The organism is Budvicia diplopodorum, from assembly GCF_009800925.1.
GTDB classification, from domain to species: domain Bacteria; phylum Pseudomonadota; class Gammaproteobacteria; order Enterobacterales; family Enterobacteriaceae; genus Budvicia; species Budvicia diplopodorum.
On sequence record NZ_WOYF01000003.1, the window covers coordinates 173015 to 230685 of the forward strand.

The 57671-nt window shown below is 47.7% G+C and carries 49 protein-coding genes, 1 tRNA gene and 1 riboswitch (2 of these 51 running past the window's edge); of the genes, 33 read left to right on the top strand and 17 right to left on the bottom strand.

Features of this window, described 5'->3' with window-relative positions:
• The 9 genes from GVI43_RS04775 to GVI43_RS04815 all read left to right on the top strand — a co-directional run.
• Positions 1-482, top strand: partial view of an autotransporter outer membrane beta-barrel domain-containing protein gene (locus tag GVI43_RS04775; RefSeq protein WP_159565664.1) — the end only. It extends 2641 nt beyond the left edge of the window; only the last 482 of its 3123 coding nucleotides appear in the window; the start codon falls outside the window, past its left edge; it ends in the stop codon at positions 480-482.
• 423 nt (positions 483-905) lie between these two features.
• On the top strand, positions 906-3305 hold the full coding sequence (locus GVI43_RS04780) for a DMSO/selenate family reductase complex A subunit (protein WP_159565666.1): 2400 nt from the start codon (positions 906-908) through the stop codon (positions 3303-3305).
• On the top strand, positions 3302-3922 hold the full coding sequence (locus GVI43_RS04785; RefSeq protein ID WP_159565668.1) for a DMSO/selenate family reductase complex B subunit: 621 nt from the start codon (positions 3302-3304) through the stop codon (positions 3920-3922). Before GVI43_RS04780 ends, GVI43_RS04785 begins: the two co-directional genes overlap by 4 nt.
• 2 nt (positions 3923-3924) lie before the next feature.
• Positions 3925-4794, top strand: coding sequence for a dimethyl sulfoxide reductase anchor subunit family protein (locus tag GVI43_RS04790; RefSeq protein ID WP_159565670.1), 870 nt, complete (start codon positions 3925-3927; stop codon positions 4792-4794).
• 375 nt (positions 4795-5169) lie between these two features.
• Entirely contained in the window at positions 5170-7590 is a 2421-nt protein-coding gene (locus tag GVI43_RS04795; RefSeq protein WP_159565872.1) for a DMSO/selenate family reductase complex A subunit, read from the top strand.
• 10 nt (positions 7591-7600) lie between these two features.
• The gene (locus GVI43_RS04800) at positions 7601-8218 is read left to right on the top strand and encodes a DMSO/selenate family reductase complex B subunit (protein ID WP_159565672.1); all 618 of its coding nucleotides are present in this window, start codon (positions 7601-7603) and stop codon (positions 8216-8218) included.
• A gap of 1 nt (position 8219) precedes the next feature.
• Complete coding sequence (locus GVI43_RS04805; protein WP_159565674.1) at positions 8220-8987, top strand: dimethyl sulfoxide reductase anchor subunit family protein; 768 nt, start codon at positions 8220-8222, stop codon at positions 8985-8987.
• A 95-nt stretch (positions 8988-9082) separates the two neighbouring features.
• On the top strand, positions 9083-9682 hold the full coding sequence (locus GVI43_RS04810; RefSeq protein ID WP_246201516.1) for a molecular chaperone TorD family protein: 600 nt from the start codon (positions 9083-9085) through the stop codon (positions 9680-9682).
• On the top strand, positions 9682-10221 hold the full coding sequence (locus GVI43_RS04815; protein ID WP_159565676.1) for a 4Fe-4S binding protein: 540 nt from the start codon (positions 9682-9684) through the stop codon (positions 10219-10221). The genes GVI43_RS04810 and GVI43_RS04815 overlap by 1 nt, the downstream gene beginning before the upstream one ends.
• A 45-nt stretch (positions 10222-10266) precedes the next feature.
• Here the strand turns inward: GVI43_RS04815 and GVI43_RS04820 are convergent, their stop codons facing one another.
• The 6 genes from GVI43_RS04820 to GVI43_RS04845 all read right to left on the bottom strand — a co-directional run bounded on the left by GVI43_RS04820 (position 10267) and on the right by GVI43_RS04845 (position 17319).
• Complete coding sequence (locus GVI43_RS04820) at positions 10267-10809, bottom strand: hypothetical protein (RefSeq protein WP_159565678.1); 543 nt, start codon at positions 10807-10809, stop codon at positions 10267-10269.
• Between the two features lie 200 nt (positions 10810-11009).
• A tRNA-Ile gene (locus GVI43_RS04825) sits at positions 11010-11086 on the bottom strand.
• Between the two features lie 236 nt (positions 11087-11322).
• Positions 11323-13158, bottom strand: a complete 1836-nt coding sequence (gene rpoD / locus GVI43_RS04830) for an RNA polymerase sigma factor RpoD (RefSeq protein WP_159565680.1) — start codon at positions 13156-13158, stop codon at positions 11323-11325.
• A 269-nt stretch (positions 13159-13427) separates the two neighbouring features.
• Positions 13428-15179, bottom strand: a complete 1752-nt coding sequence (gene dnaG, locus GVI43_RS04835) for a DNA primase (protein WP_159565682.1) — start codon at positions 15177-15179, stop codon at positions 13428-13430.
• A gap of 150 nt (positions 15180-15329) precedes the next feature.
• Positions 15330-15545 carry a 30S ribosomal protein S21 gene (gene rpsU, locus GVI43_RS04840; RefSeq protein WP_027275017.1) on the bottom strand — a complete coding sequence of 72 codons (216 nt, stop codon included), beginning with the start codon at positions 15543-15545 and terminating at the stop codon, positions 15330-15332.
• A 232-nt stretch (positions 15546-15777) separates the two neighbouring features.
• Entirely contained in the window at positions 15778-17319 is a 1542-nt protein-coding gene (locus GVI43_RS04845) for a vWA domain-containing protein (protein ID WP_159565684.1), read from the bottom strand.
• Positions 17320-17619: 300 nt separating this feature from the next.
• On the opposite strand from GVI43_RS04845, the gene tsaD reads away from it, so the two are divergent.
• Positions 17620-18636 (top strand): tRNA (adenosine(37)-N6)-threonylcarbamoyltransferase complex transferase subunit TsaD, encoded by a 1017-nt coding sequence (gene tsaD, locus GVI43_RS04850; RefSeq protein ID WP_159565686.1) that lies wholly within the window; start codon positions 17620-17622, stop codon positions 18634-18636.
• On the opposite strand, the gene plsY is transcribed toward tsaD, so the two are convergent.
• Positions 18633-19292, bottom strand: a complete 660-nt coding sequence (plsY, locus tag GVI43_RS04855) for a glycerol-3-phosphate 1-O-acyltransferase PlsY (protein ID WP_159565688.1) — start codon at positions 19290-19292, stop codon at positions 18633-18635. The two genes, tsaD and plsY, sit on opposite strands and share 4 nt — an antisense overlap.
• A 107-nt stretch (positions 19293-19399) precedes the next feature.
• On the opposite strand from plsY, the gene folB reads away from it, so the two are divergent.
• On the top strand, positions 19400-19753 hold the full coding sequence (gene folB, locus GVI43_RS04860) for a bifunctional dihydroneopterin aldolase/7,8-dihydroneopterin epimerase (protein WP_159565874.1): 354 nt from the start codon (positions 19400-19402) through the stop codon (positions 19751-19753).
• A gap of 185 nt (positions 19754-19938) precedes the next feature.
• Entirely contained in the window at positions 19939-20760 is an 822-nt protein-coding gene (gene bacA / locus GVI43_RS04865) for an undecaprenyl-diphosphate phosphatase (RefSeq protein ID WP_159565690.1), read from the top strand.
• A 129-nt stretch (positions 20761-20889) separates the two neighbouring features.
• Here the strand turns inward: bacA and GVI43_RS04870 are convergent, their stop codons facing one another.
• Both GVI43_RS04870 and GVI43_RS04875 read right to left on the bottom strand, forming a co-directional pair.
• On the bottom strand, positions 20890-22125 hold the full coding sequence (locus GVI43_RS04870; RefSeq protein ID WP_159565692.1) for a multifunctional CCA addition/repair protein: 1236 nt from the start codon (positions 22123-22125) through the stop codon (positions 20890-20892).
• 139 nt (positions 22126-22264) lie between these two features.
• On the bottom strand, positions 22265-22882 hold the full coding sequence (locus GVI43_RS04875; RefSeq protein WP_159565694.1) for a TIGR04211 family SH3 domain-containing protein: 618 nt from the start codon (positions 22880-22882) through the stop codon (positions 22265-22267).
• Positions 22883-23089: 207 nt separating this feature from the next.
• On the opposite strand from GVI43_RS04875, the gene GVI43_RS04880 reads away from it, so the two are divergent.
• Together GVI43_RS04880 and glnE are read left to right on the top strand one after the other, a co-directional pair.
• The gene (locus GVI43_RS04880) at positions 23090-24382 is read left to right on the top strand and encodes a CYTH domain-containing protein (protein ID WP_159565696.1); all 1293 of its coding nucleotides are present in this window, start codon (positions 23090-23092) and stop codon (positions 24380-24382) included.
• Between the two features lie 39 nt (positions 24383-24421).
• On the top strand, positions 24422-27262 hold the full coding sequence (glnE, locus tag GVI43_RS04885; RefSeq protein ID WP_159565698.1) for a bifunctional [glutamate--ammonia ligase]-adenylyl-L-tyrosine phosphorylase/[glutamate--ammonia-ligase] adenylyltransferase: 2841 nt from the start codon (positions 24422-24424) through the stop codon (positions 27260-27262).
• Positions 27263-27343: 81 nt separating this feature from the next.
• On the opposite strand, the gene GVI43_RS04890 is transcribed toward glnE, so the two are convergent.
• Entirely contained in the window at positions 27344-28285 is a 942-nt protein-coding gene (locus GVI43_RS04890) for a sugar kinase (RefSeq protein WP_159565700.1), read from the bottom strand.
• A 9-nt stretch (positions 28286-28294) separates the two neighbouring features.
• Positions 28295-29128, bottom strand: coding sequence for a DeoR/GlpR family DNA-binding transcription regulator (locus GVI43_RS04895; RefSeq protein WP_159565702.1), 834 nt, complete (start codon positions 29126-29128; stop codon positions 28295-28297).
• 405 nt (positions 29129-29533) lie between these two features.
• Between GVI43_RS04895 and GVI43_RS04900 the strand changes: the two genes are divergently transcribed.
• The 6 genes from GVI43_RS04900 to gatZ all read left to right on the top strand — a co-directional run bounded on the left by GVI43_RS04900 (position 29534) and on the right by gatZ (position 36469).
• Positions 29534-30388: a tagatose bisphosphate family class II aldolase gene (locus GVI43_RS04900; protein ID WP_159565704.1), complete on the top strand. Its 855-nt coding sequence runs from the start codon at positions 29534-29536 to the stop codon at positions 30386-30388.
• Between the two features lie 153 nt (positions 30389-30541).
• Positions 30542-31435 carry a substrate-binding domain-containing protein gene (locus GVI43_RS04905; protein ID WP_159565706.1) on the top strand — a complete coding sequence of 298 codons (894 nt, stop codon included), beginning with the start codon at positions 30542-30544 and terminating at the stop codon, positions 31433-31435.
• 142 nt (positions 31436-31577) lie between these two features.
• The gene (locus tag GVI43_RS04910) at positions 31578-33077 is read left to right on the top strand and encodes a sugar ABC transporter ATP-binding protein (RefSeq protein WP_159565708.1); all 1500 of its coding nucleotides are present in this window, start codon (positions 31578-31580) and stop codon (positions 33075-33077) included.
• Positions 33078-34067 (top strand): ABC transporter permease, encoded by a 990-nt coding sequence (locus GVI43_RS04915; protein ID WP_159565710.1) that lies wholly within the window; start codon positions 33078-33080, stop codon positions 34065-34067. It begins immediately after the preceding gene.
• Positions 34068-34086: 19 nt separating this feature from the next.
• Entirely contained in the window at positions 34087-35049 is a 963-nt protein-coding gene (locus tag GVI43_RS04920) for a tagatose kinase (protein ID WP_159565712.1), read from the top strand.
• A gap of 148 nt (positions 35050-35197) precedes the next feature.
• Positions 35198-36469 carry a tagatose-bisphosphate aldolase subunit GatZ gene (gene gatZ, locus GVI43_RS04925; RefSeq protein WP_159565714.1) on the top strand — a complete coding sequence of 424 codons (1272 nt, stop codon included), beginning with the start codon at positions 35198-35200 and terminating at the stop codon, positions 36467-36469.
• A 59-nt stretch (positions 36470-36528) separates the two neighbouring features.
• Here the strand turns inward: gatZ and lpxL are convergent, their stop codons facing one another.
• Positions 36529-37461, bottom strand: coding sequence for an LpxL/LpxP family Kdo(2)-lipid IV(A) lauroyl/palmitoleoyl acyltransferase (gene lpxL, locus GVI43_RS04930; protein ID WP_159565716.1), 933 nt, complete (start codon positions 37459-37461; stop codon positions 36529-36531).
• Positions 37462-37584: 123 nt separating this feature from the next.
• On the opposite strand from lpxL, the gene hldE reads away from it, so the two are divergent.
• A complete protein-coding gene (hldE, locus tag GVI43_RS04935) occupies positions 37585-39012 on the top strand; it encodes a bifunctional D-glycero-beta-D-manno-heptose-7-phosphate kinase/D-glycero-beta-D-manno-heptose 1-phosphate adenylyltransferase HldE (protein WP_159565718.1) in 1428 nt (475 codons plus the stop codon).
• Positions 39013-39024: 12 nt separating this feature from the next.
• On the top strand, positions 39025-40281 hold the full coding sequence (yjeH, locus tag GVI43_RS04940; protein WP_159565720.1) for an L-methionine/branched-chain amino acid transporter: 1257 nt from the start codon (positions 39025-39027) through the stop codon (positions 40279-40281).
• A 94-nt stretch (positions 40282-40375) separates the two neighbouring features.
• Here yjeH and ubiK read toward each other — a convergent pair whose 3' ends face one another.
• A complete protein-coding gene (gene ubiK / locus GVI43_RS04945; protein WP_159565722.1) occupies positions 40376-40633 on the bottom strand; it encodes a ubiquinone biosynthesis accessory factor UbiK in 258 nt (85 codons plus the stop codon).
• A 159-nt stretch (positions 40634-40792) separates the two neighbouring features.
• A riboswitch (FMN riboswitch) is annotated at positions 40793-40959 on the top strand.
• A 105-nt stretch (positions 40960-41064) separates the two neighbouring features.
• Here ubiK and ribB point away from each other — a divergent pair.
• Complete coding sequence (gene ribB, locus GVI43_RS04950) at positions 41065-41718, top strand: 3,4-dihydroxy-2-butanone-4-phosphate synthase (protein WP_159565724.1); 654 nt, start codon at positions 41065-41067, stop codon at positions 41716-41718.
• A gap of 66 nt (positions 41719-41784) precedes the next feature.
• On the opposite strand, the gene zupT is transcribed toward ribB, so the two are convergent.
• Positions 41785-42552 carry a zinc transporter ZupT gene (gene zupT, locus GVI43_RS04955; RefSeq protein WP_159565726.1) on the bottom strand — a complete coding sequence of 256 codons (768 nt, stop codon included), beginning with the start codon at positions 42550-42552 and terminating at the stop codon, positions 41785-41787.
• Between the two features lie 270 nt (positions 42553-42822).
• On the opposite strand from zupT, the gene ygiD reads away from it, so the two are divergent.
• Positions 42823-43605, top strand: a complete 783-nt coding sequence (gene ygiD / locus GVI43_RS04960) for a 4,5-DOPA-extradiol-dioxygenase (RefSeq protein WP_159565728.1) — start codon at positions 42823-42825, stop codon at positions 43603-43605.
• Between the two features lie 59 nt (positions 43606-43664).
• On the opposite strand, the gene GVI43_RS04965 is transcribed toward ygiD, so the two are convergent.
• From GVI43_RS04965 to tolC, 3 genes are all read right to left on the bottom strand, one after another.
• Positions 43665-44822: a glutathionylspermidine synthase family protein gene (locus tag GVI43_RS04965; RefSeq protein ID WP_159565730.1), complete on the bottom strand. Its 1158-nt coding sequence runs from the start codon at positions 44820-44822 to the stop codon at positions 43665-43667.
• 12 nt (positions 44823-44834) lie between these two features.
• Entirely contained in the window at positions 44835-45509 is a 675-nt protein-coding gene (locus GVI43_RS04970; protein WP_159565732.1) for a DUF1190 family protein, read from the bottom strand.
• Between the two features lie 324 nt (positions 45510-45833).
• Positions 45834-47186 carry an outer membrane channel protein TolC gene (gene tolC / locus GVI43_RS04975; protein ID WP_159565734.1) on the bottom strand — a complete coding sequence of 451 codons (1353 nt, stop codon included), beginning with the start codon at positions 47184-47186 and terminating at the stop codon, positions 45834-45836.
• A 238-nt stretch (positions 47187-47424) separates the two neighbouring features.
• On the opposite strand from tolC, the gene nudF reads away from it, so the two are divergent.
• The 9 genes from nudF to ftsP all read left to right on the top strand — a co-directional run.
• On the top strand, positions 47425-48057 hold the full coding sequence (gene nudF, locus GVI43_RS04980; protein WP_159565736.1) for an ADP-ribose diphosphatase: 633 nt from the start codon (positions 47425-47427) through the stop codon (positions 48055-48057).
• A 129-nt stretch (positions 48058-48186) separates the two neighbouring features.
• Entirely contained in the window at positions 48187-48525 is a 339-nt protein-coding gene (locus GVI43_RS04985) for a hypothetical protein (protein WP_159565738.1), read from the top strand.
• A 185-nt stretch (positions 48526-48710) separates the two neighbouring features.
• The gene (locus GVI43_RS04990; protein WP_159565740.1) at positions 48711-49133 is read left to right on the top strand and encodes a DUF1249 family protein; all 423 of its coding nucleotides are present in this window, start codon (positions 48711-48713) and stop codon (positions 49131-49133) included.
• Positions 49134-49183: 50 nt separating this feature from the next.
• Positions 49184-50011, top strand: coding sequence for a 3',5'-cyclic-AMP phosphodiesterase (gene cpdA, locus GVI43_RS04995; RefSeq protein WP_159565742.1), 828 nt, complete (start codon positions 49184-49186; stop codon positions 50009-50011).
• The gene (gene yqiA, locus GVI43_RS05000) at positions 50011-50592 is read left to right on the top strand and encodes an esterase YqiA (RefSeq protein ID WP_159565744.1); all 582 of its coding nucleotides are present in this window, start codon (positions 50011-50013) and stop codon (positions 50590-50592) included. Before cpdA ends, yqiA begins: the two co-directional genes overlap by 1 nt.
• A 100-nt stretch (positions 50593-50692) precedes the next feature.
• Positions 50693-52582, top strand: coding sequence for a DNA topoisomerase IV subunit B (gene parE / locus GVI43_RS05005; RefSeq protein WP_159565746.1), 1890 nt, complete (start codon positions 50693-50695; stop codon positions 52580-52582).
• Between the two features lie 123 nt (positions 52583-52705).
• A complete protein-coding gene (gene parC, locus GVI43_RS05010) occupies positions 52706-54970 on the top strand; it encodes a DNA topoisomerase IV subunit A (protein ID WP_159565748.1) in 2265 nt (754 codons plus the stop codon).
• A gap of 426 nt (positions 54971-55396) precedes the next feature.
• Positions 55397-56137: a 1-acylglycerol-3-phosphate O-acyltransferase gene (locus GVI43_RS05015; protein ID WP_159565750.1), complete on the top strand. Its 741-nt coding sequence runs from the start codon at positions 55397-55399 to the stop codon at positions 56135-56137.
• Positions 56138-56247: 110 nt separating this feature from the next.
• Positions 56248-57671 carry the 5' portion of a cell division protein FtsP gene (gene ftsP / locus GVI43_RS05020; protein ID WP_246201518.1) on the top strand. Its footprint extends 10 nt past the window's final position, so 1424 of the gene's 1434 nt are visible here — the first part of the coding sequence; it begins with the start codon at positions 56248-56250; the stop codon falls past the right edge of the window.

The window sequence follows — 57671 nt, forward strand, 5'->3', positions numbered from 1 at the left end:
ATTACCATAACAAATATGAAAGTGACCACCGTGCAAATCAGAACGGTTATGGCGCAGTGTTGTCTGGGGAAGTGGGTAAACCGTTTGCGCTGGGCGGTAATATGACTTTAGAGCCACAGGCACAGCTAATGTATCAATACCTGTATCTGGATAGTTTTAATGATGGTGTGAGTAATATTGACAATACGTCAAGCCATAGTGGCTTAGCTCGTGGTGGTTTGCGTTTAAGCTACGAGGTGACAACCATAAAACCGTACGTGGTAGTCGATGCCGTGCAGCGGCTGGGCGGTAACACGTCAGTGGGCATTGGTGATACTGATGTGAGTGCAGACTTTACCGACGGCTGGTGGCAAACCGGTGCCGGAGTCAGTGTGCAATTAGCTGAAGATACGCAGATGTATGCGGATGCTAAATACCTGTGCGGTTTTGATGGCGGAATGGAAGGTTACACCGGCCATTTAGGCGTAAAAGTTAGCTTCTAATTATTGCTTTGAAGAAACGGAGGTATTTATTCCTCCGTTTTTTACGTTTATTACTACAAGCATCGCTGTTTATTTGTAGCTTTTATTTGGCTTATTTTATATTTTTATTGGTTTTATATTAATTATTTGTAACTTAATGTAAATGTAGTTATTACAGAGACGATGACATTTTCTATTTTAATAGTCATATTCTATTTTTATTTAGTTTAATATTTTATTTATCAGTGGCATAGTAATTATTGCACTCGTCAGTGTAATGATAACTATTATCATTCATTTCGCTGGTTAATTAAAGTACAGCTATCAGTAAATTTATAAATAATATTGTAAATACTTATAGATAGGTATTATTCATTGATTGTTATCAACTGATTGATTAAATAAGTTCTTTATACTTGCTTTATTTATGTGAGCAGAAGACTTATGAAAAATAATGATACAAATAAGCCTGAGTTAGCAGAATTCAGCCGGTTTACCATTAACCGCCGCCGGTTTTTACAGACCGGAACTGCATTAGTCACGCTTCCTTTTATTGCTTCTAAAGCGGGGGCGGTGAGCACCGGTACCGAAACGTCGGCTTTACCTGACTCTGCTGGCGATGAGCGGATCGTTCAAACCTGTAGTACTTTTGACTGTGGCGGCAAATGTGACGTAAGAGCACACGTTAAGCAGGGAACCGTTGTGCGTATTAGTACTCTGCCTGATGGGGCACTAGACCCAGAAATGCCCGTTATGCGGGCCTGCGTTCGCGGTCGTGGCTATCGAAAATTTGTCTATCACCCGAATCGACTGAAATATCCTATGCTGCGGGTAGGTAAACGCGGTGAAGGTAAGTTTAAGCAGATTAGCTGGGATGAAGCGACAACCCTGATTGCCGAGAAAATGAAGCAGATTACTGCTCAACACGGCCCGGCATCCCGCTTTGCCCATACGGCGACCGGCGTTTCCGGCGGCGCTTTTTCCGGCGACGGTATGCTCAAGCGCTTGCTTAACCTGACCGGTGGATACCTGCGTTACTACCACTCAGTGAGTATGGGAAATACGGCCGCGGCGACGCCATATACTTATGGTACAGCAGCCTCCGGCAACTCGCTGGATACCTTACTTGATACCAAGCTGGTCATTCTGTGGGGGCATAATCCCACAGAAACTATCTTTGGTCACACCAACCATTTCTATCAGCAGATGAAGAAAAACGGTACTCGCTTTATTGTCGTGGACCCGCGCTACTCTGATTCTGCCTGTAGCTTCGCCGATCAATGGATCCCGTTATTGCCGACCACGGATAACGCCCTGATGGATGCCATGATGTATGTGATTGTTACTGAAGGCTTGCACGATAAAGCCTTTATCGATCGCTACACCTTAGGCTTCGATGAATCCAATATGCCTGAGGGCGTAGGTGAAAATGAATCTCTGGTGAGCTATCTGACCGGTAAAAAAGACGGCGTACAGAAAACGCCTGAATGGGCGGAGCAAATCACTAAGGTTCCGGCCCACACTATTCGTCAGCTAGCCCGGGATTATGCGACCACTAAACCGGCAGCGCTGATTCAGGGCTGGGGCCCACAGCGTCACATTTGCGGAGAGCGTAGCGCTCGGGGTTCTACACTGTTAGCAACCATTACCGGAAACGTTGGCGTTAAAGGCGGATGGGCCGCTGGCTACGGCGGCATTGCCAGCCGTAAGTTTATGACCGGTGTCGATCAGGGAACCAATCCGGTTAAAGCCCGTATTTCTATTATGAACTGGATGCAGGCCGTTGATGATGCGTCTAAAGTCAGACCGGAAGACGGTCTGAAAGATGCCGATAAGCTGGATACCAACATTAAGATGATGTTCTCGCTGGCCGGTAACTACATGGCTAACCAGAACCCGGATATTCATCAGGCGGTTAAGCTGCTGGAAGATGAGTCAAAGGTTGAGTTTATCGTTGCCAGCGATCTCTATCTGACGCCAAGTGCTAAATATGCCGACCTTCTGCTGCCTGAAACCAGCTTTATGGAGCGCTGGAATATTGGTCAAACCTGGGGCACCGGCAATTACGTGATGCTGTCAGAAAAGCTGATTGAGCCTGACTTCCAGCGTCGGTCTGACTACGAATGGCTGCGCGAAGTGGCTGAAAAGCTGGGCGTTGAACCGGCATTTAGCGAAGGCAGAGATGAAAAGCAGTGGATAGAATTCATCGTTGAACAAACCCGTCGGGCAATGCCTGATGAAAACATGCCGACGTTCGAACAGCTGCTTAAACAACGCCAGCACCTGTTTAAAAGCGCGTCGCACGTGGCTTTTGAAAAGAATATCAACGACCCGGAAACGAACCCGTTCCCTACACCGTCGGGCAAAATCGAGATCTTCTCTAAACGCCTGTATGACATGCAAAACCCTGAAATTCCGGCGCTATCTCACTATGTTCCGGCTCAGGAAGGACCTGAAGATCCTCTACGGGATAAATATCCGCTGCAGATGATTACCTGGAAGGGTAAGAACCGCGCAAACTCAACGCAGTACGCTAACCCATGGCTGCAGGAAGTTCAGGCTCAAACGCTGTGGATGAATCCGATAGATGCGAAAAAGCGGGCGATTTCTGAAGGGGATCAGGTAAGGATTTATAACGATCGTGGGGTGAGTATTATTCCGGTAGAGGTGACTTCTAGAGTCATGCCGGGCGTGGTAGCGATGCGTGCGGGAGCCTGGTGGAACCCAGATAAAGACGGTATCGATCGCGGCGGTTGTCCTAACGTTCTGACTTCGGCCCGTATGACGGCCTTGGCTAAGGGAAATTCTCATCAGACATTACTGGTTGAGGTGAAAAAAGCATGACAGCATTTGTAGAATTTAAACCAGTAAGCAATAAACAGCTGGGATTTTTTATTGATTCATCACTCTGCTCGGGCTGTAAAGCCTGTCAGGTAGCCTGCAAAGATAAGAACGATCTTGAAGTTGGTCGTCGGTTCCGCCGTATTTATACCGTTCAGGGCGGTGGCTTTACTGAAAATGGACAGGGTGGATATTTGAACAATGTCTATGCCTATAACCTGTCTGTTGCGTGTAATCACTGTGCCGATCCGGCATGCGTGAAGAATTGCCCGACGACGGCGATGCATAAGCGTGAAGGTGACGGCATCGTGCGGGTTAATACCGATAAATGCATCGGCTGTGGCTATTGTTCTTGGTCCTGTCCTTACGGTGCGCCACAAATGAATCACGAAGCTGGTCAAATGTCGAAGTGCGATTTCTGCATCGATTTACAGGCTAAGGGTGAGCAACCGGTGTGCGTAGCAACTTGTCCTCTGGGGGCGATTAAGTATGGCCCGATTGACGAACTGAGAGCGAAATACGGAACGTTAAGCGACGTACAGGGTTTGCCAGATTCGGCCATTACTCATCCGAACTTAGTGGTTAAAGCGCATTCCGGTGCCGAAATGGGGAGTAAATAATTATGCATGAGTGGCCACTTATTGCTTTCACCTTGCTGATACAAGCTTCAGTCGGTGCAACCTTGTTCGCAGGGCTGTTTGGCTGTTGGATCAATAAATCAGCAGGTCAGGAACACGGTTTCCAGGTTATCCGGCCGGTATTGCTGACTATTTGCATAATGACCGCCGTTGGGCTAATGCTGTCGGTTGCCCATTTGGGATACCCGATGAACGCCTTTAACTCGCTTCGTCACGCAGGTAGCTCATGGCTTAGCCGGGAAATTATCTCTACCGGTGTTTTCTTTGGCGTCATCTGTCTGGTTAGTTTGCGTATGCTGATAGCCAAGCGCATATTGCCAACGCTCTTGCTCATTGCGGCAATCGTTGGGCTGGTTGACGTGTTCTGCATGGCGGAAGTGTATCGTCACACGATGGTAGTAACCTGGGCGCACATTAATACGCAGTTTACCTTCTTTGGCTCGGTGCTGGCGCTGGGTGCAAGTATCAGCGTCTTGTTGATTGCCCTGAAGTCTAAAGGCAAAGTCGGCGATGAACTGGGGTTTAAGATGGTCTTCGTTGCTGCGCTGTTTATTGGGATAAGTCTGGTTGGTCGTTTAGCCGTTCTGCCTTGCTATATTAGCGCGCTACAGGCGCTCTCTTCTGCCGGGGGGGCAACCTTCCCAATCGATGCTCTGACTCAGTTTAATCAGTCAGCCTGCCTGCGCATGACCGGCTGGATTATCGGATTACTGGGGCTTTTACTGACGGTTCTGGCAATTTATAAAGGGCGTAGTCAGGCTGTGGCTAAGCAGGCCAGCATGTTAACGCTTGGTAGCCTGTTGGTGATAGCCGCTGAGATAGTTTCTCGCTATACCTTTTTTATGATTAGTTGAGTTCTATTGTGTTTTTAGGGCGTTAATTGATATTGCGGTTAACGCCCTGAAGTTTGAGGCGCTCTGCGTCTTGGAGTTTCATATAACCTGTTTTTTAACATAGGGTTATATGATATTTACTCCTATCAGTTCACGTTAAGCCTTGCCGCTATTCCTATGAGGTCATTCTTGCAAATAATTTTGTTAGTTTAATTAATTTAATTAATTAAAATATATCAATAAATTTCAAGAATACCAACGCATTGAAATACTCGATAATTAGCTGAGTACGTTGATGTAGATCATTCAAGGCCTACGCGTATTGGGCGTACTATCGTAAGACATAATAAATAAAAATTTTATATATCTTTTTGTTATTGCCAGGAGGGTAATGTGATGCGTTCAAAAGAAATATCTCAGCCGAGATTGGTGACCAGGCGAGAATTTATTCAGACCTCGGCCGCCGTTACCGGCGCGGCTGCGGTTGCCGGGTCTATATCTCTACCTTTTACTGCCAGCGCGACGGCCACTGCGGTTGATGCCACTGGAGAAACATTTAAATATAGTGCCTGCCTTGTTAACTGTGGTAGCCGATGCCCGTTAAAAGTGCATGTGAAAGACGGCGTAATTACCAAAATTGCGACTGAATCAATTTATGACGATTCTATGTTTGGTGAACATCAGATTAGACCCTGCCTAAGGGGGCGTTCCGTTCGCTGGAAAACCTATAACCCCGATCGGATCAAGTACCCGATGCTGCGTACCGGCAAACGTGGTGAAGGAAAGTTTAAGCGCATTAGTTGGGATGAAGCCACCACTATTGTGGCTGATAAGCTAAAGCAAACCATTGATAAATATGGCAACGAAGCAATCTATTATCAGTATGGCTCGGGCTCTACGGGCGCTAACTTGCAGGGGCGTAATGCCTGTAAACGTATGCTTAACTTGCTTGGTGGCTATCTTGAGCAACATGGAACCTATTCAACCGCTCAGATTAATACCGTCATGCCGTATATTTACGGCGGTGTGAATGAAAGCCTGCTGCTAGAGATTAAAAACTCCGATTTGGTGGTGATGTTTGGTCATAATCTGGCTGAAACCCGTATGTCCGGCGGCGGTCAGTTTTATGAAACCCTGAAAGCGCTGGAACAAAGTAACGCAAGAGTGATCATCATCGACCCGCGTATGACTGACAGCGTCACTACGTTGGACGCTGAGTGGGTGCCAATTTATCCGGGTACCGACGGTGCACTGGTTGCTGCGCTCGGCTACGTCCTGATTCAGGAAAATCTGACTGATGAAGATTTCCTTAAACAGTATTGCGTTGGTTGGGATGCCACAACGCTGCCGGAGTCTGCGCCGGCTAACGCCTCATATAAAGATTATCTGCTCGGAAACGGCCCAGACGCTACGCCAAAAACCCCCGCATGGGCCAGTAAGATCACCGGTATTTCTGAAGCTCGTATTATTCAGCTGGCCCGGGAAATTGGTAATGCTAAAGCGGCTTGGATCTCTCAGGGCTGGGGATTACAGCGCACCGCCAACGGTGAGCAAGCTTCTCGAGCAATAATGATGTTGCCGCTGATGAGCGGTCATATCGGCAGGGCCGGAACCAATACCGGCGCATGGGGCGGTAACGTAAAATATTCGGTGCCGGGATTCGGTATTCCTAATCCGGTGAAAACCGTTATTCCGTGCTTTATGTGGACCGACGCCATCGTGCGCGGTACTGAAATGACGGCAAAAAATGCTCACGTTCTTGGTAAAGAAAAGCTAGGCACTAACATTAAGTTCTTATGGAACTATGCTAGTAACGTGATGATGAATCAGCATTCTGATACCAATAAAACCCATACTATTTTACAGGATGAATCACTGTGTGAATTTGTTTTGGTATGGGAAAACCACATGACCGCCAGCGCCAAATATGCCGATCTGCTGCTACCGGACGTGACCTCCGTTGAGTCCAACGATTTGATCGACAACTCCTATGCCAGCGGTGCTTACAATTACTTTACCCGCCTGCAAAATACCATCGAACCGCTATGGGAGTGCCGCCAGTCTTATGACGTTCTGGCGGAGATTGCCGGTAAGCTTGGGATCCGTGATGCCTTTACTGAAGGGCGTACCCATGAGCAGTGGATTGAATTTTGTTATAACAAGATGCGTGAAAAGAACCCGTCGTTGCCAACCTATGCTGAAACCGACGGTAAAGGCATTATCGATCGAGTTCTGGCCGATAGCGGTAAAAATATTGCCCTGAAAGACTTCCGCGACAATCCGCAGGCTAATCCGTTGAAAACGCCGTCAGGCAAGATTGAAATCTATTCCGCAGCGTTGGCTCAAAAGGGCCAAGAATGGGAGCTGGCCGATGGTGACCGGATCCCTGCCGTGGCGGAATACTGTCCGACTTTTGAAGGGGTAAGCGATACTGAAAAGCTGAAAACCTACCCGTTACAAATGATCGGATTCCATACTAAGGGTCACACACATTCATCCTACTATTCTGTTGCCATGCTGCGAGAAGCGGTACCGCATATGGTGTGGATGAATCCTATCGATGCAGACGTTCGCGGGTTGAAAGCGGGTGATATGGCAGAGATCTTTAACGATCGCGGCCGTATTCGTATTGCTGTCAAAATTACCGAACGGATTTTACCCGGCGTAATTGGCGTTCCACAGGGGGCATGGCGTAATACCAATCAGGAAGGCGTAGACGTAGGTGGCTGTATTAATACTCTGACTACTCAGCGACCTTCTCCATTGGCTAAAGGCAACCCTCAACACACCAACCTCGTTGATGTAAAACGTGCATAAGGAGATAGTGATGAAACAATATGGTTTTTATGTGGATAGCTCCAAATGCACTGGTTGCAAAACCTGTCAGATCAGCTGCAAAGACGAGAAAAATTTGGAGCTTGGTCCTAAGTTTCGCCGGGTTTACGAGTATGGCGGCGGTAACTGGGCTAAGCAGGGTAATATCTGGACTCAGAACGTGTTCAACTATTATCTGTCCATTGCCTGTAACCATTGCTCAGAGCCGACCTGCGTAGCCGGTTGCCCGACCGGAGCAATGCATAAACGCGCTGAAGATGGCCTGGTGGTAGTTAATCAGGACACCTGCGTAGGCTGCCGGTATTGTGAAATGCGCTGTCCGTATGGCGCGCCGCAGTTTGATGCAGTGAAGAAAGTGATGACCAAATGCGACGGCTGCTACCAGCGTGTGGCGGAAGGCAAAAAGCCCGTGTGCGTAGAATCCTGCCCACAGCGGGCTCTGGATTTTGATGACATTACGCTGCTGCGGGAGAAATATGGTCATGAAGATGCCATTGCACCGTTGCCGGATCCTAAGCTGACTAAGCCTAATCTGGTCATTAAAGCTCATCGGGATGCAAAACCTAGCGGTGATTCATCCGGTCATATTCAAAACCCGGCGGAGGTCTAAAATGCATGAATTACCACTGGTATTTTTTACCGTATTTGGCCAAAGCGCCGTTGGCTTACTGTTGCTGGCGTTTATCAGCGACCGCTTAACCATGACCGATGAGCCACTATTAAAACGCGCCAACCTGCTGGCTTTGATCCTGATGGGGATCGGGCTGATCGTCGGTATATTCCACGTTGGTCAGCCGCTGCGGGCAATAAATATGCTAATAGGCCTTGGCCGTTCTGCAATGAGCAATGAGATTCTGCTCAGCGGTGCGTTCTTTAGCCTTATTTGTTGTACCGTTATCTTCACTTGCCTGAAGAAAAATGCCGCCGTTGCCGGAGTATGTAACGCTCTAGCGATTGTGGTTGGTCTGGCTTTCGTCTGGTCGATTACTCAGGTTTATCAGCTTAGTACGGTGGCTAACTGGGACACTATGCATACATCGCTACAGATGTGGCTGACGGTGTTAATTGGCGGTGGTGCCTGTGCTGTGCTGATTGGAGCACACAAAGTCGGCGGGTGTTTCCTGCTGATTGGCGCAACGATTAGTTTGATCGCTAAACCAGAGTATCTGGTCCAGCTTTCCCCTTCGTTGGCTGCTGCCCAGACGCTATTCTGGAGCGTGCAGGCGTTCTGCTTAGCGCTGGCCGTTGCGGTCGGGGTAGTCGCCTTCATTAAGCAACAAAGCTGTGGTTCAGCTCTGATGCTTGGCGTTTTCGGCGCTGTGGTTGGTGAGCTGGCCGGGCGCATTGCATTCTATAACCTTTGGGCTATGGCGATGTAATTTGTTGTTACTAAGCGGCCGGGCAGGTTTGTCGGCCGCTTAGGTTATTACTATCAATGAACTATCAATGAACTATCAGTGAATAAGGTAATAATTTGACGCTGCTAAATACCACTATTCCCCGCATTCTCGGGGCCTGCTTTTATTATCCCCCGGATTCAGACGCTATTTCTCGCCTAAGAGCAACGCTGCCTGAACTGGCCGATCTTTTTCCATGGCCGGATGCTGAGCTTGTGCGCCAGAAATGCGAGAGCATTAGCGCTATAGATTCGCAACGCCTGATCTATGATTATTCCGTGCTGTTTGAAGGTCAGGGCGTTATGCCTGCTCCTCCGTGGAGTTCCGTCTATTTAGAGAGTGAGAACCTATTGATGGGCGCATCTACGCTGGCCTATCGGGATTTTCTTTCCCGCCAAGGGATAGTGACAGATACTGATAATCCGGAGCCTGACGATCAGTTTGGGCTAATGTTAATGGCGTTTGCTTATCTTATTGAATCTGATAAGCCAGAGGCCGCCGCAAGTTTACTGAGTGAGCACCTGCTTCCATGGGCCGGACGCTATCTAGAACTGGTTCAACAGACCGAGACCGAACAGCCGTTTTACCCCGTGCTGGCTGAAGTTGCCGGGGTTTATCTGGCGCGCATGAAGCAAGGGATGAATCTTCAGGTTAATCAGGTTGAGCTGTATTTATAATGAAAGACGAGCGCTTTTATAAAGCCTATATGGAACACCGCACGGTAAGCCGCAGGGGATTATTACGCGGCTTATTTAACGGCGTCGGCAGCGCTCCTTCGATAGAAAATATTGCTGATAACGGTATCGATGCGGCAACGGTTATACGACCACCGGGAGCCGTGACTTTGTTTGACCAAACCTGTTCCGGCTGCGGTGAGTGCGTTTCTGCCTGCGGGGAAGGGGTGGTGGTAATGAATAACCATCGGCCTGAGTTAGATTTTCTCTCTAGCTACTGTACGCGATGCGATGCCTGCATCCGGTCCTGCCCGACGGGTGCTTTGCAACAGGCTCAGTTTCAGATTAATGCTCGCCCTGCGTTGAATAATCCCTGTCAGAATACCTATATGTACTGCGACAGCTGTGCCGATCGCTGCCAGAAGAAGGCTATCCAGTGGCAACGCAATCAGTCGCCGGTGATTGAGCTTTCTGGCTGTGACGGCTGCGGGGAGTGCGCTTTTGTTTGTCCGGTTAATGCATTGGAAATGGTGCTTGCCTGATTAACGGGAGGCGCGATGCCCCCCGAGTGCGGAATATGAGTAACATTAGCCGCCGATTTTCACGTGCTCAGGCACGCCAAACTTATCCTGACCCACCTGCTTTTTAAGATACTCAAGCACGGCATTAGCTATGCCGTTTTCGCTGTCGCCGTAAACTTCCATATTGTCCCAGCCTTCAATTTCATAATAGCTCTGGCCTTGCATCTTTCCTGAAAGGTCAAACGTCTGGGTGAGCAAACCATTGGCCGCAACTTTTTGCGGGATCATGGCGTAATAGGTGATAGACATACAAGGCGTTCCGTCACAGCGCGCTGCCGGGAGATCCTGCTTCTCACGGTAAACTAAATAGTCGATACCAAAGCGCTCTTCCAATCTTATCGATGCTTTATCGATAGAAATTTTGCCGTAGTTATTGTCCTGAAAAACCTGCACCCACTCAGGTTTGTCACTGATAGTTGGGAAGGGTACGGAGAAGAAGTTATATGAGTTAGCTCTCGGAACCGTTAAGCCATTTCCAGACCCTTCAGGATCGGCTAATGCAGCACCAGACAGTATGAGAAGGGATAATGCGAGTAAAATACTTTTCATTTTTCACCACTAAGTCAATTTAATGAGAGATATCGGTCCTTGGAGTTGGTGTTATAGCATTTTGTGGGATAGGAGTTAACTAGCAATTGAGACCATATCAAGTTCATTTTTGTGTGGACGTCGCTTGGACATTTTGATTTAGATAATAAAAAAGCCCGCTGATAACAGCGGGCTAACTATATCTATTTACAACTAAAATTTGGTGGCCCCTGCTGGACTTGAACCAGCGACCAAGCGATTATGAGTCGCGTGCTCTAACCAACTGAGCTAAGGGGCCAAGTGGCGGGGATTATACGGTAATCATTATCCTTTCGTCCATAGCTGCGTGGTGTAACCGTTGGTTTTATGAACAGTTGTAAGCCGTTATGTTTATGGGCAGTATCGGTCGTGCGTGATTTAGCCCATAAAATGGTTGAGCAATTATGATTACCGATATTCTGTGGCTCGTTCATAATAAAAAAACCCGCTGGAGCGGGTTTTTTACTATTACATTACGATTACTTCACCAATGTACTAGTCATCCAAGAAGCTGCGCAGAACTTCTGAACGGCTTGGATGGCGCAATTTACGCAGTGCTTTAGCTTCGATCTGACGAATACGCTCACGGGTTACGTCGAACTGTTTACCCACTTCTTCTAAGGTGTGGTCAGTGTTCATATCGATACCGAAACGCATACGTAGAACTTTCGCTTCACGAGCCGTTAAGCCCGCCAGCACGTCGTGCGTTGCAGAACGCAGGCTTTCGGAAGTTGCAGAATCCAGCGGCAGTTCGAGGGTGGTGTCCTCGATAAAATCACCCAGATGCGAATCTTCATCGTCGCCGATTGGCGTTTCCATGGAGATTGGCTCTTTGGCTATTTTCAGCACTTTACGGATTTTGTCTTCCGGCATTAGCATACGCTCAGCCAGCTCTTCAGGCAGCGGTTCACGCCCCATTTCTTGCAGCATCTGGCGTGAAATACGATTGAGTTTATTGATAGTTTCAATCATATGCACCGGAATACGAATGGTGCGCGCCTGATCGGCAATCGAACGGGTGATAGCCTGACGGATCCACCATGTTGCATAGGTCGAGAATTTATAACCGCGGCGGTATTCAAACTTATCGACTGCCTTCATTAGACCGATATTACCTTCTTGAATCAGATCCAAGAACTGAAGGCCACGGTTGGTGTATTTTTTGGCAATAGAGATAACCAGACGTAAGTTAGCTTCAACCATCTCTTTCTTCGCACGGCGCGCTTTCGCTTCACCGATAGACATACGACGGTTAATGTCTTTAACCTGCTCGATGGTTAAACCCGTTTCTTCTTCGATTAAACGCAGCTTTTGTACGCTACGTTCAACGTCTTCGCTTACTTCTTTTAGTTTTTCAGACCAAGGCTTACCCATGGTTAGCGCAGTGGTAAACCAAGTCGGGCTGGTTTCATTACCGGCAAACAGCGTAACGAAGTTTTTCTTCGGCATTTTACTTTGTTCAACGCATAGCTTTAGGATTAGGCGCTCTTGAGTACGCACACGGTCCATCATCTGACGCATATTGTTGACGAGGTAATCAAACTGCTTTGGTACCAGACGGAACTGCTTGAATACTTCTGATAGCTTTAAGATCTCTTCAACCGCTTTACAGTGGCTGCGGCCGTGCTCTTTAATCGCTATGCGAGTGGCTTCATATTGTTCACGCAGATCGTTGAATTTTTCGCGAGCCAGCTCTGGATCGATTCCGATATCTTCATCGGCATCATCGTCGGCATCTTCATCTTCATCGTCATCCTGCTCTTCAGTGGACAATTCAGATCCAACGTGGGTTGCTGTGGGCCCGATGGTGTCGTCTGCGTTCGGATCGATAAAGGCAGTAATAATGTCAGACAGGCGAGTTTCGCCGGTCTCAACGCGATCGTATTGCTCTAGCAGGTAGGTAATTGCTTCAGGGTACTCTGCAACAGAGCACTGCACCTGATTGATACCTTCTTCGATACGCTTCGCAATATCGATCTCGCCTTCGCGGGTTAATAGTTCAACGGTGCCCATTTCGCGCATGTACATGCGTACGGGGTCGGTTGTCCGTCCAATTTCAGATTCAACGCTGGACAGCACCTGTGCGGCAGCTTCTGCAGCGTCTTCATCGGTATCTGCAGTGTTTTCTGCCAGCATAAGATCGTCGGCATCAGGTGCTATTTCCATAACCTGAATACCCATATCATTGATCATCTGAATGATGTCTTCGATCTGATCTGAGTCGATGATATCTTCTGGCAGATGGTCATTGACCTGAGCATAGGTCAGGTAGCCTTGCTCCTTGCCCAGGGTAACAAGAAGTTTAAGCTGTGACTGCGGGTTTTGCTCCATAAGACGGTATCCACACTTCAGAGTATTTAAGTTTTATCGGCTAAGCCGGTAATGATAAGTAGTCGGGCTATTTTTATCAGCTGTCGCCTTTAATACAGCTATACGCGGGATTTATTCCCCGCAATGTTCGGCACTTAAGCCGGAAATAGGTATACCCGTCATCTTTCAAGTTACAGGTGCTTGCTCACCCGAATCACTGACTTTAGTCAGCTCATCGGGATTCACTCACTGGTTGCCTTCCTGCAACTCGAAACATATTAAGTATAAAACTAATCTTTTTTAGCCAAGGCCATATTCAACGACCATAGCTCTTTACGCTCTTCTGAACTTAACCCGTGCGTTCTGTCACGAGCAATAAGCTCTTCCTGACGTTGTTCTAATACTGAATCATACAGTTTGCCCAACGTATCAAGAAAAGTTTCTTCAATCATGTCCTCTACAATCATGTGGTTCCATGTTGCTAAGGTTTCAAGCTGTTGGCTAAATTTATTACCACGGTATAACTCTAAAAGCTGCCCGGTAGTTAAGCCAGGCTGAGCTAAACAGGTATTAACCAGCTCAATAAATAATTCGATTCCTGCCAGACCGGTTTGTTCCAGCCCTTGGATTGACGGTATTTGGGTGGCTAGCCGTGGCCGTTGAATCAGCAATCCTATCAGTATACGCATAGTTGTGCGTTTTAGCTTCGGTGCCTGATAATTACTCTGTTCAGTCTCAAGCTGTTTTGGCATCAGCTTATCAAGCTGGCTGTCATCAAGTATGCCCAGCTTTTGGCCCAACTGTTGACGCAGATATAAACGCAGAGTCTCACCGGGAACTTTGGTAATCAATGGCAGCGCCAGTGTGCTCAGTTTAGCACGTCCGTCGGGTGAGCTGAGGTCAACCTGCGGCATTAGTGTATCAAATAAAAAGGTAGAAAGTGGTTGGGCTTGTTCTAATCGCAGTTGGAATGCCTCTTTACCCTCTTTTCGTACCAGCGTGTCAGGATCTTCTCCATCAGGTAAAAACATGAAGCGTAGCTGACGGCCATCGGTTAAGTAGGGTAGAGCAGTTTCTAACGCCCGCCAAGCGGCTTCTCGCCCAGCATTATCACCATCGTAGCAGCAAATGACGTTATCCGTGCTGCGAAACAGTAGCTGAATATGCTCAGCCGTTGTTGAGGTTCCTAATGAGGCGACCGCATAGTCGATGCCGAACTGAGCCAGTGCGACAACGTCCATATACCCTTCAACGACCAATAGTTTACTGAGTTGGTTATTGTTTAGCTGTGCTTCATAAAGGCCGTAGAGCTGGCGGCCTTTATGGAATATTTCTGTTTCCGGTGAGTTAAGGTATTTTGGCGTTCCGCTGCCTAAAATACGCCCACCAAATGCGATGACCCGACCGCGTTTATCGCGGATAGGAAACATAATTCGTTCACGAAAGCGGTCATAGGTACGACCGTTATCGTTAGTCACTAACATACCGGCATCGCTGAGCGATTCCCGGTTTTCTACCGAGCGGCCAAAACGTTTTAATACGTTATCCCAACCGGCAGGAGAAAAGCCAATGGCAAAGCGCTGTACTATATCGTCGGATAAGCCCCGCTGAGCGAGATAATTACGAGCATCCTGCGACTGTGGTTGGTTTAGTGATTCTTGGTAAAACTGGGCAAGCGGTTCCATCAGTTGATAGAGACTTTGCCTTTGATGCCGTTCAAGCTGGCTGCTGCCAGTACCGGATTCGTAAGGAACCTCCAGACTGTGCATACTGGCCAGTTCTTCGATGCTTTCGACAAACTCCAGTCGATCGAAATTCATCAGGAAATCAACGGCATTGCCGTGAGCTCCACAGCCAAAGCAGTGGTAAAACTGTTTCTCACCGTTTACGGTAAAAGAGGGGGTTTTTTCGTTATGGAATGGACAACAGGCGTGATAATTTTTGCCTTGCTTTTTTAGCTTCACGCGGGCATCTATCAGATCGACGATATCCGTTCGGGCCAGCAAGTCATTAATAAATACGCGTGGGATTCGTCCTGCCATTAAGCCTCAAATTCGCAAATCTATAAATGAGAATAAGCCGCGCTTTCCTTCCAGAAGGCACGGCATACTTATATGCAGTTAGCTATAACTAGCTCTAGCTAAAAGACCAACCTGCGCATTAATTGCGCGTTCGGACTAATCCGGAAGAAATTAATACAGGCGGGTGCGGCGTGCGTTTTCACGAGCTAATTTCTTCGCGTGGCGTTTCACCGCAGAAGCTTTAGCGCGCTTACGTTCTGTAGTTGGCTTTTCGTAGAATTCACGGCTACGAACTTCTGCCAAGATACCTGCTTTTTCGCATGAACGTTTGAAACGACGTAATGCTACGTCAAATGGCTCGTTTTCACGTACTTTAATTACCGGCATGTGCCTCTCACCTCGATAAAAATCGGTTTAGCTGCTGGCGCTGTGCCAGCTATATTCAAAATGGTGCGGAATTCTACTGCGAATATGGCCTGCTTGTAAACCCCTGTTACCGATTCGTTCATCAGAGATTGGGGAAAATGGCTTTTTTCATTGTATTAACTGCAACCACAACGTAATTACCCGAAATAATCGGCCATCATACACGCTGATAACCGATTATTTCAGCAATAAATTATTTTACCGCTTTGCCTTTGATCGGCGAAGAATCCGGAAGTTGGCTCTTCGCCGACTCAACTAACTGAATAAATTCACTGTGTAATTCAAACTTGTCGCTACCTTTAGCTTCATTGGCCAATTTCAGCGTGTCATCCAGCGTGAACTGCCCCGTTGTTGCTCCGTTGTCTTTTAGCTGTTGGGCAAAAGCGGCAACGGCGGCGGCAAAGCGGAAATCCTGACTGCTGTTATTGAGCGCGGTATTCATTTGGGAAGCAGAAACCGGCATTTCAACGCGTTGGCTAGCACCGTTAGGCTGCCTATAACGTATATGAACCATCGCCATCTCTTGGGTCGAACGTAGCATGGTGTTTGCTTCAGGTCTATAAACCGGGCTGTAAGAAGGGCTAGACCAGCTATCGTTTGCACCAACCGGGACCACTTCGTATAAGGCGGTTAAGGTTTGGCCTGTCAAGACGGCACCTTTACTGGCAGAACCGTTGTCCTGCTCTGACTGGTAGCCCAGCAGACGATAAGCTTTTACGTAGTTAGGGTTAAACTCGACGTTAATAGCAAATTCTTTTGCTACCAGCGTTTGGGTTGAGTTCAGCTGCTCATTCCACAGTTTATCTGCATCACGTTGGTTATCGATATAAGCATAAACACCGTTGCTTTCATAGGCGATGTCAGCCAGTGAAGAAGGCTGGAACTGGCTTACGCCAAAGCCCAGAGCAGTGAGTGAAATAGTTGAACTTTGTGGCTGGCTAAAGAAGTTTTGAACGCTTTGGATATCTGTAAAACCAGCATTAAAATTGCTGTTTCCGGCCAGAATTACGCGGTTAATACCGCCTTGAATATAGCGTTCTGTCACTAAATTATAGGCCTGAGCCATGCGCTCGCTGTCTTTTCCTGCCTTTCCGCTGGAGATATTACCGATAGCCGACAGGATCTTGTCTTTTTCTGCACCGGAGGTTGGTGCTAACAAAACGCCTTTTTCTCCGGAGGTAGTCACGATCGACAGGCTATCTTGCGCTCTCAGCTGATTTGCCAGTTGAGTCAGGCTTTGTTTGATTAATGCTAGATCTGAGCCGTCTGTACCAACAAATACCGACAGATTAGCCGAAGGGCGTTCAGCCGCTTTGACATCGTCAGATTTCACTGCAATACGCAGTAATCTAGTGTTTTTATCCCAAGGCGTTTGTGAGGCTTCAGTCATTGCTGACAGTGGGATTCTACCCTGCGATTTCGGGTAGTTATAAGAGAAAAAGTTAACCCATTCAGCAAGCCGGATACTGCCTTTTTCTGGCATGCTTTCGTGAACGAATGAGCGGCGCATATTGTTATAGCTACCGTTGTTTTGCCCGGCTGACATGAGAATTTCAGGACCAGTTTGTGCGTTTTGTTTATAAGTTTGATTTGATGCCCGATCCGGAACGCCTGCGGTTTTCGCAGGAGAAGGCAGATTATCATTAGGATTGCTTGAGCTGCAGCCGCTTATTGCCAGCGCACTCAGCAATGCCAAAGAAGTTATTCCACGTTTAACATTTTGAGCTTTAGTCATTTCTATCTCAATCAAATTAATTGGTTATGCGTTGGGTAGGAAAATAGAAGCGCTGCATACCGAGACTATACGGTGTGCATAAGCCGCTTGTACGATAGTTTATCTAAATTAGTGAAGAAATTCCGCTATTTGATTATATTTCAGCATCATTTTTCTTGAAGCCGGTGATTCTTGGTCTAGAGACGCCTGCCTGTGGTATTATTCAAGACCTGTGGGATCGGTTTTCTAGCGGCTAAGCGCCTTTTTAGTTTGAGAAAACCAACGTATCGATCAATGAATACAGAGGCTGTTTAACGGGCTATGCGCATACTAGGTATAGAAACGTCGTGTGATGAAACCGGCGTAGCAATATATGACGATAAAATGGGGCTTCTGGCTGACCAGCTTTATAGTCAGGTTAAGCTACATGCGGATTACGGTGGCGTGGTGCCCGAGCTGGCGTCACGGGATCACGTGCGCAAAACGGTGCCTCTTATTCAGGCGGCGCTAAAACAGGCTCATTTGACCGCTTCCGACATCGATGGCGTTGCCTATACCGCTGGGCCTGGATTAGTCGGGGCTCTGTTAGTTGGTGCGACCGTTGGCCGCGCATTGGCAATGGCTTGGGATGTTCCGGCGATTCCGGTTCATCATATGGAAGGCCATTTATTGGCACCAATGCTGGAAGATAACCCGCCGGCGTTTCCGTTTGTCGCTTTGCTGGTTTCCGGTGGTCACACTCAGCTCATTAGCGTTACCGGCATTGGTGAGTATCAACTGCTGGGCGAATCTATTGATGATGCGGCCGGCGAAGCCTTTGATAAAACGGCGAAGCTGCTGGGTTTAGACTATCCTGGCGGGCCGCTGTTGTCGAAAATGGCACAGCAGGGTATTGCCGGGCGCTTTATTTTTCCCCGACCAATGACCGACCGTCCGGGGTTAGATTTTAGCTTCTCCGGGTTAAAAACCTTCGCGGCGAATACCATTCGCCAGTCTGGTGATGATGAACAAACCAAAGCGGATATTGCCCGAGCGTTTGAAGATGCGGTGGTCGATACTTTGGCAATCAAATGTAAGCGTGCGCTGGAGCAAACCGGATTCAGCCGCTTGGTTATGGCCGGTGGAGTCAGCGCTAACCAAACGTTACGCAGTAAGCTGGCCGCCATGATGGAACAGCGTCGCGGTGAGGTTTTTTACGCCCGTCCTGAGTTCTGTACTGATAACGGCGCGATGATTGCCTACGCAGGTATGGTGAGGCTGAAAGCGGGAGAAAACAGCGGGCTGGCGATTTCTGTTCGACCACGTTGGCCGCTGGAGCAGTTGCCCGCCGTTGGTTAAGGCTTGTCCTGCTCTTTTGAGGATTGTTTTTCTGATTCGGTATGGGTTTCTTCAGTTTTCTTTTTTCTGAATCGATCCCAAATTTTGCCTTCCTGACCGCGCCACAGGCGCTGAATGTTGTCATGATGGCGGATAAGCACCAGGCAGGAGAGCATGGCGACCGGAAAGGTAAACTGCGGCTTAAACCACCAAGTATAGAACGGGGCAATCAGCGCGCTGATAATGGCTCCGAGAGATGAGTAACCGCTGAGTAATACCGTGAGCAACCAGGTTCCGGTCATCAGGCCGGTGAGATCCCAGCCGATTGGAGCAATGGCACCAAATGCGGTTGCAACACCTTTACCGCCGCGGAAATGGAAGAATACCGGATAGATATGACCCAGGCAGGCAGCAATTGCCGTTAGGCCGAGGTAGAGTGGAGACAACTCTAGCTTGTAAGCTACCCATACTGGCAGCATGCCTTTTAAGACATCAAAAATTAACACTGCCGCAGCGGCTGATTTCCCACCGATTCGCAATACGTTAGTTGCACCAGGATTACCGGAACCGTTTTCACGAGGATCGGGCAGTTTGGCTAGTCGACATACCAACACTGCGCTGGATATTGAGCCGCATAGATAGGCGATAATGATCATGCCAAGCGCGATAGCACTCATAATTTCGATTCCATCTAATAGTTGTCGTTTTACTCTCTACTTGTGTGGATAATACGCAAATTCCGCCAGAAGTGGTATGGCTTAATTGAAAAACTGAGAATCATGTGATGGATATTGTATTTATAGAACGGCTCAATGTACTCACAACTATTGGTGTTTACGATTGGGAGCAGACTATCCGCCAGCGGTTAGTGTTCGATATCGAAATGGGTTGGGATAACCGTAAAGCAGCCGCTAGCGATAACGTTGAAGATTGTCTTAGCTATGCCGACGTAAGCGACGCTGTAATTAAAAAGGTTGAAAACGAACGTTTTGCCTTAGTTGAGCGAGTGGCAGAAGAAGTAGCTGATTTATTGATGCAGCGTTTTTCCATTCCGTGGATCAAAATAAAAGTCAGTAAGCCCGGCGCCGTTGCCGCCGCAAAGCAGGTCGGAGTTATCATTGAACGCGGCTCGCGCTGAGAGTCATACAGCATATCGGCTACGACATTAAGCGATGGTTTAAAAATATATGCGCAGAACAATGATTACGAAATGAAACAAAAAAAGTTTCTGTCAGTTATATTTGTTCTATAGCATTAATAATGTCTTAAGTTTTTGGCTATACACTTTTGTTTTACTTCTATTTTTGGCAAGGAATACAATAAATGTCGGATCTTCACACGTTGCTAATTGCGTGTATTCTCGGAATCGTTGAAGGGTTAACTGAGTTCCTTCCCGTTTCGTCTACCGGGCATATGATTATTGTCGGTGAGCTTTTAGGATTCACCGGTGATAAAGCTTCCACTTTTGAAGTGGTTATTCAACTGGGCTCTATTTTAGCAGTAGTTGTGGTTTTCTGGCGTCGGCTATTTGGCCTGATTGGTATTCATTTTGGTGACGTTCCTCATGAGGGGAAAGGCAAAGGGCGGCTGACGTTGGGACATATTATTCTTGGTATGCTGCCTGCGGTTATTACCGGATTTGCCCTTCATGATGATATTAAAGAGTATCTGTTTGGTACTAAAACCGTGGTATATGCGCTGATTGCCGGTGGTTTATTATTGATTGCGGCGGAAATACTGAAACCTAAAAAGCCTCGGGCTGAAGGGATAGATGATATGACCTATCGTCAGGCTTTTATTATTGGCTGTTTTCAGTGTTTAGCGCTATGGCCCGGCTTTTCCCGTTCGGGTGCTACCATTTCCGGCGGAATGCTAATTGGCGTAAGCCGTTATGCAGCCTCAGAATTCTCGTTTATTCTGGCGGTGCCGATGATGTTAGGCGCAACGGCATTGGTGTTGTATAAGAGTTTTAGTCAGCTGGTTTCGGGTGATTTACCCATGTTTGCGGTGGGCTTTTTTACGGCATTTATTGTGGCACTACTGGCGATTAAGACCTTCCTGAGTTTTATCAAACGGTTCTCGTTTATTCCGTTTGCCATTTATCGTTTTTTTATTGCCGGTGTGATTTATTTCGTTTTCCTTTAGACAATTGCATTAGTAAAAAATAAAGTCTCAGAAACCTGAGGCTTTATTTTTTTATGCCGGACGGTCTTAAGGAATAACAGAGACATTGGCATACGCTACGCCACCGTATGCGCCGGGTCTATAGTGCCGTTATTCACTCTGAATATGGGCATTTTTCCATTGCTCTAAAGCGGCCGTTCGCCGTTGATTCAACTGTTCTTTTATGTCAGCACCGCTATAACCCGCCGCGATAATTTCTTGAACCGAAACTGCGTTAGCCACCGCATAAGCCTGCTTAAGGTAGTTAGCCTGAGGATAGGCTTTATTCTGCCAGCCGGTACGGCCGCGAAAATCAGCTTCGCTGACCAGCGCCATTTGCTCGAGCCTGTGCGGCTTACGCCATACATCGATGGCATTCAATAAGTTTAATAACGTTGCGGGCCGTAGCTTATAAATGGTATGAATTTGATCGTGAAATTCAGAAACCAAACGGGCCAGCTCTTTGGTATTGGCTGGAATTTTAAACCGCTGGCAGATATTTTCTACCAGCCTGACGCCCGTCAGACCGTGACCATGGTGGTGAGGCCACAACTCTTTTGGCGTAGCGCCCTTACCAACGTCATGCAATAAAGCAGAAAAGCGAACGTCGATATCGTCAGATATCTGAGCGGCAACTTCCAGCACCAGCAAAACGTGAATACCGGTATCTATCTCTGGGTGCCATTTTTCAGGCGCTGGAACGCCAAATAGATTATCAATTTCTGGAAATAGCACGGCCAGTGCACCGCAATCGCGAAGTACTTGAAAAAACGCCTGAGGGCTTTGAGTTGCCAGCGCTTTTTCGCTCTCTTTCCATACGCGCTCTGGGGTGAGATTTGCAATTTCACCGCCGTTGACGATTTGCTTCATCAAATTCAGCGTTTCGGGCGCAATGGTGAACCTAAGGTGGGCAAACCGAGCGGCAAAGCGGGCAACCCGCAGAACCCGCAGCGGATCCTCACTGAATGCCGGAGAGACATGGCGCAAAATGCGCTGTTCCAGATCTTGCCGCCCGTTATAGGGGTCGATCAAGCTACCGTCATCATCTTTTGCAATGGCATTGATGGTTAAATCCCGGCGCAGTAAATCTTCTTCCAGAGTGACATCCGGCGCTGCGTGGCAGGTAAAACCCGTATAGCCAGTACCCGATTTACGCTCGGTGCGGGCTAGCGCATGTTCATCGTGGGTTTGTGGGTGAAGAAATACCGGAAAGTCTTTTCCGACCTGCTGATAACCCTGAGCAAGCATCTCTTCTGCGGTGGCTCCGACAACAACCCAATCGTACTCGTGGGTCGGTAAGCCTAATAATTGGTCGCGGACCGCGCCGCCAACAAGATAAGTTTTCACATCATCTCCGAAATATTGCTATATACCCATTTTGCCTGATTATTTCCGTTGGCCAGCATATTGTTAATCTGAAGTAATTAAAACGCCGGACAACTGCGCCGGCGTTTTAATTGATTGAATCAAACTAAATCAAGGTTGATTAATTCATCCAGCGATCTTTTTTGCGGCGAGGGATCAGATAAGGCAGGATTAATCCTAAAATCAGGCCAAGACCGGCAATGCCACCGCCATACATAAACCACTGTTGAATGATGGCCCGCTGTTTGTCATCGAGCTGAACGCTGATGTCGCTGACTTTTTGTTGTGCTGAAACCAGCTCATCTTTCAGCTGTTGGTTTTCCTGCTTCAGCCCGTTAATCACACCGTCGCTGCTGTCAACTTTCTGGCGCATGTCTGAGGTGCGTTTATTCCAATCGCTGTCGACTGAAGCCAGCTTTTCGGTTAACTCTTTAACCCGTTGTTCAAGAAAAGGAACCTGAGTTTTTGAGCTTGGCTCAGCGGTCAGTTGGTCTTGCTGGATCCAAACCGTACGGCCGCGGCTATCGGTTATTTGAGCATATTTATTGCTGCTGCTTAAGAGCTCAACTTTTTCGCCCGCGCCGATCGTTCCGGCAACTTTATAGTTATCACCAGGGCCGGTGCGCAGAGAAGTCGAGAAATCTTCCGTAACGTAACGGGTTTCAGTTGCATTGACGGTAAACGCAGTAAGCGCCAGTGATGTCAGTAAAATGGTATGAAGTGATCTTAATATAAGCATTGTCTGTATTTTTATCTTGTTTAGAATTTGCGTATATATGGATAGTAGAGGGTTCGGAGTTAGGGTGCAATGTAAAAACCTTGTTATGGTAGGCCAAGTACAACAAAGTGAGTGATTTTTCACATAAATATTAGCGTAAATTGCTACACTGGTGATACGACCGAACGTCGCCCGACTTTATCGATATATTGACCGCGGAAACCCCCTATGACCGTTGAAATAGAACTGAAATTTGTTGCTACTCCGGCTGCTTTAGCTGCACTGCCTGAAGCGTTGTCCGGATTAAAGGTTCAGCATAATGAAACGCTGAACTTGATCAACGTTTACTATGATACTGACGCCGGTTTACTGCGTTCCTACCGTTTCGGTTTAAGAGTAAGAGGATGTAATGATAATCACGAAATGACGCTGAAAAGCGGCGGAAAAGTGGTTAACGGTATCGTTCATCGGCCTGAATACAATATCCCATTACCCGATAGCGATCTGAACATCGATCTGTTTCCGCCAGACGTGTGGCCGCAAGGTACCGATATTTCAGCGTTAAAATCAGCGCTGAAGCCGCTGTTTACCACGAACTTCCAACGCCAGATTTGGCTGGTGAATTATCAGCAAAGTCAGATCGAAATCGCGTTAGATCATGGTTCAATTTCTGCCGGTGAACAGACAGAAGGGATAGGCGAGCTAGAGCTGGAGCTTAAACAGGGTAATGCGGCCGATATGCTGGCACTGGCACAACAATTGGCTACGGTGGAAGGGTTGCGCTTAGGTAGCCAAAGCAAAGCTGCCCGTGGGTATCGGCTGTTGAGTGGCGCTGTACCAGACGAATTAACGGAGATGTCCGTGCTGGTTCCTCCGGCTAAAATAACCGTAGAACAGGGGCTGGAAGCCTGTCTGGAGTGGGCGCTTTCTCAATGGCAAGAATATGAAGAACGCTGGTTTGAAGGTAATACAAAAGCCCAGAAGTTGATTCTTCGTTCATTGACTGCAATACGTCAAATTTTAACCGTTTTTGGTGGAATTATCCCGCGCAAGGCAACGGCCCCACTGCGGGAACGGCTGAGTGAGTTAGAAGAACTGCTGGGAACAAAATGTTCGGCTGACGCTTTTTGCTATCGGCCAGATTATCTGCAGTTAAAGCTAGCGCTGATGGCCTGGATGATGAACAAGGGTTGGCGGATGTTTGTGGATAACAAATCGAAAGACAAGCTTTCAGGGTCTTTTAAACGCTTTGCTGATGTCACTATGTCCCGTTGTCTTTCTGAGCTTAAAGAGTCATTTACTAAGCCGTTGACCAGCGATGGCTACAGCGATCGGCAAGTCCGGCTTGAGAAGCAAATTATCAGTTTTTATATGTTGGCCGGTGCCTATGAGCAGTCCCATTCCCTGCCTTTTATTCACGGGTGGCTGCGGCTGCTTGAGCCGCAGGGCGATCGCGATGCTTTACGACGTGCCGCATTAGAACAACCACCTTTTTGGCTCAATAGCGGACAGCATATTTGATTAAGCCGTTTTACTTCATTGGTATCATAAGGACCGAACATGTTGTCTCTTTCCCCATTGCTTGAGGCTCAGCGAATTAAACGTCAGCTACAGCTGGAAGCTCAGTTAGGTCAGCCTATCGCATTTAGTCAGCAGGATGGTATCGTGCTGGCGTTAAGCGATTTTGTCAGTGACGGGCTGATACAGCATCCTCAATGGTGGGAAGAGCTACATACCCAAGCGCCGTCGCTAGGCGAGGCGGTCTATTACAATGAATGGCTACAGGCCGCGTTGGTAAATATCACCGATGAAGCAGATTTAATGCGGGTAATCAGAGATTTCCGCCGCAGGATGATGATCCGTATTTCATGGGCCCAGAGCCAGAACCTGTTCGATACGGTTGAAGTTCTTAGCCAGCTTAGTTTATTAGCCGAAACGCTTATTATTGCCGCCAGAGATTGGCTATACGCCCTGTGCTGTCGGGAATGGGGAACGCCGGTTAACGTTGAAGGAAAGCCACAGACGCTATTTATTCTGGGGATGGGAAAGTTGGGCGGCGGTGAGCTGAATTTCTCTTCGGATATCGATTTGATTTTTATCTATCCGGAAAATGGCCAAACCGTCGGCGGGCGTAGGGAGCTGGATAATGCCCAGTTTTTTACCCGGCTCGGGCAACGGCTGATTAAAGTTCTGGATCAGGTGACTCAGGAAGGCTTTGTTTATCGGGTTGATATGCGCCTGAGGCCTTTTGGTGACAGCGGGCCGCTGGTGTTCAGCTTTAGCGCTCTAGAAGATTACTATCAGGAACAAGGGCGCGACTGGGAACGCTATGCCATGGTTAAGGCTCGCATAATGGGCGACCCGAATGATGAATACAGCGGGGAACTCAAATCAATGCTGCGGCCGTTTGTCTTTCGCCGCTATATCGATTTTAGCGTGATTCAGTCTCTGCGCAATATGAAAGGCATGATTGCCCGTGAAGTTCGTCGTCGGGGGCTTGCCGACAATATCAAACTTGGGGCGGGCGGTATTCGTGAGATTGAATTTATTACTCAGGTCTTTCAGCTTATTCGCGGCGGCCGGGAGCCTGCTCTACAGGGGAATTCGTTATTGCCTACGCTACAGGCAATCGCTGACCTATCGTTGCTGTCACAAGACGAGGTCGATTTATTAAGCGACAGCTACCTGTACCTGCGCCGGTTAGAGAATTTATTACAGGCGATAGCCGATCAGCAGACTCAGACTCTGCCAACGGATCCTCTGGATCGGGCCCGCTTGGCTGCCGGTATGGCATGCGCCGACTGGAATGAGTTGGTTCATCAGATTGAACGACATATGCACGCCGTCAGGGACATTTTTAGTAATCTTATCGGCGACGATACCCCCGACGTTGAAGAGGATCCCCACTATTTACGCTATAATCCGCTCTGGCAGGATGAACTCGACGGCGCTGAGCTGGCCGTACTGATGCCGCTGCTAGACGATGTAGCCTGCGTTCACGTTGGCACTCATCTAAACGACTTCCGCCACGATATCGATAAACGATCGATTGGCCAACGCGGGCGCGACGTGCTGGATAAACTAATGCCGCGCTTGTTATCGGCGGTTTGCCTGCGCGACGACGCAGACAGCGTGCTGCCTCGCCTGACTCATCTTATTGTTAGCATTGTCACCCGAACCACCTATCTTGAATTGCTGGTGGAATATCCATCGGCAATGACGCATTTAATTCGTCTGTGTGCGGCATCGCCGATGGTTGCCAGTAAGCTGGCGCATTATCCGATTTTGCTCGATGAACTGTTAGACGTTAACTCCCTGTATCAGGCAATTCCTTTAAGCGCATACAGTGATGAACTGCGTCAGTTTTTGCTGCGCGTTCCTGAAGAAGATGAAGAGCAGCGACTTGAGGCGTTACGCCAGTTTAAGCAGACTCAGCTATTGCGCATTGCTGCTGCAGACATCGCCGGTGCGCTGCCGGTAATGAAAGTGAGCGATCACTTAACCTATCTGGCCGAAGCCATTATTGGTGCGGTGGTTCAACAAGCCTGGTTTCAGATGACCGCGCGCTACGGGCAGCCAACTCACCTGTATAGCCGAGAAGGGCGGGGCTTTGCCGTTATTGCTTACGGCAAACTTGGGGGCATTGAGCTGGGCTACAGTTCAGATTTAGACTTGGTTTTCTTGGTCGATTGCCCGGAGAATATTACCACTGACGGCGAGCGCAGCATTGACGGCCGGCAGTTTTATTTGCGGCTGGCTCAGCGAATTATGCACCTGTTCAGCGCCCGTATGGCTTCCGGCATCTTATATGAAGTTGATGCCCGGCTGCGGCCTTCCGGCGAATCGGGCCTGTTGGTGAGTACTATCAGTGCGTTTGATGAGTACCAGCGTAATGAAGCTTGGACATGGGAACATCAGGCGTTAGTGCGTACTCGCATTGTGTATAGTGACCCCGTGTTGCATAAAGCGTTTGATCATGCCCGTCATGAAATTCTTTGCCTGAAACGCGACGAAAATCAGCTAAAGCAAGACGTGCGGGAAATGCGCGAGAAAATGCGTAACCATCTTAGCGATAAAGACGCTGAACTGTTTGATTTAAAAACCGATGAAGGTGGAATTACTGATATTGAGTTTATCGCTCAGTATTTGGTACTGCGCTATGCCCATGAACAGCCTAAGCTAACCCGTTGGTCGGATAACGTTCGAATATTTGAACTGATGGCTAACTACCAAATTATGGACGAAGCCGAAGCTGCCGCCCTGACTAAAGCCTATGTGACAATGCGTGATGAAATTCATCGTTTAGCATTACAGGATAAACCGGGGAAAGTGCCGGGCGAGTGCTTTGCCGCAGAAAAATTGCAGGTGAGCCAGAGCTGGAATAAGTGGCTAGCAGGGTAGTTTTAATAAAGATATTTCGTAAAAGAAGCTTAGCCGCGAAAGTGAGGGTAAACTCCCTGACTGCGGCTATTAGCTTAACGCTTATCGGGCTAAGAATTTGGCGATATCTTCCATACTGGATATTCCTTCCATTGGCCCGGAACGAGAAACCGCCAGCGCACCGCTGGCGTTGGCATACTTCAGGGCTTGCTCTACTGGATATCCGGCCAGAAACAGGCTAACGAAAGTTGCACCGAAGCAATCACCTGCACCGGTAGGGTCGATCATTTCCACGGCATTGCTTTTTATGTGTAATTCCTGATTTGCATGATAATAGCTGGCACCTTCGGCCCCGCGTTTAATAACTATATGCTTCACGCCATTGTTGATTAACTGTTTAACGATATCCGTTTCACTGGCATTCTTTTGGTCAGAAAAGTAATGAATCTCTCCCTCGCTGGGTAAAAAAATGTCGGTATATTCTAAAATATAATCAAAAGCTTGTTGCATCTCCGGGATGTTCATCATCTCTTTACGCACGTTAGGATCGAAAGAAACGGTGCCATTATTCTTTTTAATCATTTTGATCGCTTTTCGCATCGAATCAATCATGCGAAATGAGAACAGTGATGAACCCATAATATGGAAATGAGTGCAGCGGGAAAGCAACGATTCGTCCAGATGCTCCGGTGACAGATAACCACAGGCGCTGTTTGGAATATTAAAAATAAAATCACGTTCAAACTGGTTGCGATAGCTGACAAACGCACTGCCAGTTGGGGCTTTATTGATAACCGTAATACCGTCAGTATTCACCCCCTCATTGCGAAGGCGCTCAATATTCATCTGCCCAAAGTCATCGTTGCCTACGCAGCTAAACAGCGTTGATTCGAAACCTAACTTGGCGACCTGTGCCGCATAGATGGCAGGTGCACCGCTGGGAAACGGGCCTAAAAACTCGCCGGGTTGACTAAATCCCTGATTTTTATGCTTAGCTAGAAACTCGACGATCAGCTCGCCGATAGTGCAAATGCTGACAGACATAATTAACCTCTATTCTTGGCAACTCAAACGGTTGATCCAGGTAAAGCATTCGTTATTGGTATATTGATTAATAAAACCTGAATCTCCGAACTGTTGCTGATAATCATTAATAACATGTTGGCAGGTTATGATAGCGTCGATGCTGTTGATATTACTGACGTTATAAACCTGTTGACTGTTGAGCGGCGGGCGCGCCGCGATGACGGCTTTACGCTGAGATTTGCTTAGCAAGTGCTGATAGTGTGGGGCCAGATAGCTATTTTCAATGGTTAGTTCACCCATCAGGTCGATTGACGCGACCTCAATAACACAGAGTGAGATGGTGTATTGCTGTAAGGCATATTCCAGCATTTTTCCTGACAGTACGCTGCGGGAGCGGTTTAACACCCCCCCGGTTAAAATCACTTCTCCATCAATAAAATCGTCGGCCAGTGCGACATGGCTAACGTCATTTATAATCAGCCGAAGCTTTTTAAGCGGTGCCAGCAGTGGAATGATTTTTCGGGTTAGCTCACCATGGCCCAAAAATAGCGTATCCCTGTCATTAACCAGCCGAGCGCAGTGTTGGGCCAGCTCTAGTTCAACATTTTTATTCTGTAAGGCTATCTGCGGAGGCGGCGCGCTGAGCTGTTGAACCGGCACCTGTGGGGCGGTGTAAATGGCACCGCCGAATGAGCGTTTTAAATATCCCTGTTGCTCTAAGTAGTTCAAATCATTTCGGATAGTTACGCCAGAGACGTTTAGCTGAGCAGAGAGATCGTCAACTTTAATTTCACCACGCTGGCGTACGATTTCCGCTATTTCTAAACGGCGTTTTAATAAGCTTGAAGATGTTTTAGGCACTTGAGCACCACTAATGCTGTTTATTCAATAGACACCGCCGAGAGTCAGGTAAGATTGAAAGCAAAGTCACGGGTTAATATAACTTTCAATTTGCTTATTTGCGGTGTGAGATGCTTCATTTTTAAACTTAAGGCCAACGATTGTCAATTTATCAAACGGTTCCAGCCTGATTTTTCGCGCTGTTATCCCATTTTTGTCAGTGCTTCTCTCTTACAGAGATAAAGCCACTAATCTTTCAAATTGAAAGTTATTTCGTGCTGTGAGAGATTCGTCACAGCTTTATCCCGTCGTTATCGCTACATTTACTTTCAATTTGAAAGTTTGGTGGCAATTGGACCGTTAAATCTTTTAAAACAAAAACTGAGATAACGGAAAAACGGTCAGATAAGCGAGAAGGGGTATTGAATGTATATTATTTCTAGTAAAAACATGCTCAAACAGGCTCAGCTGGGTGGATATGCGGTACCTGCTTTCAATATTCATAATCTGGAAACCTTACAGGTTGTGGTTGAAACCGCCGCCCGATTGCAGTCACCGGTTATTTTAGCCGGAACGCCGGGTACTTTTAGCTATGCCGGTCTGGAAAACGTAGTGGCAATCACTCGCGCACTGGCGACCGAGCACCGAATCCCATTGGCTTTGCATTTGGATCATCACGAAACTCTGTCTGACATTAGTCATAAAGTGAATCAAGGCGTACGGTCAGTGATGATTGACGGCTCTCACTTTGAGTTTGAGCAAAATATTGAGTTGGTTAATACCGTGGTGGAGTACGCTCATCGTTATGACGCCAGCGTTGAAGCTGAGCTTGGGCGTCTTGGTGGTCAGGAGGATGACCTGATCGTTGATGAAAAAGACTCCATGTACACCTCACCTGAAGCTGCGGTTGAATTTGTGCAACGCACCGGAATTGACTCTCTGGCCGTGGCTATTGGTACTGCCCACGGTCTTTACACTGCAGAACCAAAGTTGGATTTTGCCCGCTTAGAGAAAATTCGTCACTGCGTTGATATTCCACTGGTACTGCATGGCGCATCAGGTTTGTCGGAGGCTGATGTGAAAAGAACTATCTCGTTAGGCATTTGTAAAGTCAACGTAGCAACGGAGCTGAAAATTGCATTTTCTGATGCGTTAAAGTCCTATTTTATTGAACATGCTAATGCCAACGATCCTCGTCATTATATGCAGCCTGCAAAAAGCGCAATGGCCAGCGTTGTTGAAAAAGTTATTCACGTGTGTGGGTGCGAGGGCAGGCTTTAAAACAGATAGCCTGATTTAATTTTGTCGTGGATAAATTAATGAGTCATTGGAGGAGCCTGAATAATATTTAATTAGTTTTAATAATAAATCAGTTACGCATTCTATACCGGTTAGCGATATTACATCTTACATAATAAAATAAGAGGCTTAATCATGAAGAAATTACGTATTCTGCGCAGTGCCATGGTACTCGGCGTTGCTTTTTTCTCTGCAGTGACCTTCGCCAAAGAATATAAAATAGGGGCATCGTTATTAACCCAGCAGCATCCTTTTTATATTGAATTAGCCGATGCCATGAAAGCCGAAGCTAAAAAGGACAATGTTGTTTTAAACGTAGCGATAGCAAACCAAGACTTAAATAAACAGTTGTCTGACGTTGAAGATTTTATTACTAAAAAGGTCGACGCGATTATTATTTCACCGGTAGATTCCAAAGGCGTTCAGGCTGCAATTATGAAAGCCAAACGCGCAGGAATCCCGGTGATTACCGTTGATGTTGCCGCCGTGGGTGGCGATGTAGTTTCCCACGTCGCGACCGATAACTTTGCCGGCGGCGTAGAGGCCGGTAAGTTAATGGGTAAACTGCTTAACGGTAAGGGCAAAGTAGCCATCATTGAATATCCGGCGCTGCAGTCAGTGGTCGATCGGGTTAACGGATTTAAACAAGGGCTGAAAGATACGCCCGATGTCAAAGTTGTTGCCAGCCAAACGGGGATTACGCGAGCTGAAGCCTTAGCCGTTTCGCAAAACATGCTGCAGGCTAATCCTGATTTAAACGGTATTTTTGGCTTTGGTGATGATGCCGCTCTGGCCGCCGTGATTGCGGCAAAATCAGCTAAAAACGACAATATTAAAATCATCGGCTTTGACGGCATGCCTGAAGCCCGAAATGCAGTAGATAAAGAGAAAACCTTCGTTGCCGTTATTCGTCAATATCCCGATAAAATGGGTTCTGAAGCGATCAATGTTGCGGTTGATTATCTGAATGGCAATAAAGATGTGCCTAAAGTTATTCCGGTTACGCCGGGTATTTATATCAAACAATAATCAATATAAAACGGCATAAGCATGGGCGATATACGCCTGACTTATATTCAAAACATGTCAAGGTGCAGGAAGGCGATAATCTCATCTGCACCTTGACGTATGACGGATATACGCTGCCTGAAATACCGCGTTGGAGATAGTAATGAATGACATTGTTCTTGAGATCAATTCAGTCACTAAAAAATTTGGTCCGGTACAAGCATTAAAGAATATCAGCCTAAAAATAAGAAAAGGCCGAGTCCATACGCTATTAGGTGAAAATGGAGCGGGCAAATCGACGCTGATGAAAATACTGGCTGGTATATTTCCGCCCAGCAGCGGTGAGATTATTTATCAGGGCCAGCATGTGGCGATAAAAAGTCCGTCAGAATCTCGGAAAATGGGAATTGCCATTATTTTTCAGGAGTTAAGCCTGAGTAATAATATGACGGTAGCGGAAAATATTTATGCCAACAATGAACCCAGCCGTTTTGGTCTGATTGACGACAGAAAGATGGTTTCTGACTGTCACCGGTTGCTAAATGATTTAGCTATTCCACTGGATCCGCACACCTTAGTTGGCGATATGTCGATGGCCCAGCGCCAATTAGTGGAAATTGCCAAGGCTCTGAGCTATCCGGCTGAGGTGGTGATCATGGATGAGCCAACTTCTTCCCTGAGCGATAACGAAGCCGGCATCCTGTTTGCAATTATTGATAAGTTAAAGGCCCGCGGCTGCGCAGTTATCTACATATCTCATCGAATGGAAGAGATTATGCAGGTATCTGACGATATTTCTGTTATGCGCGACGGTGAATATATTGCCACTCACGCTAAAAATTCGACCGATATTAATAGCCTGATTGCCCAGATGGTCGGGCGTGAAATGAAAAATATCTACCCGCCAAGGCTGAGTAATCCGCCTGACGATAGCTTGCCCGATGTGATTGAAGTTAAAAACCTGTGCCATTCCCACTATTTTCATGACGTTAGTTTTTCGGTGCGTCCGGGAGAAGTGTTGGGCTTTTTCGGCCTGGTGGGCTCGGGCCGCTCTGACATTATGCGAGCGCTGTTTGGTCTGGTGGAATATCAAGGGGACATTTTGATTAATGGTCATCCGGTCAAAATTAAAAAGCCTAAAGATGCTATCGATCGGGGTATCGCCTTTGTTACCGAGAACCGCAAGGAGGAAGGACTGGTCCTGATGCATGATGTGAATAGCAATATCAGTCATATCTCTTTCCAGTTTTTCTCTACCTCTTCCGGCCTGATTAAATATAAAGAAGAATACGCTAAAACCTGCAGCGCTATCCGGCGGATGAATATCAAGGTTAACGATCCTCATCAGTTAGTCAGCAGCCTGAGTGGCGGTAATCAACAAAAAATAGTTCTGTCTAAGTGGTTAGAGAAGATCCCTACGATTCTGATTCTGGATGAACCAACCCGTGGGGTAGACGTTGGAGCCAAGTTTGAAATCTACAACGTTATCCGCGACCTCTCTGCCACCGGCACGGCAATTATTCTGATTTCGTCAGAGCTTCCGGAAGTTATGGCCCTTAGCGATCGCTTAATTGTGATGAGAAATAAAAGAATTGTGCGTGAGTTTTCAGCTATCGGGCTGACTCAGTCTGATGTGATGGCCGCAGCAACAGGAGTAAATTAAATGAGTGAAAATACGCTACCCCAGTACGATGATTATGAGATTTCTGGTAAACAGCGTTTGGTTCAGGTGTTTAAGCGTTATGGCGGTATTACCGGTGGATTGATTGCGCTGATCGTTTTATTCAGCTGTCTCAATGATAATTTCTTCAGTACTAACAATTTAACCAATATTGTCTTGCAGGTATCGATTATTGCCATTACGGCGTTCGGTATGACCTACGTTTTATTGCTAGGGGATATCGATCTTTCCGTTGGTTCTGCCATTGCCTTAGTCGGCACATTATCGGCATTGGGCCTCTCTTTTGGAATTCCACTGCCATTAGTTCTGCCGCTGGCCATTTTGGCTTCCATGGTGCTTGGGATGGTTAATGGTAGTCTGACTGCTCTGGCAGGCATTCCTTCCTTTATTGTGACCGTTGCGACTATGGGTATTTTCCGTGGAATTGCCTATATCGTTACCGACGGTACGCCAATTATGATCGACAATCCGGGATTTTTAGAAATCGGTAACGGTGAACTTTTATCCGTGCCTTATCCAATCTGGATCCTGCTGATTCTATTAGTGGTTAATCACTTCATTTTGTCTAAAACCACCTTTGGACGAAAAATCTATATTGCCGGCGGTAATAAAGAAGCGGCAATTTATTCCGGCATTAACGTTTCGGTTCTGAAAGTAAAAGTCTTTGTTATTACCGCGATGATGGCGGGAATAAGCGGGTTGATATTAGCTTCCAGACTGTATTCAGGTCAGCCAAATGCAGCCATCAGCTATGAGCTAGACGCCATAGCCTCGGTGGTTTTGGGCGGAACAAGCCTGAACGGCGGATACGGTACCGTGATTGGCACCATGATTGGCGCATTGACTATCGGTGTCATTAATAACGGTATGAATTTAATGAACGTGCCTTATTTCTATCAGCTAATTGTTAAAGGGCTGGTTATTTTAATTGCCGTATACGTTGACGTCAGAAATAAAAAGAAACGCGGATAGCACTGTCTGGAGAATATGAATGAAAAGTATTTATACGATTGGTGAAATATTAGTTGAAATCATGTCCGATAAAATAGGGCAGAAGTTTAATCAGTCCGGGATTTGGCGAGGGCCGTTCCCCAGCGGTGCACCGGCCATTTTCATCGATCAGGTGACTAAACTGGGCTGTAAATCGGGCATTATCAGCTGCGTTGGCAATGACGGATTTGGTCAGATCAACATTGAGCGTTTAGCACAGGATGGCGTCGATATCAGCGGTATAAAAGTGTTGCCTGAAGAGACCACCGGTAGCGCATTCGTTACTTATCATCTTAACGGCGATCGGGATTTTATTTTTAATATAAAAAATGCCGCCTGCGGTAAATTATCTTCTAGCCATGTAGAGCCTGAACTATTGGCCAACTGTGGGCACTTCCACGTAATGGGATCATCGCTATTTTCTTTTCATATGGTGGATGCCGTGAAAAAGGCCGTTGACATTGTTAAGGCCAACGGCGGCACCGTCTCTTTCGACCCCAATATTCGTAAAGAGATGTTGGGCATACCTGAAATGTCGGAAGCTCTGCATTACATGCTGGAACTGACGGATATCTATATGCCAAGCGAAGGCGAAATTATGCTGCTCTGTGACGCTAAAAATCCGCAGAAAGCTATCGCCCATTACCTTTCTCTCGGTATTAAAGAGATTGTGGTTAAACGGGGTAGCAAAGGCGCGAGCTATTATTCAGCTAACGAAGAGCAACACGTAGAGTCTTATCGGGTTGAAGAGGTCGATCCTACCGGCGCCGGAGACTGCTTTGGTGGCGCCTATATTGCCTGTAGAAACCTAGGGTTCTCTGTTACTGATGCTCTGACCTATGCCAACGTTTGTGGTGCTTTGTCTGTGACTAAAAAAGGGCCAATGGAAGGAACGTCAACCATGGATGAAATACGTTTATTTGTTAATGAATATATTCATCCTGAGGTGGAGAAAACGCATTGAGTTAATTAAACAGCATTAATTATTATCCGGTTTATCTGAATTAAATATATGCCTACATCCTCTTGTTATTAAAGCAAGCGGGGCCGTTTATTTTTTTATTCAGATAAGTCATTAGAAATAGTTTAGCTAAAACGGACAGGTATATAACATGAAATCAATTATTGCCGAACATAAGCAAGGGAAAAACGTGGGCATTTGTTCAGTATGTTCAGCCCATCCGATAGTGATTGAAGCTGCATTACGCTTTGACTTAGATAGCAATAAAAAAGTGTTAATAGAAGCTACCTCCAATCAGGTTAATCAGTTTGGCGGATATACCGGAATGAAACCGATAGATTTCCGTGAGTTTGTGTATGCCATTGCTGAAAAGGTTGGATTCCCTCGTTCACGGCTTATTTTAGGTGGCGATCATCTAGGGCCTAATTGCTGGCAAGATGAAAGCGCGGAACAGGCGATGAGTAAGTCAGAGGTGCTGATTGCTGAATATGTGAAGGCCGGGTTTACTAAAATTCATCTGGATGCATCGATGCCCTGCAAAGGCGACCCGGTTCCACTTGCCCCGTCGACCGTTGCTGAACGGGCTGCCCGGCTTTGCGCAGTGGCGGAACGGGTGGCAACAGACGAGCAGAAAAGCCTGCTTAGCTATGTGATTGGCACAGAAGTTCCGGTTCCCGGCGGTGAGTCGCATGAGATTGGCTCTGTTCACGTTACGCTGCCGCAGGATGCCCATCAAACCATCGTGACTCATGAAGCCGCGTTCCGGGCTAAAGGGTTAGACAGCGCATTGTCTCGGGTTATAGCGATGGTGGTTCAGCCGGGCGTCGAGTTTGACCATTCTAATGTCATCCATTATCAGCCGGAGAAGGCCCGTGCGCTGTCTGAATTTATTGAGCAAACGGATTTAGTGTATGAAGCCCATTCAACGGACTATCAGACCGCCGACGCTTTTAGCCAATTGGTTCGAGATCATTTTGCTATTTTGAAAGTTGGCCCGGCGCTGACTTTTGCGCTTAGAGAAGCAATATTTGGGCTATCAATGATAGAAAAGGAGTTGGTGATTGCTGAAAAGCAGAGTCGCGTTATTGATGTTATCGATACGGTAATGCAGGACCAGCCAGAATACTGGAAAAAATACTACCATCAGGTTCACTCTAAATCGATGATAGATATTCACTTTAGTTTGTCTGACCGCATGCGCTATTACTGGCCTCAGGAACGAATTAACGCAGCAGTAACCCGGCTGATGGAAAATTTGAAAGAGGTGACCATTCCTTTAGGCATGCTAAGCCAGTATTTTCCACAGCAGTTTCAGCGGATATTAACCAAACGGTGCAGTGCGGATCCTATGAGCTTAGTTATCGATAAAATTCAGGATGTACTGCGGGCTTATGCTTACGGCTGTGATGCAGAAAAATCATAAATAATCTGCCGTCGCCTAAGCGTTTATCGATTAGGCGACGGCCAATAAAGTCGTTTTTGCTAGTTATACAGTGAGGCTTCACCCTCAGGGCGGGTTTTAAACCGACGGTGAAGCCACATATATTGATTTGGCGCTAATAAGATTTGTTGTTCAATGGCCTTATTCATAAACGTCGCCGCAGTGACTTCATTATCAACCGGAAATCCTTCCAGTGGGGGCTTAACGATCAGCGTATAGCCTGAGTTATCTTCATTTCTCATCGGGATAAAGGGTATCAACAGAGGGTCAGCAGCCCGCACTAAGATGCTGGTGCCAATGGTTGTAGCCGCTTTTTCAACGGCAAAGAACGGGGCGAAAACGCTGTTGCGAGGGCCGTAATCATGGTCGGGAGCATACCAGATCAGTTCACCCTGTTTCAGGCTACGGATCATGCCTTTGACGTCGCCTCGAACGATCATGTACTTGTTGGAACGCAGACGGCCCCAGGTTTGCAGCCAGTCCATCAGCTTATTATCATGCGGGCGATAAACGCCAACGCCGGGCCTGACGGTACCGATAATTCGGGCACCCAGTTCCAGCGTTAAAAAGTGGATGCCGATAACTAACATGCCGCGCGGCTCTTCAATGCTTAGCATCAGGTTTTCTATGCCCTGAATTTTGCACCATTTCTTAATTCGCCACTCTGGCCAAAACCATGCCATGCCGGTTTCAAAAATGGCCTGACCGGTTCCTTCGAAATTCTTAACCATCCATTCAACATGTTGCTGTTCGGTCATATCTGGAAAACAGAGTTCGATGTTACGCCGGGTGATCCTTTTTCTGCGGGTCATCACGCTCATGGCCCGACGACCAAGCCATCGGCCTAGGCGAGTAAACCAAGGATAGGGTAATAAAACTAACAGATAGAGCACACCGATTCCAAACCACACCAGCCAATAGCGTGGATGTAAAAGCTCTCGGGTAAACTCTGGTTGTATATGATTCTTTGCCATAAAAAGTGTATTCAGTAAAACCTTATAATGTGTGTAATGGTGTTTTAACGCATGCCTATTTTAAGTAACGGTTATGATAAACTACGGCACAATATATGCTGTTCTCGTTTGATGGAGTATGGGATGAAAGTAATGTTACCCGATTTCAGCCGCGCCAGAGTTATGGTAGTGGGTGACGTCATGTTAGACCGCTATTGGCATGGGCCAGCCAGTCGTATATCACCTGAAGCGCCGGTTCCGATCGTTAAGGTTAATACCGTTGAGGATCGCCCGGGCGGAGCGGCGAACGTGGCAATGAACATTGCTTCTCTTGGGGGGGCTTCCAGACTGGTTGGGTTAACCGGTATGGATGACGCAGCCCGAGTATTAAACACAAAACTTGCGGAGGTGAACGTCAAATGTGATTTCGTGACGTCTGCCACGCATCCAACTATTACCAAACTCAGGGTTCTATCTCGCAATCAACAGTTGTTACGCCTTGATTTCGAAGAAGGTTTTGAGGGCGTTGACTCTCAATTAATCCTTGATCGCGTTCAACAGGCATTACCGCAATTAGGTGCGTTAGTCTTATCAGATTATGCAAAAGGAGCGTTATCGTCAATTCAGCAATTGATTAACGCTGCTCGTGAAGCAAAGGTTCCTGTACTGATCGATCCTAAAGGCTCTGATTTTGAGCGCTATCGTGGGGCCACATTGTTAACGCCAAATTTATCTGAATTTGAAGCCGTGGTGGGTCACTGTAAAAACGATGACGAGCTGATTAAGCGCGGTATGAAACTGATTGAAGAATTTGAGTTCAGCGCACTGTTGATAACCCGCTCAGAGAACGGAATGACGCTGCTCCAGCCGGGTAAAAAACCTTTCCATATGCCAACGCAGGCGCAGGAAGTGTTTGACGTAACCGGCGCGGGAGATACGGTTATCGGCGTGCTGTCTGCCTGTTTAGCGTCGGGTTTATCGTTGGAAGAAGCCTGTTTCTTAGCCAATGCGGCCGCCGGCGTTGTGGTGGGTAAAATCGGGACATCGACCGTATCGCCTATCGAGTTAGAAAATGCAATCCGTGGTAGAGCCGATACCGGCTTCGGCGTTATGGATGAAGCTCAGTTGAAACAAGCGGTCACCAACGCCCGCCAGCGCGGTGAAAAAGTGGTGATGACCAACGGCTGCTTTGACATTCTTCATGCTGGCCACGTTTCTTATCTGGCCAATGCCCGCAAACTGGGGGATCGGCTGATTGTCGCGGTGAACAGTGATGCTTCAACCCGCCGTTTGAAGGGTGAAACTCGTCCGGTTAATCCGTTGGCTCAGCGCATGATTGTGCTATCTGCTCTGGAATCCGTTGACTGGGTTGTTGCTTTTGAAGAAGACACGCCTCAGCGCCTTATTGCCGACGTACTGCCAGACTTATTGGTGAAAGGCGGAGATTACCAGCCGAAAGATATCGCCGGTAGTAAAGAAGTGTGGGCTGCGGGCGGTGACGTGCAGGTGCTGAATTTTGAAGATGGTTGTTCAACCAGCAATATTATTAAAACCATCAAGGAGCGCGGCTAACCGGCCGGAGGCATGAGCGGACTTAAACAGGATATCGGGTTAACGCAAGGGATTGGGCTGCTCTCAACGTCGCTATTAGGCACCGGAGTGTTTGCCGTTCCCGCGTTGGCGGCAATGATTGCCGGGCAGAGCAGCCTGTGGGCATGGCCGCTATTAATCGCGTTAGTTTTTCCTATTGCCATTGCTTTTGCTTCGCTGGGGCGTCATTTCCCCAATGCCGGTGGTGCTGCGCACTTTGTTAGTTTGGCGTTTGGCCCTCACATGGCCAGAGTGACCGGATGGCTGTTTTTGTCGGTGATCCCGGTTGGTTTACCTGCAGCATTGCAAATCGCATCGGGGTTCTGGCAGGCCGCTTTTGGTCTGGATTCATTGGGGTTACAGCTGGTTCAACTGGGTACCCTTCTGGTTATCTGGCTGTTAGGCATGCGTAGTGCAGGCTCTAGCGCCAATCTTCAGATCGTTATTGCGGGTTTGATTGTGGCGATGGTGGTCTCTATCTGGTGGAAAGGCGGGATTACGCCGTCTTCGATTGACTGGCCGTCTTATCAGGCGCTCTCTGCTGGGCCGATGTTTAATACGCTGGCGGTGATGTTTTGGTGCTTTGTTGGGCTGGAAGCGTTTGCACATTTAGCCGCAGAGTTCCGTCATCCTGCACGAGATTTCCCCCGCGCATTGTTAATTGGTTTGTTGCTGGCGGGTGGCGTTTATTGGGGCTGTACCGTTGCCGTATTGGCTTTTCATTCTTACGGTGGCGACATGGCGGCTGCGGCATCACTACCGGCGATAGTGGTTCAACTATTTGGCTCTAAGGCGCTGTGGGTTGCCTGCATTATTGGCTATTTGGCCTGTTTTGCCAGTATGAATATCTATACTCAGAGCTTTGCCCGGCTGGTATGGTCACAGGCCCATGAGCATAAACCGAACGCTTGGGTGGCCCGGCTTTCTCGTTCGTATTCACCGCTAAACGCTCTGACGCTGGTATTGCTGTGCTGTCTGGTTTCTTCGCTGGCCGCCGAGTATTTGGCGCTGTCCCTTGATGTACTGATTGTGTACGCCAACGGTATTTTTGTGTTTATTTATTTGCTGTGCATGCTGTCTGGCTGCCGGTTACTGAAAGGGCGCTCACGGGCTATGGCGTTTATCGGCAGCGGCTTGTGTTTGCTACTGTTGGTAATGATTGGTTGGAAAACGCTGTATGCACTTGCCATGTTTTTTGTACTGTGGCTGGTTTTGCCAAGAAGAAAAAACAACGTGCTTCTGGCTGATTAACCTCTGCTTTTAAATCTACTGTTTTTAAATATCAGCGGGGCAGGTTCCTTTATCGGTTCCTGCCCCGTTATATTTGTGATGGATTGCAGACAATTTAGTCTTCTTGGGTTTGGCCTTTAGCTTCAAGCTCTGCCAAGCGTTTTTCAAGCGAGGTCAGCTTTTCACGGGTTCTCAAGAGTACCTGAGTTTGAATATCAAACTCTTCCCGGCTGACAACGTCAAGTTTAGCTAGTTGATTTTGAAGGCCCTGACGGATCTTCTTCTCGACTTCATCACCCAGCTCACGGATGCCTTTAGGCATTGACTCATGGACTTGCCGGGCTATTTGTTCAATTTTTTTCGGATCGATCATTAGTCTACCTTTGATGGTTGATGGCGTCTGAATGTAATACTTGCCTTTAGTTTACTGTCTGTTTGCCTGAGTATAAACCCTTGATTGCTGAGTCTCTGTTTTGATGAAGAATTTTTCGCAACGATTGAAGCCCATAATAATTAGGGTTATAGTATTCAGGCTTATTCTCAGGGCGGGGTGCAAGTCCCCACCGGCGGTAAACCATAAAGCCTACATGCTAAATGGAAGCCCGCGAGCGCTTAACTTAGCTTAGCCTAAGTTCAAGGTCAGCAGACCCGGTGTAATTCCGGGGCCGACGGTTATAGTCCGGATGGGAGAGAGTAACGATAACGGGCCGGGCATTCGTCCGCCTCACGTTATTTAGGCGTTTCGCCTACTCCTAAGCTGCCCTGATTCTGGTAATCCACATTATTTACGAGGTTATTTTTACCATGAATCAGACTCTACTTTCCGAATTTGGCACGCCTATCGAGCGTGTAGAACTTGCACTTAATGCCCTCCGTAACGGTCGTGGCGTAATGGTGCTAGATGATGAAAACCGTGAAAATGAAGGTGACATGATTTTTGCCGCCGAAACAATGACGGTAGAACAGATGGCACTGACCATCCGTCACGGTAGCGGCATCGTTTGCCTGTGCATCAATGAGCAACTTCGCGAACGGCTGGCGCTTCCAATGATGGTTCCGGCCAACTCAAGCCGCTATCAGACCGCTTTTACCGTCAGTATTGAAGCGGCTGATGGGGTGACGACCGGCGTTTCTGCCACCGACCGGATAACCACTATTCGTGCCGCGGCGGCTGACGGTGCATCGCCTAGCAGCTTGCATAGCCCTGGCCACGTATTTCCACTGTGCGCCCGCCCGGGCGGTGTATTAACGCGCCGTGGTCATACTGAGGCTACCATCGATCTCGTTACTCTTGCCGGGTTTAAACCGGTCGGCGTTCTGTGTGAACTGACCAATGACGATGGCAGCATGGCTAATGCTCCACAGGTGATTGAGTTTGCTAAACAGAAAAATATGCCGGTTGTGACTATCGAAGATCTGGTCGCTTATATTGAGCAACAGGCGAAGAAAGCCAGCTAATAGCTAGTGCTTTACATAAAAAAGAAGCTGCCACGGCAGCTTCTTTTTTTTATGTATTTTAATACGTTACACGGTCCAGAACTGCAAAAGCGTTAGGCTCAGCCCCATCACCGACATCCCGCACAGAATGCCATAGCTAGGATTATTATTGGGGTCAATCTCTTTGGCCAGCGGCATCAGTTCATCTACCGATAGGGCAACCATAATCCCGGCTACGGCGGCCATAATAGCGGCCATAATCACCGGTGACACATCTGGCCCCAACAGGCAGAAAGCAAACAGCCCGCCGACTATTTCAGCCGTGCCTGATAAACCCGCCCATAGCAACGCTGTGCTTTTTGAGCCCGTCGCAGCATACACCGGCCCGGCCACGGCTAGACCTTCCGGAATGTTGTGAATCGCAACCGCAAGGGCAATGCCCATCCCCAATTCCCAGTTAGTGCTGGCCGTAACAAAGGTTGCGATACCTTCAGGGAAGTTATGCAAGCTGATACCCAGCGTTAACAGGATCGCCGTGCGTTTTAGGTTGCGCGAAGATTTTCTTTCTACGGGCATTAAGTCATGGGCATGCTGATGTGGCAGCATCCGGTCCAAAAGGAAGTATCCAAGTAGGCCGATAATAAACATGCCGTAGCCTAACATCGGTGACATACCTTTAGTATTCAGCGCTGCCGGTAGCATTTCCATGAGGGAAATTAACAGCATGATACCGGCGGCAAAACCAAGGGCAAATGCCAGTAAGCGATTTGATGGCTTTTGACCAATAATTCCTAAAAAGGCACCAATAAAGGTTGAAGCCCCGGCAAGTAACGTAAGAATTAAAGGAACAGACATAAAACCTCTCAATTGATAATAGTTATCATTACCGATGGTAGCAAACTAATAGCCAAGAGCAAATACGTTAATAACAATTTAACTAATAGGGGCTATATATCTTTTAAAATTCAACTAATTTGATTATCTCAGTCAGAGCTATTGTCTATCAGACTCTATACTGGAGAGTAAGATAGATGAAATAGAGCGCACTCAATATTGCCCAGCCTACTCATTATAGCCAATTGTCTGGGTTCAGAGGAAAGTGCGTAAGTTAACAGAGGAATCATCATGACCAGCAACTTAATGCCCGCGCTGTTTTTAGGACACGGTAGCCCGATGAATGTGTTAGATGACAACATTTATACTCAAACATGGCGGGATTTGGGTAAGCGCTTACCGCGGCCAACGGCGATACTGGCTATTTCTGCCCATTGGTATACCAGAGGAACGGCGGTAACGGCGATGGCGCAGCCAAAAACTATTCATGACTTTGGCGGTTTCCCACAGGCGTTGTTTGATACACGGTATCCGGCTCCGGGTTCTCCGTCTTTAGCCGCGAGAGTGCAGCAGCTGTTAGAGCCTGTCGCGGTGCATTCCGATACTTCCGAGTGGGGTTTAGATCACGGTTCCTGGGGCGTGCTAATTAAAATGTATCCTGACGCCGATATTCCCGTTGTACAGTTGAGCATTGATGCAACGCAGGAACCTGAATATCACTATCAGTTAGGTAAAGAATTAGCCGCTCTGCGCAGTGAAGGCGTGATGATCGTTGCCAGCGGTAACGTGGTGCACAATTTACGCATGGTGAAATGGCAGGGTGGCGACGAACCTTATGATTGGGCTGAATCCTTCAATACGTTTGTTCGAGACAATCTGGCCTATCGCGGCGAGCAGCATCCGTTGGTTAACTTTATGCAACGCCCGGATGCTAAATTGGCCTCTCCTACGCCTGAACATTATTTACCCCTGTTATATATATTAGGCGCATGGAGCGGTGAAGAGCCTATCAGCGTTATCGTTGACGGGATTGAAATGGCGTCGTTGAGTATGATGTCGGTTCAGGTTGGATAAGCTATTAATGCAAGTCTATATGAAACGGCCCTGAGGATTCAGGGCCGTTTGGCTAACAGTTAATCCAGAATAATATGGGGATAATAGCGGGAGAGGTCCTGCGTGATTAGGCTATGATCCTCACGTAGGCCGATACCGGCAGGCCGATCGTCCACTAACCAACTGCCGATCAGGGTATAGCTGTCGTTAAAGCGAGGCATTGGCTGGAATTGCTGAATAATCATCCCTTCTTCACCGTAAGGCCCGTCGACTTTACACACTTCCTGACCATTCTCAGTAATCTGGATATTAGCCCCTTCCCGGGAGAATAGCGGCTTGGTGACATAGTGGGTTAAATCGTGAGGCTCACCGGCAAAGTAAGCGGGCAGCAAATTAGGGTGGTTTGGATACATTTCCCACAGCAACGGCAGCAGCGCCTTATTGGAAATGATGCTCTTCCACGCAGGCTCTAACCAACGAACGCCGGCATCGGTGAGCTTGGTTGAGAAGATCTCACGGAACATAAATTCCCAAGGATAAAGCTTAAACAGATTGCCGATCGTTCGATCTTGCATATCGGTAAACTGTCCTTTTTCGCCAAGGCCAATATTTTCGATAAACAGGAACTCATTGGCTAAGCCCGCCTCATTCGCGCAGTCTTGCAGATATTGTACGGTACCGCGATCTTCATCGGTATCCTGGCAGCAGGCAAAGTGCAGCAGGCTAAAACCGTGCAGATTTTTGAATTCAGCAAAGCGTTCGATCAGCTTGTCCTGAAGGCTATTAAACTGGTCAGCGTTCTGAGGCAGATTACCTGCATTGATTTGATCCTCTAGCCACATCCACTGGAAAAAGGCGGTTTCATACAACGAGGTGGGCGTATCTGCATTGTTTTCTAACAGCTTCGCGGGTCCTTTTCCGTCGTAGACTAAGTCCAGACGGGAGTAGAGCGAAGGTTGCTGCGTTTTCCACGAGTTTTGTACGAACTCCCAGCAGTGTTTAGGGATGTGAAACTTAGCCAGCAGTGCTTCGCTGTTGGCCACTCTGTCAACAACCTGCAGGCACATCTGGTGAATTTCAGCGGTTGTATTTTCTAGCTCTTCAACCTGTGCCAGCGTGAACTGGTAATAGGCGTCTTCACACCAGTACGGCTCGCCATACATAGTATGAAACTTAAAACCGTACTCTGTTGCAACGTCGCGCCAGTTAGGGCGCTCGGTGATGGATTGACGAATCATTAAACCTTAGCCTTAACCGCCGAATGAACGGCTATTGCCGGTTGATGATGAACGCTTGTTACTACTGCTGGTGCTCTGCGCTGCATTTTGCTTATTAACCGAGTCACCAAAGCCACCGCGAGTAACCGTTGTGGTGGTTGCTGGCTTGGGCGCTAATGCCGCTTTATCTACCTTTATCGAACGACCGGTAGTCGATGCACCATAGTTACGGCCGGTAGCATCAACAAAGCGACCGTTTGCCGGGCTACCTGCGGCCTTAGAGGTAAACAGGGGGGATTGCCCGTATCCGCCGCTCATCATCCGGCCCATCATATAACCGGCCATCAGTGGCATCCACATGCTGCCGCTTTGCTGCGGCTGTGCCGACATCCCGGCTTGATCTGGCGTGACTGGTGTACACTGGGATTCACCAAATTCGGCTGCGCACTCTTCCTGAGTGGCATATTTTGGTGCGGTTTTCACCGCTTCTTCCTGAGCCTTATTGTAAGCAATGGCGCACTGTTCACCCATTGACGGGTTGCTTTGCTTGCATTCATCAGCATTCTGGAACAAAGACACGGTTTCGTCAGCCTGCTCACAGCCGGATAGCATAAATACCGCACTAACGGCGATGGCGACCGGAGCCATACGGTAAGTTCGAAATGCTTTACGAAATGAGTCTCGGTTGATATTTTTAGTGCGCTTCATGGTTAATCTGCCCTAGTGTTAAATATTGGATTCATACGCTGCTTTGCCGGAGATTTATTACTATCGCTGATAGTTAATCCGACTGAGGCAGAATAGGGAAAATCCTTTTAAATACGCTACGGCTAGGATAAGGGAAAGCATGCTGAAGTTAAAGCAAAGATGCCTTTTGCGGTGAGAATCGGCGTAGCCGATAAGAAAAATGTGCTCTGAATCTTGGTTTAGATTCTGACTTTCTGCATATGAATCTACATGTAAATATAAACGCCTCTGGTTAGTGAGCCAGAAGCGTTTATATCTGACTAATTTTCGGTAAAACTGAGCGTTTTACTTGATCGCAGGAATCGTCTCTATCGGTTTACCCAGTGAGCCGTTTAGCGCCATCAGATCGTTTTCATTCAACGTACCCAGCGCATACTTGATGTTTAACTGATTAATCAGGTAATCGTAGCGAGCGTTAGATAGCTGCTGCTTTGCGTTATACAGTGTGGTAGTTGCATTCAGCACGTCAACAATCGTACGGGTACCCACTTCATAGCCAGCCTGAGTGGCTTCTAATGAGCTTTCTGCTGAGACAACGCTTTGTTTATAGGCGCTCACCGAGCTGATTGAGGCCGATACGTTATTGTAGGAAGAACGCACGATCTGAATGACTGAACGATGGGCAGATTCTAGGGATTCACTGGAACCCACATAGTTATACTGTGCCTGCTGAACGCTTGAGTTGGTTCGCCCGCCGCTGAACAGCGGGAAGGTCAGCATTATACCTGCTTGAGTATTACCCGTGGTGGTATTGTCTAAGTTATTACTATAGCTAGTATAGCTACTGCGAGGGTCGGTATGGGTCAGTCCGGTTGACGCGGTTAATGATACCACTGGCATATAACCCGTTTGCTGTAACTTGATCTGCTCTTTAGAGAGATCCAAAGCCAAACGCGCGGTTAACAGGTTTAAGTTGCGATTTTCAGCCTGCTTTAGCAAACCGTTGACATCGCCGGGGAGCTGAGTTTTAAAGCGGTTGGTATCCAGAGAGCTAAGCTCCGGGTAGAACATGCCTGAAATCTGACGTAAAAGTTCAATGTTGTTTTCTAAGTTGTTGCGGGCCGTGACTTCGTTGGCCAGCGTCAGGTCATACTGAGCCTGAGCATTTTGCACGTCGGTAATGGCAACTAAACCCACATCAAAGCGCTGACGGGTTTGGTCTAACTGACGATAAATAGAATCTTTCTGAGCTTCAACCGAAGATAAAACGTCCAGCGTACGCAGTACGTTAAAGTAAGCGGTAGCGGTATTCAAAATTAAGGTTTGCTGTTGTGCCTGATAGGCAACGTCCTGAACGCCGGCCTGTTTCTCGGTGATGTTGAGCTGACGCCATAGCGACATATCAAAAATAGTCTGGCTGAGCTGCAAACTTCCAGTAGAAACGTCATTCTGAGAGTTGCTGTTATCACGATAGCCGCGATTAAGCGTATAGCCTGCATTTAGCCCTAGTTGAGGAAGCAGAGCGCCACGAGATTCACTGATTTTCTCGAATGCAGAATCACGGTCAGCCGCTACCTTACGCAAGTCTGGGTTATTGCTTTTAGCCTGTTGATATACTTGCATTAAGTTTTCAGCATAGGTCAACGTGCTGAGGCCGCCTAGGCTAAGACCAATAATCAGAGGAAGCAGTTTTTTCATGGGCGATCCTTGTTGTACAGCAATCATGTCGTTTTGCTTAATTGTTACTGTGAAATAGTAAATATAGTCGCGGATTCTACCAGAGTATCCTTGATAATAAAGATAGCTTTATGTGCCATATTGGCATTATTTACATAAAATTTACCCAGTTTTCACGATTATCTGTTGAACAGAACGTATATACCCAATCAAGATAAGCGTTATAGAATAATTTATCGACTAAATAGAGAAATAAATAATGACCTTATGCACATCGTCGCCGATTACGCTTGGCAAAAAGGATGTAGAAATGATCTCACAACAATCTCTTTACAAAGGGTTCTTTCGTCTTAATCAATATCGTTTCAGACATCGTCTGTTTAACGGTGATATGAGCGGTGAAGTGGTACGGGAGATCTTTGAAAGAGGCCATGCAGGGGTTTTATTACCTTATGATGCGCAGCGGGATAAGGTGGTATTGATCGAACAAATTCGCATTGCGGCACTTGAAACCAGCAAAACGCCATGGCTCCTTGAATTAGTGGCCGGAATGGTTGAACCGGGTGAAAATATCGAGCAAGTTGTGCGTCGTGAGGCGCAAGAAGAAGCTGATATTAAGGTTGGCCGGTGTAAACCGGTTGTTAGCTATTTGGCAAGCCCGGGTGGCACCAGTGAACGACTGTCTGTGATGGTGGGGGAGGTTGACTCATCGACAGCAAAAGGCATTCACGGTTTAGCTGAAGAAAATGAAGATATTCGCGTACACGTTGTCAGCCGTGAGCAAGCCTATCAATGGGTTGAAGAGGGCCTGATTGATAATGCGGCTTCAATTATCGCGATTCAGTGGCTACAGTTGCACTACCAGTCATTACGCCACGAGTGGAACGCATAATCACCCGTTCATTACTTTTCAATTGTCCGGATCCTGCTAATATTAAAAGAGTATTTCTAATATGGTGGTCTGGGCAATTGTGCTTACATGGCATCATAAAATATGGTTTCTGATTAAAGGATATCGGGTGTGGCGAATAAAATAGTCGAGAATATTATTAGTAGTATCGAACTAATTACTGAACCGGGAATTGACTCGGAGATCCAGCATTTCCTGCGATCCTGCGATGACGTTATTGAGTTCAGCGTTGAGATAAACGAGAGTAAATATTATATTGACCTGATATTAAAAAATTCCAATCTTCATGATATTAAAAACCATTTCTTATCTTTTGTTGCCTTTATGCAGTACTCCTATTTCACTTTCTATACCCGTAGAGCGGATGATAACTTAATCGTTTATCGGCTAATTAGCGGCGGCAGTGATATGAAAGGATTTTACTGTGAGTTGACCTATGAGCATCTTTGAGTTAATCAATTGGTTGATTAAATAAACGCATTGACCCAATTGATTGTTTATTTACCGGTATGACTTCCGTCATAATAGTTTCATATTTGAGATTGAAGTATAAATAATGACAGTGACCGGATTAAGCATCTCGATAATAATCAGCGGGTATCAATGCCGCCACCTGCTGAAATAACAAGGATAATATGAAACGATACGTTCCTGATTTCCCTGCGATGATGCGCTTAACCGAAATTAACTATGCGCAGCTGCGTCGGTTGATTCCGCGTGAAGATGAGGTCGGAAGCCGGGTTGAATTTGAAGTGGCTAGCGCTACGTATCGGATAGAAACGAAAGAGTCCACCCGCTATACTTCGCTGGTTTCGATTCAACAGATATTTCCAAAAGTCAGCTACTGGAGTATGCCGACGCTAAACGTGCGGCTTTATCATGATGCGCTCGTTGCAGAAGTGTGTTCCAGTCAACAGATCTTTAGATTTAAAGCACGTTATGATTATCCTAATAAAAAGTTACACCAACGTGATGAGAAGCATCAGATTAATCAGTTTTTAGCCGATTGGTTGCGGTTTTGTCTTATGAAAGGAACGATGTCTGTTCCGGCGTATTAAACACTTAGAAAGCAGGAGCTTACTAAATTTAGCCTTTTGAAGGAAACCTCTTGGAAAGCCTTTTTCAACTCCCCTTGGCTCGTGGGTCCAAAGCGAGAGTTTTACAGATTACTGATACCCACCTGTTTGCTGGTGCAGATGAAACCCTCCTAGGGATTAATACCCAAAAGAGCTTTCAGGCCGTACTGAACGCGATTGCTGAACAAGGGCATGATTACGATTTGATCGTTGCGACGGGTGATTTAGCTCAGGATCACACGCTTGCTGCTTACAATTGCTTTGCCACAGGTATTGCAACGCTTAAGGCACCTTGCGTTTGGCTTCCGGGCAATCACGATTTCCAACCGGCCATGGTTGATGCGATGGCTGCTGCAGATATCCTACCGTCTAAGCAGGTATTGCTGGGCGATGATTGGTTTCTTATTCTGCTAGATAGTCAGGTGCTGGGCGCCCCCTACGGTGAGCTAAGTGAATATCAACTCGATTGGCTGGATCGCTCTCTTAGCCAGTATCCCGATCGCCATGCATTAATTTTATTGCATCACCATCCGCTACCGTCCGGCTGTACATGGCTCGATCAACATAGTTTGCGCAATGGCCATGTGCTGGCAGAAGTTCTGAATAAACACCCAAAAGCAAACACGCTAATATGTGGCCATATTCATCAGGATCTCAATCTTGACTGGAACGGCCGGCGCGTGTTGGCTTCACCCTCTACCTGTGTGCAATTTAAGCCACACTGTACTAACTTTACTATTGATGATTTAGCGCCCGGCTGGCGGTACCTCGACCTTTATTCTGATGGTTCAATTGAAACTACGGTGTGTCGCCTTGACGGTGATACATTTAGACCTGACATGAACTCGGATGGTTACTGATGACAGCGTTGCTCTATGTCCATGGATTCAACAGTTCACCTCAGTCCGCTAAGGCCGTCAATTTTAAGCAATGGCTTGCTGAACATCATCCCCATATTGAGATGTTGATCCCTCAGATTCCGCCTTATCCGTCGGATGCGGCTGAACTGCTTGAGAGGATCGTGTTGGACAGAGCCGGAGAGCCTTTTGGGATTGTCGGTTCATCATTAGGTGGGTATTATGCCACCTGGTTATCCCAATGTTTCATGCTACCGGCCGTACTGGTTAATCCCGCGGTTAAACCTTTTGAGTGGCTTCAGGACTTTGTAGGAAATCACGAGAATCCCTACACCGGGCAGCAATATGTGATAGAGTCACGGCATATTTACGATCTCAAGGTTATGCATATCGAACCGCTGGAAGCGCCGGATTTACTTTGGTTACTGCAACAAACCGGAGATGAAGTTCTTGACTACCGTAGGGCGGTCACGTACTACACTTCCTGTCGGCAAACGGTAGAATCTGGCGGAAACCACAGTTTTGTTAGCTTTGAACACTATTTTTCCCCGATTATTGATTTTTTGGGGTTAGCTGCAGCTTAATGAATGCTTCAGCCTCCCAACCATAGAAGGTAAGCCGATTTTATCGGTAATTAAACAATGATCGTTCTCAGGCCTTAAAACTAGTCTAGAAAACCAAACGATGAGCCAATCCAGTTATAACGCTGATTCCATTGAAGTACTCAGCGGACTTGAACCAGTACGTCGCCGCCCCGGCATGTACACTGATACTTCACGCCCTAACCACTTGGGTCAGGAAGTTATTGATAACAGCGTCGATGAGGCGTTGGCAGGTCATGCCCATAAGATAGAAGTGATTTTGCATGAAGACCAATCGCTTGAAGTCAGCGATGACGGGCGGGGCATGCCGGTTGATATCCATGCGGAAGAGGGTGTGTCAGCCATTGAGCTGATTATGTGCCGTCTGCACGCTGGCGGTAAATTCTCCAATAAAAACTACCAATTTTCCGGCGGCCTACACGGCGTAGGTATTTCTGTGGTTAACGCCCTCTCAACCCGGGTTGAAGTGACCGTCCGCCGCGATGCTCAGGTTTATCAGATCGCGTTTGAAAACGGCGATAAAGTAGAAGATTTGAACGTTATCGGTACCTGCGGTCGTCGTAATACCGGTACCAGCGTTCACTTCTGGCCAGATCCTAGCTTTTTTGATAGCCCAAGATTTTCTGTTTCACGCCTCGTACACGTATTAAAAGCCAAAGCGGTTCTTTGCCCGGGCGTTGAAATTGTATTCAAAGATAAAGTGAATAACACCGAGCAACGCTGGTGTTACCAAGACGGCCTAACCGACTATTTAATGGAAGCGGTTAATGGCTTAGTGACGTTGCCTGAAGCGCCGTTTGTTGGCGGTTTTGAAGGTGACATTGAAGCCGTAGACTGGGCGTTGTTGTGGCTACCAGAAGGCGGAGAAGTTCTGAGTGAAAGCTACGTTAACCTGATCCCAACCATGCAGGGCGGTACGCACGTTAACGGCCTGCGTCAGGGCCTGCTTGATGCGATGCGCGAATTTTGTGAATTCCGTAATTTGCTGCCGCGCGGCGTTAAGCTGAGCGCTGAAGACATCTGGGACCGCTGTGCCTACGTTCTATCGCTGAAAATGCAGGATCCGCAGTTTGCCGGTCAGACTAAAGAGCGTCTCTCTTCCCGTCAAAGCTCGGCTTTTGTATCCGGCATCATTAAAGATTCTTTTAGCCTGTGGCTAAATCAAAACGTTCAGGCCGCAGAACAGCTGGCTGAACTGGCGATTTCCAGCGCTCAACAGCGTATGCGTGCCGCAAAGAAAGTCGTCCGTAAGAAGCTGGTTAGTGGCCCTGCATTGCCGGGTAAACTGGCTGATTGTTCTTCCCAAGACCTCAGCGTTACCGAACTGTTTTTAGTGGAAGGTGACTCTGCGGGAGGTTCTGCCAAGCAGGCCCGTAGCCGTGAGTTTCAGGCGATCATGCCGCTAAAAGGTAAGATTCTGAATACTTGGGAAGTGTCATCTGATGAAGTGCTGGCATCCCAAGAAATTCACGATATTTCAGTTGCGATCGGTATCGATCCTGACAGTGACGACTTAAGCCAGCTACGCTACGGTAAGATCTGTATCTTAGCGGATGCGGACTCCGATGGTTTGCACATCGCTACCCTGATTTGCGCTCTGTTCGTTCGCCATTTCCGTAAAATGGTGGAAGAAGGCCATGTATATGTTGCGATGCCACCGCTTTACCGTATTGATTTAGGAAAAGAGGTTTTCTACGCGTTAGATGAAGCGGAGAAAGAGGGCGTGCTGGAACAGCTTAAGCGTAAAAAAGGCAAACCAAACGTTCAGCGCTTTAAAGGGCTGGGTGAGATGAATCCTTTACAGCTGCGCGAAACCACTATGGATCCCAACACCCGCCGTTTGGTTCAGCTAACGCTGGAAGAGGGTGATGTCACCATGGCGCTGATGGACATGCTGTTAGCCAAGAAACGTTCCGAAGATCGCCGCAACTGGTTACAGGAAAAGGGCGATATGGTTGAACTTGATGTTTAAGCCTCGGGTTCATCTTAAATAGTTAATTCTGGTTTTAATCAAGCGCCTGAGTCAAACATACTGACAAGTAGTCTGTTTTTTCATTGGATGCAGAGTTAGGACGGGAAAGGAAAAAGTCATTCTATGAGTGAAATAACTCACGACGGTGTCGAGCGTCAACCGCTCCACCAGTTTACTGAAAATGCTTATCTGAACTATTCCATGTACGTCATCATGGATAGGGCACTGCCGTTTATCGGCGATGGGCTAAAACCGGTACAGCGGCGCATTATATACGCGATGTCTGAGCTGGGTCTTAGCTCCGCCGCTAAGTTTAAAAAATCGGCTCGAACCGTTGGTGACGTGCTGGGTAAATATCATCCTCACGGCGACAGCGCCTGTTATGAAGCCATGGTATTAATGGCGCAGCCGTTCTCTTATCGCTACCCACTGGTAGATGGTCAGGGAAACTGGGGTGCACCGGACGATCCTAAATCGTTTGCGGCCATGCGTTATACCGAATCCCGCTTATCTAAATATGCAGAGCTATTGCTGAGCGAATTAGGCCAAGGTACGGTCGATTACTCGCCTAACTTTGACGGCACCTTGCAAGAGCCTAAAATGCTACCGGCTCGGTTACCCAATATTCTGCTTAACGGTACCACCGGTATTGCCGTGGGTATGGCGACCGATATTCCGCCGCATAACGTGCGGGAAGTGGCTAACGCCGCGGTACTGTTGCTGGAAAATCCAAAGGCAACGTTGGATGACGTGATGGCGTTCGTTCGCGGGCCGGATTACCCGACCGAAGCCGAAATCATTACGCCGCATGAAGAGATCCGTAAAATTTACCAGAGCGGTAAAGGCTCCGTTCGCATGCGTGCCGTGTGGAAAAAAGAAGAGGGCGAGATCGTTATTACGGCTCTGCCTCATCAGGTTTCCGGCGCTAAGCTAATGGAGCAAATTGCCAGTCAGATGCGGGCTAAAAAACTGCCGATGATTGAAGATTTGCGCGATGAGTCAGACCATGAGAATCCAACGCGGCTGGTGCTGGTTCCTCGTTCTAACCGGATTGACATGGAGCAGGTGATGAACCACCTGTTTGCCACCACCGATCTGGAAAAAAGCTATCGCATTAATCTGAACATGCTTGGCCTAGACGGTCGCCCGGCGGTTAAAAATCTGGTTGAGATTTTATCTGAATGGCTGGTTTTCCGTCGCGACACGGTTACCCGTCGCCTGAACTACCGGTTAGATCGTGTATTAAAGCGTCTGCATATTTTAGAAGGCTTATTGGTTGCCTTCCTGAATATTGATGAAGTAATTGAAATCATCCGCACTGAGGATGAACCCAAGCCTGCCCTGATGCAGCGTTTCGGGCTTACTGATACTCAGGCCGAATCAATTCTTGAGCTGAAACTACGTCACCTTGCCAAACTGGAAGAGATGAAAATCCGCGGCGAGCAGGATGAGCTAGCCAAAGAGCGCGACCAGCTACAGACGCTATTGGCCTCTGAGCGCAAGATGAACACGCTGATCAAGAAAGAAATTTTGGCCGATGCTCAGGCCTATGGCGATGAGCGCCGTTCCCCGATTGTGGAACGTGATGAAGCTAAAGCAATGAGCGAGCATGACTTTGTTCCTTCTGAGCCGGTTACCATTGTGCTTTCGGACATGGGCTGGGTCAGAAGCGCCAAAGGGCATGATATTGAACCCGGTGGGTTGAGCTATCGCGCCGGAGACAGCTTCCGCGCCGCGGCTCGGGGTAAGAGTAACCAACCGGTGGTGTTTATTGACTCCACCGGGCGCAGCTATGCGCTAGACCCGCTGGCACTGCCTTCCGCCCGAGGGCAGGGTGAGCCTCTGACCGGCAAGCTAACGCTGCCGTCAGGCGCCACCATTGAACAGGTATTGATGAACTCGGAAGAGCAAAAGCTGCTAATGGCATCCGATGCCGGCTACGGTTTTATCTGTACCTTTGACGATTTGGTCGCTCGCAACCGTAACGGTAAGGCGCTTATCTCGCTGCCGGACAATGCCAAGGTATTATCACCGCTGGAAGTTAACGGTGAAGATGATTTACTGCTATCAATTACCGCCGCAGGCAGAATGTTGCTGTTCCCGGTTTCCGACCTGCCACAGCTGTCTAAGGGCAAAGGGAATAAGATTGTTTCAATTCCTTCCGCTCAGGCGGCTTCCGGTGAAGATCGCATTGCTTATCTGTTTATTCTGACGCCGAAATCGTCGGTGACGCTGCACGTGGGTAAACGTAAGCTTCAGCTTCGGCCGGAGGATTTACAGAAGTTCCGGGCAGAGCGCGGGCGTAAGGGTACTCTACTGCCACGCGGCCTGCAGCGTATTGATAGTATTGACATTGATACGCCACCAGCGCCGGGCGAAGAGAGCTAACGGTGCGCATTAAGGGTAACCGGTAATATCCGATAGGCTGTTCCTTTATCAGGGCAGCCTATTTACTTATATCCTTCATACTTCAAGTTGCAGATGAGCTGGCTGCGTTGGTTGCTTGGCCCACCCTTTACTCCAGTAAGCTCATCGGGGTTTACTCATTAGCTGCTTTTTTGCACCTCGAATTATTATGGGTATATACCCTGCGTATTTGATGTTTTAGATATTGATGACCGACTGAATGGTTATTTGATTAAAATAGTATGGCGTTGCCTGAATTAAGCTATTCAATTTGAATTAGCGGGAAGATAGTCAGGCGAAGTTCAATTAAGGCTCCGGTGCTTTATTTTAATCGACTCATTTTTTGAATCTGTGCGTTTTCTTTATCAGTCGGTATATACTAACCGGCTGTAAATGAAAGAGGTTTATATGCTAGCTATTTTGCGTGCTCTTATTGTTATTCCATTCTGTATTTTAGTGTGTGTGTTCGGCTCATTATATTGTCTTTTTAGTCCGCGCAACCCTCGCCATGTGTACACGTTTGGTCGACTGTTTGGCAGCCTGTCTCCGCTTTTTGGCTTAAAAGTCAAATATCGCCTAAACCCAGAGGTAAAGGTTAGTGGTAACTGCATCTATATCGCTAATCATCAGAATAACTACGATATGGTCACAGCCGCCGCCGCCGTACAGCCGAGAACGGTAACCGTTGGCAAGACGAGCCTGTTGTGGGTCCCGTTTTTTGGTCCATTTTACTGGCTAACCGGCAACATTCTGATCGACCGTAATAACAAATCCAAGTCGCGAGATACCATTTACCAAATCGTTGAGCAGATGAAAAAACGCGACCTGTCGGTCTGGATGTTCCCTGAGGGAACTCGTAGCCGCGGGCGTGGTTTACTCCCGTTTAAAACCGGTGCCTTTCATGCCGCGATTGCTGCCGGCGTGCCGATTGTGCCAATTTGCGTCTCTAATACCAACAACAAGATTAACCTTAACCGCTGGAATAACGGTCACGTGATTGTTGAAATGATGTCTCCGATTGATACCAGCGTTTATACCAAAGATCGGGTTCGCGAATTAGTTGCTCATTGTCAGCAAGTGATGGTCGATAAGCTGGAACAGCTTAATCAGGAAGTTGCTGAAAGCGAAGCGGCAGAGCGTAAAAAGTAATCTGGCTGCATTATGTATTTCTAATATCCCATTGGTTGTAAAAACCGCGCAAAACGATATTAGCTATTTTAGTTGTTATAGACGAAGGCTGTTTTTTCATGGTAGCGAGATTGAATAAGAACTCTGTATCCATTAGTCGCCGTCGGTTACTTCAGGCCAGCGGCGTTGCTTTAGGCGCTAGTCTGTTACCGAGCGCTCCGGCTTTTGCCGAAATGCCACAGGTTGCGTTACCGGTTCCTCCACTTTTGGAAACCCGCCGCGGCCAGCCGCTGTATCTTTCTATGCAGCGCACCCATTGGGAATTTATCGCCGGTAACCGCGTATCGACATGGGGATTTAACGGAACCTACTTAGGGCCGACCGTGCGCGTACGCAGTGGTGACGACGTTAAGATGGTGTATAGCAATCGCTTAAATGAGCCGGTTGCGGTAACCGTCAGCGGGCTGCAGGTGCCCGGAGTTCTTATGGGGAACGCGGCTCGGCTGATGTCGCCGGGCGTTGACTGGTCGCCGATCGTTCCAATTCGTCAGCCAGCGGCCACCTGCTGGTATCACGCGATTACGCCGAATAAAACTGCGGCGCATATTTATAACGGTTTAGCCGGAATGTGGATTATCGAAGACGATATTAGCCGCAATTTGAATATTCCTAACCAGTATGGAATCAACGACTTCCCGCTGGTGCTGCAAGATAAGCATTTTGACTCTTTTGGCCAACCGGAATACGCGCAGACCGATAAATCCGGATTTTTAGGCGATACGCTATTATCTAACGGCGTGCCGGGACCTTATATCGAAGTCGGCCGTGGCTGGGTTCGTTTGCGTTTGCTGAATGCCTCTAGCTCTCGTTGTTATACCTTAGCCATTAGCGACGGTCGGCCGTTCCAAGTGATTGCCAGCGATGTTGGTTTGCTGACTGCCCCCATTGCCGTGACTCAGCTACATCTGGCTCCGGGAGAGCGCCGGGAAGTGCTGATCGACATGTCTAAAGGCGAGGCGGTTTCTATTAATGCCGGGCTGTCTGCCGGGGTAGTCGATCGTTTACGCGGGTTCTTTGAGCCATCGAGCATTTTAAATTCATCGCTGGTTTTGACTATTCGCCCGACCGGGCTGATTGCTCTGTCTACCGATAAACTACCGACCAGCCTCAAACCGGTCGATGTGCTTGACGGCAGTATTGTCCGTTCTCGTGAGTTCATTCTGGGCGGAGACGTTCCCGGTATTAACGGTCCGATTTGGGATCCGTTACGGGTCGATACTCAGGCATCGCAGGGAACCTGGGAGCGCTGGATTATTACAACCTCCAAACCTCAGCCGTTCCACCTTCAGGGCGCATCTTTCTTTGTCAGCGCCGTTAATGGCGCTAAACCGGCACCTGAAGATTCCGGCTGGAAAGATACGGTCTGGGTGGAAGATAAAGTGGAACTGCTGGTTAAATTCGGCCACGCTTCCTCACCGCATTTTCCATTTATGTACTACAGCCATAATTTAGATATGGCAGACAGAGGGAATATTGGGCAGTTGCTGGTGACCGA

Excerpts from the sequence above, each read along its gene's own strand:
- GVI43_RS04815 (WP_159565676.1), top strand. The coding sequence starts at position 9,682 with ATGAAAGACGAGCGCTTTTATAAAGCCTATATGGAACACCGCACGGTA.
- yjeH (WP_159565720.1), top strand. The coding sequence starts at position 39,025 with ATGAGCGGACTTAAACAGGATATCGGGTTAACGCAAGGGATTGGGCTG.
- GVI43_RS04910 (WP_159565708.1), top strand. The coding sequence starts at position 31,578 with ATGAATGACATTGTTCTTGAGATCAATTCAGTCACTAAAAAATTTGGT.
- GVI43_RS04805 (WP_159565674.1), top strand. The coding sequence starts at position 8,220 with ATGCATGAATTACCACTGGTATTTTTTACCGTATTTGGCCAAAGCGCC.
- GVI43_RS04965 (WP_159565730.1), bottom strand. The coding sequence starts at position 44,822 with ATGATTCGTCAATCCATCACCGAGCGCCCTAACTGGCGCGACGTTGCA.
- tsaD (WP_159565686.1), top strand. The coding sequence starts at position 17,620 with ATGCGCATACTAGGTATAGAAACGTCGTGTGATGAAACCGGCGTAGCA.
- GVI43_RS04915 (WP_159565710.1), top strand. The coding sequence starts at position 33,078 with ATGAGTGAAAATACGCTACCCCAGTACGATGATTATGAGATTTCTGGT.
- GVI43_RS04800 (WP_159565672.1), top strand. The coding sequence starts at position 7,601 with ATGAAACAATATGGTTTTTATGTGGATAGCTCCAAATGCACTGGTTGC.
- ubiK (WP_159565722.1), bottom strand. The coding sequence starts at position 40,633 with ATGATCGATCCGAAAAAAATTGAACAAATAGCCCGGCAAGTCCATGAG.
- nudF (WP_159565736.1), top strand. The coding sequence starts at position 47,425 with ATGACCTTATGCACATCGTCGCCGATTACGCTTGGCAAAAAGGATGTA.
- GVI43_RS04970 (WP_159565732.1), bottom strand. The coding sequence starts at position 45,509 with ATGAAGCGCACTAAAAATATCAACCGAGACTCATTTCGTAAAGCATTT.
- GVI43_RS04880 (WP_159565696.1), top strand. The coding sequence starts at position 23,090 with ATGACCGTTGAAATAGAACTGAAATTTGTTGCTACTCCGGCTGCTTTA.
- GVI43_RS04990 (WP_159565740.1), top strand. The coding sequence starts at position 48,711 with ATGAAACGATACGTTCCTGATTTCCCTGCGATGATGCGCTTAACCGAA.
- dnaG (WP_159565682.1), bottom strand. The coding sequence starts at position 15,179 with ATGGCAGGACGAATCCCACGCGTATTTATTAATGACTTGCTGGCCCGA.
- glnE (WP_159565698.1), top strand. The coding sequence starts at position 24,422 with ATGTTGTCTCTTTCCCCATTGCTTGAGGCTCAGCGAATTAAACGTCAG.
- hldE (WP_159565718.1), top strand. The coding sequence starts at position 37,585 with ATGAAAGTAATGTTACCCGATTTCAGCCGCGCCAGAGTTATGGTAGTG.
- GVI43_RS04780 (WP_159565666.1), top strand. The coding sequence starts at position 906 with ATGAAAAATAATGATACAAATAAGCCTGAGTTAGCAGAATTCAGCCGG.
- GVI43_RS04900 (WP_159565704.1), top strand. The coding sequence starts at position 29,534 with ATGTATATTATTTCTAGTAAAAACATGCTCAAACAGGCTCAGCTGGGT.
- GVI43_RS04920 (WP_159565712.1), top strand. The coding sequence starts at position 34,087 with ATGAAAAGTATTTATACGATTGGTGAAATATTAGTTGAAATCATGTCC.
- yqiA (WP_159565744.1), top strand. The coding sequence starts at position 50,011 with ATGACAGCGTTGCTCTATGTCCATGGATTCAACAGTTCACCTCAGTCC.
- rpoD (WP_159565680.1), bottom strand. The coding sequence starts at position 13,158 with ATGGAGCAAAACCCGCAGTCACAGCTTAAACTTCTTGTTACCCTGGGC.
- GVI43_RS04845 (WP_159565684.1), bottom strand. The coding sequence starts at position 17,319 with ATGACTAAAGCTCAAAATGTTAAACGTGGAATAACTTCTTTGGCATTG.
- zupT (WP_159565726.1), bottom strand. The coding sequence starts at position 42,552 with ATGTCTGTTCCTTTAATTCTTACGTTACTTGCCGGGGCTTCAACCTTT.
- GVI43_RS04785 (WP_159565668.1), top strand. The coding sequence starts at position 3,302 with ATGACAGCATTTGTAGAATTTAAACCAGTAAGCAATAAACAGCTGGGA.
- GVI43_RS04795 (WP_159565872.1), top strand. The coding sequence starts at position 5,170 with ATGCGTTCAAAAGAAATATCTCAGCCGAGATTGGTGACCAGGCGAGAA.
- gatZ (WP_159565714.1), top strand. The coding sequence starts at position 35,198 with ATGAAATCAATTATTGCCGAACATAAGCAAGGGAAAAACGTGGGCATT.
- parC (WP_159565748.1), top strand. The coding sequence starts at position 52,706 with ATGAGTGAAATAACTCACGACGGTGTCGAGCGTCAACCGCTCCACCAG.
- plsY (WP_159565688.1), bottom strand. The coding sequence starts at position 19,292 with ATGAGTGCTATCGCGCTTGGCATGATCATTATCGCCTATCTATGCGGC.
- parE (WP_159565746.1), top strand. The coding sequence starts at position 50,693 with ATGAGCCAATCCAGTTATAACGCTGATTCCATTGAAGTACTCAGCGGA.
- rpsU (WP_027275017.1), bottom strand. The coding sequence starts at position 15,545 with ATGCCGGTAATTAAAGTACGTGAAAACGAGCCATTTGACGTAGCATTA.
- tolC (WP_159565734.1), bottom strand. The coding sequence starts at position 47,186 with ATGAAAAAACTGCTTCCTCTGATTATTGGTCTTAGCCTAGGCGGCCTC.
- bacA (WP_159565690.1), top strand. The coding sequence starts at position 19,939 with ATGTCGGATCTTCACACGTTGCTAATTGCGTGTATTCTCGGAATCGTT.
- GVI43_RS05015 (WP_159565750.1), top strand. The coding sequence starts at position 55,397 with ATGCTAGCTATTTTGCGTGCTCTTATTGTTATTCCATTCTGTATTTTA.
- ygiD (WP_159565728.1), top strand. The coding sequence starts at position 42,823 with ATGACCAGCAACTTAATGCCCGCGCTGTTTTTAGGACACGGTAGCCCG.
- GVI43_RS04875 (WP_159565694.1), bottom strand. The coding sequence starts at position 22,882 with ATGCTTATATTAAGATCACTTCATACCATTTTACTGACATCACTGGCG.
- GVI43_RS04820 (WP_159565678.1), bottom strand. The coding sequence starts at position 10,809 with ATGAAAAGTATTTTACTCGCATTATCCCTTCTCATACTGTCTGGTGCT.
- lpxL (WP_159565716.1), bottom strand. The coding sequence starts at position 37,461 with ATGGCAAAGAATCATATACAACCAGAGTTTACCCGAGAGCTTTTACAT.
- ribB (WP_159565724.1), top strand. The coding sequence starts at position 41,065 with ATGAATCAGACTCTACTTTCCGAATTTGGCACGCCTATCGAGCGTGTA.
- GVI43_RS04905 (WP_159565706.1), top strand. The coding sequence starts at position 30,542 with ATGAAGAAATTACGTATTCTGCGCAGTGCCATGGTACTCGGCGTTGCT.
- GVI43_RS04890 (WP_159565700.1), bottom strand. The coding sequence starts at position 28,285 with ATGTCTGTCAGCATTTGCACTATCGGCGAGCTGATCGTCGAGTTTCTA.
- GVI43_RS04790 (WP_159565670.1), top strand. The coding sequence starts at position 3,925 with ATGCATGAGTGGCCACTTATTGCTTTCACCTTGCTGATACAAGCTTCA.
- folB (WP_159565874.1), top strand. The coding sequence starts at position 19,400 with ATGGATATTGTATTTATAGAACGGCTCAATGTACTCACAACTATTGGT.